The following is a 57,671-nucleotide window of genomic DNA, read 5'->3' on the forward strand; positions in this document are numbered from 1 at the left end:
GCGACGGCGACGAAGTAGAGGAGCTGCTGGAACTGCATGGCACCAGCCTACCCGGATGCATAGGTGACGCCTATCGAGATGAGCCGAACCATGTCTTGGACCTCTCGGGCCCTTCGCCCCTAGCGTCGCTTCCATGGCTCTGGCAACGAAGTCCGAACGGCGGACCGCCCCGCCCCCGGCCGCCGCCCCCACCCGCGGCTTCTGGGCGTCGACCCTCGGCAAGAAGACCGTGATGGCCGTGAGCGGCCTGATCATGCTCGCCTACCTGGTCGCCCACGTCGCGGGCAACCTCAAGGTCTTCTTCGGCCCCGAGGAGTTCAACGGCTACGGGCACTGGCTCCGCGTCATGGGCGCCCCGGTCCTGCACCACCAGTGGGGCCTGTGGATCGCCCGGATCACCCTGCTCGCCGCCGTCCTGGCGCACGCCGTCTCCGCCTACCAGCTCAGCCGGCGCGACCTCAGGGCCCGCCCCACCCGCTACGTGCACCGCCGCAAGGGCTCCTCCTACGCGACCCGCACCATGCGCTGGGGCGGCGTGATCCTCGCCCTGTTCATCGTCTGGCACGTCCTCGACCTCACCACCGGCACCGTCCACACCGGCGGCTTCGAGGACGGCAAGCCCTACCAGAACGTGATCGACACCTTCTCCACCTGGTACGGCAACGTCATCTACATCGTCGCCATGCTCGCCGTGGGCCTCCACGTGCGGCACGGCTTCTGGAGCGCCGCCCAGACCCTCGGCGTGGGCAGCGCCCGCCGCGAGCGCACCCTGCGCCTCCTCGCCGACGCCCTCGCCCTCGTCCTGACCGCGGGCTTCATCGCCGTCCCCGTCGGCGTCATGACCGGAGTGGTGAAGTGACCATGACCTACAGCGACTCCACCGATCACCGCGATCACGGCGACCGCACCGACTACGCCGCCTTCACCGTCGGCGAGCCGATCGCCGACACCGCCGCCCCCGCCGGCCCCATCGCCGAACGCTGGGACACCCGCCGCTTCCAGGCGAAGCTGGTCAACCCCGCCAACCGGCGCGGCCACCGCGTCATCGTCGTCGGCACCGGCCTGGCCGGCGGTTCCGCCGGCGCCACCCTCGCCGAACAGGGCTACCAGGTCGTCCAGTTCTGCTACCAGGACTCCCCGCGCCGGGCCCACTCCATCGCCGCCCAGGGCGGCATCAACGCCGCCAAGAACTACCGCAACGACGGCGACTCCGTACACCGCCTCTTCTACGACACCGTCAAGGGCGGCGACTTCCGGGCCCGCGAGTCCAACGTGCACCGGCTCGCCCAGATCTCCGTCGAGATCATCGACCAGTGCGTCGCCCAGGGCGTCCCCTTCGCCCGCGAATACGGCGGACTGCTCGACACCCGCTCCTTCGGCGGCGTCCAGGTCTCCCGCACCTTCTACGCCCGCGGCCAGACCGGCCAGCAGCTGCTCCTCGGCGCCTACCAGGCGCTGTCCCGGCAGATCGCCGCCGGCAACGTCGAGATGCACCCGCGCACCGAGATGCTCGACCTGATCGTCATCGACGGCCGGGCCCGCGGCATCGTCGCCCGCGACCTGATCACCGGCGCGGTCTCCACCCACTACGCCGACGCCGTCGTCCTCGCCACCGGCGGCTACGGCAACGTCTTCTACCTGTCCACCAACGCCATGAACTCCAACGCCACCGCCGTGTGGCGGGCCCACCGGCGCGGAGCGTACTTCGCCAACCCCTGCTTCACCCAGATCCACCCCACCTGCATCCCGCGCACCGGCGACCACCAGTCCAAGCTCACCCTGATGAGCGAGTCGCTGCGCAACGACGGACGCATCTGGGTCCCCAAGGCCCAGGGCGATACCCGCCCCGCCCACGAGATCCCCGAGGACGAGCGCGACTACTACCTGGAGCGCATCTACCCCTCCTTCGGCAACCTCGTGCCCCGCGACATCGCCTCCCGCGCCGCCAAGAACGTCTGCGACGAGGGCAGGGGAGTGGGCCCCGGAGGCCAGAATCAAAGGGGCGGAGCCGAAGGCTCCTCGGTTGAGGGCGGTGGCGGGCGACGGGAGGGCGTCTACCTCGACTTCGCCGACGCCATCCGGCGCATGGGCCGCGCGAAGGTCGAGGAGAAGTACGGCAACCTCTTCGACATGTACGAGCGGATCACCGCCGAGAACCCGTACGAGACGCCGATGCGGATCTACCCCGCCGTGCACTACACGATGGGCGGCCTCTGGGTCGACTACGACCTCCAGACCACGATCCCCGGCCTCTTCGCCATCGGCGAGGCCAACTTCTCCGACCACGGCGCCAACCGGCTCGGCGCCTCCGCCCTCATGCAGGGCCTCGCCGACGGCTACTTCGTGCTGCCCGCCACCCTCAACGACTACCTGGCCCGCCACCCGCACCCCGCCCCGGTCGACGACGCCCACCCGGCCGTGCGCGAGGTGCTCGCCGAGACCGAGGACCGGCTGAACCTGCTCCTCGCCGTCGACGGCGACCGCACCCCCGACTCCTTCCACCGCGAACTCGGCGAAGTCATGTGGGAGTTCTGCGGCATGGCCCGCACCGAGAGCGGACTGCGCAAGGCGCTGCGCCGCATCCCCGAGATCCGCGAGGAGTTCTGGCGCCGCATCAAGGTGCCCGGCACCGGCGAGGAGTTCAACCAGTCCCTGGAGAAGGCCAACCGGATCGTCGACTACCTGGAGCTCGCCGAGCTCATGTGCCTCGACGCGCTGCACCGCGCCGAGTCCTGCGGCGGCCACTTCCGCGAGGAGTCCCAGACCCCGGACGGCGAAGCGGCCCGCCGCGACGAGGAGTTCTCGTACGCCGCCGCCTGGGAGTTCACCGGCGGCGCACCCGTCCTCCACAAGGAGGACCTCACCTTCGAGTACGTCCACCCCACCCAGCGGAGCTACGCATGAGGCTGAACCTGCGCGTCTGGCGGCAGAAGAACGCCGGCGCCGACGGCGCCATGGCCACCTACGAGGTGGACGGGATCTCCCCGGACATGTCCTTCCTGGAGATGCTCGACACCCTCAACGAGGAACTGATCCTGCGCGGCGAGGACCCCGTCGCCTTCGACCACGACTGCCGCGAGGGCATCTGCGGCGCCTGCAGCCTCGTCATCAACGGCGACGCCCACGGCCCCGAGCGCACCACCACCTGCCAGCTGCACATGCGCTCCTTCCGGGACGGCGACACCATCGACGTCGAACCCTGGCGGGCCGCCGCCTTCCCGGTCGTCAAGGACCTGGTCGTCGACCGCTCCGCCTTCGACCGGATCATCCAGGCCGGCGGATACGTCAGCGTCCCCACCGGCTCCGCCCCCGAGGCGCACGCCACCCCGGTCCCCAAGGCCGACGCCGACCTCGCCTTCGAGCACGCCGAGTGCATCGGCTGCGGCGCCTGCGTCGCCGCCTGCCCGAACGGCTCGGCCATGCTCTTCACCTCGGCCAAGGTCAACCACCTGAACGTGCTCCCGCAGGGCGCGCCGGAACGCGAGACCCGGGTGCTCGACATGGTCGCGCAGATGGACGCCGAGGGCTTCGGCGGCTGCACCCTCACCGGCGAGTGCGCCACCGCCTGCCCCAAGGGCATCCCGCTCCCCTCGATCGCCGCCATGAACAAGGAGTGGCTGCGGGCCCGCCGCAAGGCCGGGCGCGGCTGAGGGCACGGGCCGGCCCGGCGGTGGCGAGCCGCCGGACCGGCACCGAGAATGGGTTCATGTGCAGATGGCTCGCGTACTGGGGAACGCCGGTGCTGCTCGACACGATCCTGTACCGGCCCGAACACTCGCTGATCGACCAGAGCCTGCACGCCAAGATGGGGGTGGAGACGACCAACGGCGACGGCTTCGGCGTCGGCTGGTACTCGAAGGAGGCCACGACGCCCGCCCTCCTCACGGACGTGGGACCCGCATGGAACAACCGCAACCTGCGGGAGGTGGCGGACCACGTCCGCTCCTCGCTGTTCTTCGCCCACATCCGCGCCTCCACCGGCACGGCCGTGCAGCAGTCCAACTGCCACCCGTTCCGGCACGGGCGCTGGATGTTCATGCACAACGGGGCCATCGCCCGGTTCCACGAGGTGCGCCGCGAGCTCGCCCTGCTCGTCGATCCCCGGCTCTACCCCGACATCCAGGGCACCACGGACTCCGAGATCATGTTCTACCTGGCCCTCACCTTCGGCCTGGACGAGGACCCGCCCGCCGCCGTCGCCCGCATGGCGGGCGTCGTCGAGAGCGTCGGCCGGGCCCACGGCATCGCGTACCCGCTCCAGATGACGCTCGCCGTCACCGAGGGCCGGCGGGTCTGGGCCTTCCGCTACTCCAGCGCCCGCGCCTCCCGCTCGCTGTTCTACAGCAGCCGGGTGGAAGCCCTGCGCAAGCTCCACCCCGACGTCGCCTTCCTCAGGGAGCTCTCCGAGGAGAGCCGCCTCGTCGTCTCCGAGCCCCTCGGTGACCTGCCGGGCGCCTGGAACGAGGTGCCGGAGAACAGCTACGGCGTGGTTCAGCCCGGCACCGACGAACTCCACCGGTTCGCCCCGGCGGCCGTCTGACGGGATCAGACCCCGAGCCGGGCCGCGAGGAAGCGGGCGGTGCGGCTGCCCGGGGTGCGGGCCACCTCCGCGGGGGTGCCCTCGGCCACGATCCGGCCGCCCTCCGCGCCGCCGCCCGGGCCCAGGTCGAGGACCCGGTCGGCGCTCGCCACCACGTCCATGTCGTGCTCGACCACGACCACCGTGTGCCCGGCGTCGGCGAGCCCGTGCAGCTGCCGCATCAGCACCTCCACGTCCGCCGGGTGCAGCCCCGTCGTCGGCTCGTCCAGCACGTACAGGGTGTGTGCCCGGCGCGGGCGCTGCAGCTCGGCGGCGAGCTTGATGCGCTGCGCCTCGCCGCCGGACAGCTCGGTGGCCGGCTGGCCGAGCCGGAGGTAGCCGAGGCCCACGTCGAGCAGGGTGCGCAGCGGGCGGGCCGCCGCCGGGGTGTCGGCGAAGAAGTCCGCGGCGGCCTCCACGGTCAGGTCGAGCACCTCGGCGATGGTCAGCCCGCGCAGCCGCACCCGCAGCGTCTCCGGGTTGTAGCGGGCCCCGTGGCAGTCCGGACACGGAGCGTACGTGCTCGGCAGGAACAGCAGCTCCACCGAGACGAAGCCCTCGCCCTGGCAGGTCTCGCAGCGCCCGCCGGGCACGTTGAAGGAGAACCGGCCCGCCTTGTAGCCGCGCTCCCGCGCCTCCTCCGTCGCGGTGAACAGCTTGCGCACGACGTCGAAGAGCCCGGTGTACGTGGCGAGGTTGGAGCGCGGGGTGCGGCCGATCGGCCTCTGGTCCACGGTGACCACCCGGCTCACCTCCCCGCTCGCCTCCGCCGCCCCGGTGAGCGCACCCACCAGCGTCGACTTGCCCGAGCCGGACACGCCCGTGACCGCCGTGAGCGCCCCCAGCGGGAACACCGCCTCCAGGCCGCGCAGATTGTGCCGGGTCACCGGGCCGACCTTCAGCTCCCCGGACGGGGTCCGCGCGGTCCGCTCCGGCACCGGCTCCCGGTCGAAGAGGAAACGGCGGGTCGCCGAGCCGGCCACCTCCGCGAGCCCCGCCACGGGACCGCTGTGCAGCACCCGGCCGCCGTGCTCGCCGGCCCGCGGTCCCACGTCGACCAGCCAGTCGGCGTGCCGGACCACGTCCAGGTGGTGCTCCACCACGAAGACGGTGTTCCCGGCCGCCTTCAGCCGGTCGAGCACCACGAGGAGCGCCTCGGTGTCCGCCGGGTGCAGCCCGGCGGACGGCTCGTCGAGCACGTACACCACGCCGAACAGGCCCGCCCGCAGCTGGGTGGCGAGCCGCAGCCGCTGCAGCTCCCCGTTGGACAGCGTCGGCGTCGCCCGGTCCAGGCTGAGATAGCCGAGCCCCAGCTCGGTCACGGTCGCGATCCGCGCCACCAGGTCCTCGGTGAGCACCCGGGCCGTCTCCGAGCCCTCGTGCGCCGCCAGCGTCCGCGCGAGCGCGGTCAGCGGCAGCGCCGCGAGCTCCGCGATCGTACGGCCCGCGAAGGTCACCGCCAGCGCCTCGGGCCGCAGCCGGCTGCCCCCGCACACCGGACACGGAGCGCTGGTGAGGAAGCGCTCGGCCCGCAGCGTCGCGCTCCTGGAGTCGGAGAAGGTGTGCAGCACATGACGCCGGGCGCTCGTGTACGTGCCCTGGTAGGGGCGTTGGATCCGGTCCGCCGCGCGCACCGGGTGCACCGTCACCACCGGCTGCTCGTCCGTGAACAGGATCCACTCCCGGTCCGCCGGATCGAGCTCCCGCCACGGGCGGTCCACGTCGTACCCGAGCGCGTCGAGCACGTCCCGCAGGTTCTTCCCCTGCCAGGCGCCCGGCCAGGCCGCGATCGCCCCCTCCCGGATCGACAGGCCCGGGTCCGGCACGAGCAGTTCCTCACTCGTCTCGTGCACCCGTCCGAGCCCGTGGCAGGAAGGGCAGGCGCCGGCCGCGGTGTTGGGCGAGAAGGCGTCCGAGTCGAGCCGCTCGGCACCGGGCGGATAGGAGCCCGCGCGGGAGAACAGCATGCGCAGCGAGTTGGACAGCGTGGTCACCGTCCCCACCGAGGAGCGCGCGCTCGGCGCCGCCCGCCGCTGTTCGAGCGACACCGCCGGCGGCAGCCCGGTGATCTCCCCGACCTTCGGCGCCCCCACCTGGTGGATCAGCCGCCGCGCGTACGGCGCCACCGACTCGAAGTAGCGCCGCTGTGCCTCCGCGTACACCGTGCCGAACGCCAGCGAGGACTTCCCGGACCCCGACACCCCCGTGAACACGGTGAGCGCGTCCCGCGGGATGTCGACGTCGACCCCGCGCAGATTGTGCTCACGGGCGCCCCGCACCCGGATGAACGGATCGTGGGGCGCGGTGCCGGGAGGGGACGTATCGGTGCCGAGGTCACGCATCCGATCATTTTAGGCCTCACTCCTCGTAGCACGGCGCAGACCTGCGGTTTTCGGCTTGAGGTGGAGGATCTTGAGATTGCCGCGGGTATCGATGAGTCTGTGATCGCCATCCGGGTGGCCCTACCACCGAAGGTAGAGCCAGCCATCCCAATCAGGTCGAGCGGCCCACAACGCCGCGACACTCTCGAACGGGGGTACGAGAGATCATGGATGTCGACACCTTCTCCGGAAGAGTGCGCGAGCTGACCGCTGAGCACCGCATACCCGGGGCCCAGCTGTCCTTGTACAGGGACGGCACGCTGTGGGAGTTCTGCGCCGGGGTCGAGCGGACCGGCTCGGGCAGACCGGTGACTCCCCGGTCCCGCTTCGCCTACGGATCGGTCAGCAAGCTCTTCACCGCCGCGCTGGTGATGCAGCTCGTGGAGGACGGCGAGGCCGAGCTCGACGCACCGGTGACCGAACTGCTCGCCGGCGTCCCCGGACACGCCGCCGTCGGCGCGGGCCACCCCATGGCCCGGGTGACGCTGCGTCAACTCCTCAGCCACACCGCCGGTCTGGTCTCCGACCACGAAGGCGCCCCGCTCCGCACCCCGTCGCTGCGCCGCTACTTCGAGTCGGTGGTCCGCGACGGGCACTTCGGCGTTCCCGGGCGCGCCTTCTCGTACTCCAACACCGGCTACGCGGTGGCCGCGTACGTGATAGAGGTGCTCACCGGGCAGAGCTGGTGGGACTCCCTGGAGTCCTACGTGATGATGCCCGCCGGTCTCGACCTCGCGTTCGTCGAGGACCCGCGCCCGGGCCGCCGGCCGGGCGCCACGGTCAGCGGCCACGCCGTGGACTTATCCACCGGCCGCACCGAACCCGTCGACTTCTACTGCGAGTCGACACTGGCCGCCGCCGGAGGCATCGCGGGCAGCGCCACCGATCTGGTGCGCTTCGGCCGGGCCTTCCTCGGCGAGGGCCACGAGGCCCTGGACTCCGACCTCGCCGACCCCGAGGCCCTGGCGGCGATGGGCCGCGCCGTGCCGGCCGCCGAGCCGTTCGGGCTCGCCGCGGGCTGGGGCGCCGGCTGGGGTCTCTACCCGGGTGCGGACGGTCTGTGGCTCGGCCACGACGGCACCCTCGACGGCGGCTCGTGCAACGTCCGCGTCGACCCGGCGAGCGGCACCGTGCTCGCCTTCACCACCAACGCCACCACCGGCCTCGCGGCCTGGCTCGACCTCGTCGGCGAACTCGACGCCCTGCTCGGCCTGCGCATCGGCCACTACGAGCAGCCCGTCCCCGCCGGCCGCCCCTACGACGGGACCGCCGCCCTCGCCGGCGAGTTCGTCAACGGAGAGCTCGCCATCCGGGTCTCCCACGAGGCGCACGACGGCGGCACCCTGCGCCTGGACGCGGACAACGGCGTCTCCGGGGTCCTCACCGTCGGCTCCGACCTCGTCTTCAGCGTGTCCGCGGCGGACCAGGGCGACGTCCTCTTCAGCGGGCGCTTCCTCAGCTCCGCCGACGGCCGCCCCGCCGACCTCATGCAGTACAACGGCCGGACCCTGCGCCGGGCGGGAGTCGCCTCCCGCCAGGCCGCCTGACGCCCCCCCCGCACCGGCCCTTCGCACCAGACCCTCGCACCGGCCCGTCGCACCAGCTCCGCGCACCGGCCCCGAACCGGTCCCCTTCTCCGTCCCCCCTTCGCCCCGCCGGCGACTGCGTCCTGCCCCTCCCCGACCGCGGCCCTCACCGGCCCGCGGCCCTCCCCGCGCAGGACGGACCCGGCGGCGCGCACCGCTCTCGAAGGAGTAGCCATCGTGGTCCCTGTCCCGCACGCGGAGAACCGGACGCTGCCGGCGCTGTTCGGCGCCCAGGCGGCCCGCCGGCCCGACGCGCCCGCGCTGGCCGCCGAAACCGGAACGACGAGCTACGCCGAGCTGGACGCGCGCGTGACGCGGGCGGCCGCCGCGCTGCACGGCCACGGGGTGCGGCGCGGGACGCTGGTCGGGGTGTGCCTGGAGCGCGGGGTCGAGCTGGTGGTGTCGCTGCTCGCGGTGATGCGGGCGGGCGGCGTGTACGTACCGCTCGACCCGGCCTATCCGGCCGAGCGGCTGCGGTACATGGTGGACGACTCCGGGCTCGGCCTGGTCGTCACCCAGCCGTCGGTGGCCGACAGGGTCCCGGACGGGCCGCGCCGGCTGCTCGCGGCGGAGCTGGACGGGCCCGAGGGGCCCGAGGGGCCCGAGGGCGGGGCGGCGGGCGAGGTGCCGGACCCGGGGACCGGCCCCGACGACGCCGCGTACATGATCTACACCTCCGGCTCCACCGGCCGCCCCAAGGGCGTCGTCGTCACCCACCGGGGCGTCGCCGACCTGGCCCGCACCCAGCGGGACCGGATGGGGGTCACGCCCGCCTCGCGGGTGCTGCAGTTCGCCTCGCCCAGCTTCGACGCGGCCGTCTTCGAGATCACCAAGTCGCTGCTGAACGGCGCGACCCTCGTCGTCCTCGGCCGCGGCGGCCTCGCCGGCGCCGAACTCACGCGGGCCCTGCGCGAGTTCGAGGTCACCCACGCCACGCTGCCGCCCGCCGTGCTGCCCACCATGGACCCCGGCGAGCTGCCCGGACTCACCGCCCTGATGGTGGCCGGCGAGGCCTGCCCGGGCGAGCTGGTCGACCTGTGGGCGCGCGGCCGGAGCATGTTCAACGGCTACGGGCCCACCGAGACCACCGTGTGCGCCACCATGAGCGCCCCGATGAGCGGCAGCGGCACCCCGCCGCTCGGCGACCCGGTCGACGGCACCGAGGTCCACGTCCTGGACGAGCGGCTCCGACCCGTGCCGGCCGGGGCCGTCGGCGAGCTGTACGTGGCCGGCGAGGGGCTGGCCCGTGGCTACTGGGGCCGCCCCGACCTCACGGCGGAACGGTTCGTCGCCAACCCGTACGCCCCCGGCGGGGCCCGCATGTACCGCACCGGCGACCTGGTGCGCCGCACCGCCACCGGCGCCCTGGAGTTCGCCGGCCGCACCGACGACCAGGTCAAACTGCGCGGCTTCCGCATCGAACCCGGTGAGATCGAGGCCGCCGCCCTGCGGCAGCCGGGGATCGCCCAGGCCGTCGCCCTGGTCCGCGAGGACTCCACCGGCCACCGCCGACTCGTCGCCTACGTCGTGCCCACCCCGGCCACGACCGCCCCCGCCCGCCCCGCCGAGCCGACCCGCCCCGCCGTGCCCGCGCCCACGCCCGCCGCCGTCCGCGCCGCCCTCGGCCGCGAACTGCCCGCCTACATGGTCCCGTCGGCCGTCGTCGTCCTGGACGCCCTGCCGCTCACCGTCAACGGCAAGACCGACCGCGCCGCCCTGCCCGAACCGTCCCCGGCCCAGCTCGTCGGCGAGTACGTCGCCCCGCGCGACAGCACCGAGGAGACCCTCGCCGAGGTCTTCGCCGAGATCCTCGGCGTCGACCGGGTCGGCGTCCACGACGACTTCTTCGACCTCGGCGGCGACTCCATCCGTGCCGTCCAGGCCCTGGCGCGCATCGAGACCCGGCTCGGCGTACGGGCCGGCCGGCGCGCCCTGTTCGCCCACCCCACCGTCGCCGAACTCGCCGCCCGCGGACTCGGCACCGGACCCGACGCCGAGCCCGGCGCGCACGACATCCCCGTCGCGCCGCGCGACCGCCCGCTCCCGCTGTCCTCCGCGCAGCGCCGCCTGTGGTTCCTCGACCAGTACGAGGGGGGCTCCACCGAGTACTACACCGGCAGCGCCCACCGGCTGCGCGGCCCCCTCGACGTCCCCGCCCTGCGCACCGCCCTCGGCGGACTCCTCGCCCGGCACGAGGCGCTGCGCACCACCTTCCACGAGGACGCCGGCCGGCCCGTCCAGCGCGTGCACGCCCCCGCCGACGCCCCGCTCGCCCTCGACGAACGGGACCTCACCACGCTGCCCGAGGCCGAGCGCGAAAAGGCGCTCGCCGCACTGCTGCGCGCCGAGGTGGACACCCCCTTCGACCTGAGCGCCGGACCCCTGTTCCGGGCCGTGCTCGTGCGCCGCGCCGAGGACGACCACGTGCTCGTCCTCAGCCTCCACCACATCGTCAGCGACGGCTGGTCGCTCGACGTGCTCACCCGGGACCTCACGGCGTTCTACCGGTCCGCCGTCGAACCCGGCACCCCGGCCCCGGACGAACTCCCCGTCCAGTACGCCGACTTCGCCGTCTGGGAGCAGAACCGGCGGGAGAGCGCGGCGGACGCCGGCCGGCTCGCCCACTGGCGGCGTCTGCTCGACGAGGTGCCGCCGCTCGCCCTGCCCACCGACCGGCCGCGCCCCGACGTCCGCACCACCCGCGGCGCCGTCCACCGCTTCGCGCTCACCGCCGACCAGACCGCGGCACTGAAGGAACTCGGCCGCAGCCGGGGCGCCACGCTCTTCACGACCCTGACCGCCCTGACCCAGCTCCTCCTCGCGACCGCCTCCGGCAGCCGCGACATCGCCCTCGGCACCGCCTCGGCCGGCCGCGACCACCGGCAGACCGACGACCTCGTCGGCTTCTTCGTCAACCCCGTCGTCATCCGCTCCCGGCCCCGCACCACCGACACCGTCGCGAGCTTCCTCGACGAGGTGCGCGCCACCGTCCTGGACGCCTTCGACCACGAACTCCCCTTCGACCGCCTCGTCGAGGAACTCGTCACCGAACGCGACCCCGCCCGCACCCCGCTGTTCCAGGCCATGATGGTGCTCCAGAACACCCTGCCCCGGCAGGTCGCGCTGCCCGGCCTCGACGTCTCCGAGGTGGAACTGCCCCGCACCCGCTCGCTCTTCGACCTCGTCGTCGAGTACGAGGAGCGCGACGGCGCCCTCCGGGTCGCCCTCGAGTACAACACCGACCTGTACGAGGAGGCGACCGCCCGCCGCCTCGGCGAACGTCTGCGCCGGCTCGTCGACACCGCCACCGTCCGGCCCCGCCTCCCGCTCGCCGCCCTCGACCTGCTCGCCCCCGACGAACGGGAGCGGCTCGCCGACTGGTCCGGCGACGCCCCGCGGGAACGGGACCGGGACCCGCTGCCGGGAGTCCCCGAACGGTTCGCCGGGATCGTCACCCGCCGCCCCGAGGCCACCGCCGTCATCGGCGCCGGCGAAACGCTCTGCTACGCCGAGCTCGACTCCCGCGCCGACGCCCTGGCCCGCCGTCTGCGCGCTTCCGGGGTGCGCGCCGAGACACCCGTCGTCCTCGTCCTCGAACGAGGCGTACAGGTCGTCGTCGCCCTGCTCGCCGTGCTGCGCGCCGGCGGCGCCTACGTACCCGCGCACTCCGCGCACCCGCGCGACCGCGTCCGGGCCCTGATCGAACAGGCCGGCGCCGTCTGCGTGCTGACCGACGAGGCCTCCGCCGACCGCGTCCCGCACGACACCGGGCTGCCCGTCATCCTCCTCGACGAGGGCGGCCGGCCCGCCGCCGAGGGCCCGCAGGAACCCCTCGACGGGGCCGCCACGCGCCACCCCGGACAGCTCGCGTACGTCATGTTCACCTCGGGCTCCACCGGCGCCCCCAAGGGCGTCGGCGTCACCCACGAGGACATCGTGCGGCTCGCCCTCGACGGCCGCTGGCGCGACGGCAACCACGAGCGCACCCTGTTCCACTCCGCGCACGCCTTCGACGCCGCCACCTACGAGATCTGGGTGCCGCTCCTCAACGGCGGCAGCGTGGTCGTCGCCCCGCCCGAGCAGCTCGACGCCGAGGCCTTCGGCGCGCTCGTCACCGCACACGGCGTCCACTCCACCTTCGTCACCGCCTCGCTCTTCAACCTCTACGCCAACCAGCACCCCGCCTGCTTCTCCGGCCTGCGCGCGGTGATCACCGGCGGCGAGGCCGCCAGCATGCCCGCCGTCCGCCGGGTCGCCGAGGCCTGCCCCGCTCTCCTGATCCACAACGGCTACGGACCCACCGAGACCACCACCTTCGCCACCGTCCACCGCTACGCCCCGCACGAGGCCCAGGCACCCACGCTGCCCATCGGCACCGGCCTCGACGACACCCGGCTGCTCGTCCTCGACGACTTCCTGCGCCCGGTGCCCCCCGGCGTCACCGGCGAGCTCTACATCGGCGGCGCCGGCCTCGCCCGCGGCTACTGGGGCCGCCCCGACCTCACCGCCGAACGGTTCGTCGCCCACCCGACGGCCCCCGGCGAGCGCCTCTACCGCACCGGCGACCTGGTGCGCCGGACCCCGGACGGCGCACTGGACTACCAGGGCCGCGTCGACACCCAGGTGAAGATCCGCGGCTTCCGCATCGAACTCGGCGAGATCGAGTCCGCGCTGCTCGCGCTCCCCGAACTGGGCGAGGCCACGGCCGTCGTGCACGCCACCGAGCGCGGCGGCAAGCGCATCCTCGCCTATGTGGTGGCCGACCGGGACCACACGGCCCCGCTCGACCTCGACGCGCTCCGGGCCCGGCTGGCCGAACGGCTCCCCGAGTACATGGTCCCGGCGGTCCTCGTCCCGCTCGACGCCCTGCCCCTCAACGCCAACGGCAAGGTCGACCGGCGCGCCCTGCCGGCCCCGCCCGCCGACGCCCTCGCCGGCACCGCGTACGTCGCCCCGCGCGACGAGACGGAACGGGTGCTCGCGGGCGTGTTCGCCTCGGTCCTGGGAGTGGCGCGGGTCGGGGTGCACGACAACTTCTTCGACCTGGGCGGCGATTCGATCCTGAGCATCCAGGTGGTCTCCCGCGCCCGGAAGGAGGGGCTGAGGCTCACCTCCAAGGACGTCTTCGTCCGGCAGACCGTGGCCGGCCTGGCGACCGTGGCCACCCGGGAGGGCACCGCACGGGGGACCGTCACGGACCAGGGGCCGGTGAGCGGCGAGGTGGCGGTGACGCCGATCGTGGACTGGTTCTTCCGCACGCACCCGCAGGCGCCGGAGCACTTCACCATGGCCGTGCTGCTGACCCTCCGGGACGGCTTCGACGCCGGGGTGCTGCCGGAGGCGGTGGCGGCGCTGCTTGAGCGCCACGACATGCTGCGGCTGCGGGTCGTGGACGGCAAGCTCGTGATCGCGGAGACCGAGGACGCCGGGCGGGTGCTGGAGACCGTGGACGTCTCCGGGCTCGCGGGCGCCGCGTTGGACGAGGCGGTACGGGAGCACTCCACGCGCGTGCAATCGGGCCTGGACCTCGCCGAGGGCCCGCTGGTGCGGGTGGTGTTCTTCGACGGCGGCGCTGCCGCCGCGTCCCGGCTGCTGCTCGCGGCGCACCACCTGGTCGTGGACGGCGTATCCCTGCGGGTGCTCCTGGAGGACCTGGACACGGCCTGCCGGCGCCTCCCGCTCGCCCCCAGGACCACCTCCTTCCAGCGGTGGGCGGGGCTGCTCACCTCCGCGGCCGCCGAGGGGCGCTTCGACGCCGAGACCGCGTACTGGACCGAGGCCGCCGCCGGCGCCGGTTCGCGGCTCCCCGTGGACGGCACGGGCCCCGACCTCATGGGCACCCAGGAGACGGTGCGGCTCGCGCTCTCGCCCGAGCTGACCCGCAGGCTGCTCCAGGACGTGCCCGGCGCGTACCGCACCCAGGTCAACGACGTGCTGCTCGCGGCGCTCGCCCGGGTCCTGTGCGGCTGGACGGGGGAGCGGCGTCTGCTGGTCGACCTCGAAGGCCATGGCCGCGAGGAGCTGTTCGAGGACGTCGACCTGTCCCGGACGGTGGGCTGGTTCACCACGATGTTCCCGGTCGCCCTGGAGGCGTACGAGGGCTGGGAGCAGCAGATCAAGCACACCAAGGAGCTGCTGCGGGCCGTCCCGCACCGCGGGCTCGGCTACGGCGTGCTGCGCCACCTGCGCGGCGCGCTGGGTGAACTGCCCGCGCCCCAGGTCAGCTTCAACTACCTGGGGCAGTTCGACCCCGGTGCGGGCGAGGGCGCCGGCGACGGCCTCTACGAGTCGATCGTCCTCAACCCCGGGGGCGAGTACGCGCCGGAGGAGGAGCGCGCGCACCTGCTCGACGTCATCGGGCGGGTGGTGGACGGCCGACTGGTCGTGGACTGGGCGTACTCGACCTCCGCGCACGAGGCGGGCACGGTGACGGAGCTGGCCGAGCGCTTCCTGGCCGAGCTGACCTCGCTCATCGAGCACTGCACGGCCGAGGGCACCGGCGGGGTCACCCCGTCGGACTTCCCGCTCGCCCGGCTCAGCCAGGCGGAGGTCGACCGGGTGGCCGGGGACGGGCGACAGGTGGCGGACGTCTACCCGCTGACCCCGATGCAGCAGGGCATGCTCTTCCACAGCCTCCTGGAACCCGACTCCTCCGCGTACTTCGAACAGCTCCTCTTCGTCCTCGACGGCGTCACCGACATCGACGCGCTCGCCCGCGCCTGGCAGCGGGTCGCGGACACCACGCCGGTCCTGCGGACCTCCCTGGCCTGGGAGGACCTGGACGAGCCGGTCCAGCGGGTGCACCGCTCGGTGACCTTCCCCGTCACCGTCGAGGACTGGAGCGGGCTCACCGAGGACGAACAGCGCGCCGCCCTCGCCGAGTTCACGACGGCCGACGAGCGCCGGGGCATCGACCTGACCGCGGCGCCGCTGTCCCGGGTGGCCCTCTTCCGGCTCTCGGACACCCGCGTCCAGGTGGTGTGGACCTTCCACCACATCCTGCTCGACGGCTGGAGCCTGCCGCTGGTGATGGCCGACCTGTTCACCGCCTACCGCGGCGGCGCACTCCGGCCCCGGCCCGCCTTCCGCGACTACGCCGCCTGGTTGCGGGAACAGGACACCGAGACCGCGTACGCCTACTGGCGTGACGTCCTCGCCGGCTACGACACACCCGTCCCGCTGCCCTACGACCGCGCCCCCGAGGACGTCCGCGCCGCCCGCTCGACCGCCCGGCTCGTCGAGGGCCTGGACGCCGAACTCACCTCTGCCGTCCACGACTTCGCCCAGCGCCACCGGCTCACCGTCAACGCCCTCGTCCAGGCCGCCTGGGCGCTGCTCCTCTCGGCCCACTCCGGGCAGACGGACCTCGTCTTCGGCGCCACGACCTCCGGCCGGCCCACCGACCTGCCGGACGCCGAAGCGGCCGTCGGCCTCTTCATCAACACCCTGCCGGTGCGCGTCCGCGTCGAACCGGGCACGCCGGTCGCCGACTGGCTGCGCGGCATCCAGCTCCAGCAGACCGAGGCCCGCGACCACGACTACGTGCCGCTGGCCCGGGTCCAGGCCGAGACCGGACTCCCCGCGGACACCCCGCTCTTCGACAGCCTGGTCGTCTTCGAGAACTACCCCGTCGACCCCGACAGCGCCCGCGCCCACGGCCTCACCGTGGAGGACGTCACCGCCCACGAGGCCACCACCTACCCGCTCACGCTGGTCGCCTACGACGGCGCCCGGATCGGCTTCCACCTGCGCCACGACCCCCGGCACTTCGACCCGGGCACCGCCCGGCGGCTGCTCGACCGGCTCGTCCACCTGCTCTCCGCGCTGGTCGCCGCACCGGACCGCCGACTCGCCGCCCTCCCGCTCCTCACCCCCGACGAGCAGTCGACCGTCCTGGCCGCAGCCCCCGCGCGGCGGAACGACCAGGACGGCGGCACCTTCGTCTCGCTGTTCACCGCACAGGCCGCCCGCCACCCCGAGCGTGCCGCCCTCGTCGGCGAGCACGAGCGGCTGACCTTCGGCGAGCTCGACGCCCGCTCCGACCGGGTCGCCCGGGCGCTGCGCGCCCACGGCGTGGGACGCGGCACGTTCGTCGGCGTCTGCCTGGAGCGCGGCCCGGCGCAGACCGTGGCGTACCTCGGCGTGATGAAGGCCGGCGCGGCCTACCTGCCGCTGGACCCGGCGTATCCGCGGGACCGCCTCCAGTACATGGCCGACGACTCCGGCATCCGCACGGTCGTCACCCAGCGCCCGCTCCTCGGCACCGTCCCCGTCACGGAGCGCCGCCTGGTCCTCGACGACCTGGACGGCCTGGACGCCGCCGTCGATGACGGGGCCGCGCTGCCCGAGGTCGGCCCCGACGACGCCGCCTACATGATCTACACCTCCGGCTCCACCGGACGCCCCAAGGGCGTCGTGGTGGGCCACCGGGGCGTGCCCGCCCTCGCGCGCAGCCTGGGGGACCGGCTGCGGATCACGGCGGACTCCCGCGTCCTGCAGTTCGCCTCGCCCAGCTTCGACGCGGCCGTCTTCGAGACCGCCTGGGCGCTCCTGAACGGCGCCGCCCTGGTCACCCCCTCCCAGGACAAGCCGGTCGGCGAGGAGCTCGCCCGGATCGTCCGGGACCACGGCGTCACCCACGCGATCCTGCCGCCCGCCGTCCTGCCCACCCTGGCCCCGGCCGACGTGCCCGGGCTCGCCGTCCTCGTCACGGGCGGCGAGGCGCTGCCCGGCGAGCTCGCCGACCGCTGGTCCCGCGACCGCTGCCTGGTCAACGCCTACGGACCGACCGAGTCCACCGTGTGCGCCACGCTGAGCGCCCCGCTGGGCGGCGGCGGCACGCCGCCGATCGGGACGGCCGTCGAGGAGACGGCCCTGTACGTCCTCGACGCGCACCTGCGTCCGGTGCCCGACGGGGTCGCGGGCGAGCTGTACATCGGCGGCGCCGGCCCGGCCCGCGGCTACTGGGGACGGCCCGACCTGACCGCGGAACGCTTCGTCGCCGACCCCTTCGGCGCGCCCGGCGCCCGCATGTACCGCAGCGGAGACGTCGTCCGCCGGCGCCCCGACGGACAGCTGGACTTCCTCGGCCGCGTCGACAACCAGGTGAAGATCCGCGGCTTCCGCATCGAGCTGGGCGAGATCGAGTCCGCGCTGCTCGCCCGCCCGGGCGTCCGCCAGGCCGTGGTCGCCGTCCGCGAGGACCGCCCCGGATCCAGGCGGCTCGTCGGGTACGTCGTCCCCGAGCCCGGCACGCCCGTCGACACCGCCGCCCTGCGCGCCGGCCTCGGCGCGGTGCTGCCCGCGCACATGGTCCCGGCCGCCGTGGTGGCCCTCGACGCCCTCCCGCTCACCGCCAACGGCAAGACCGACACCAAGGCGCTGCCCGACCCGGTCTGGGCCGCGGACCTCCTCGCCGACACCGCGTACGTCGCCCCGCGCGACGAGACGGAGCGGCTGCTCGCGGAGGTGTTCGCCTCGGTCCTGCGGGTGGAGCGGGTCGGGGTGCACGACAACTTCTTCGACCTCGGCGGCGATTCGATCCTGAGCATCCAGGTCGTCTCCCGCGCCCGCCGCGCGGGCGTCCACGTCACCTCCAAGGACGTCTTCGCCCACCAGACCGTCGCCGCCCTCGCCGCGGCCGCGACCACCGGCCGGGCCGACCCGGCCCCGACGGCCGACCACGGTCCGGTGAGCGGCGAGGTCGGGGTGACGCCGATCGTGGACTGGTTCTTCCGGACCCATCCCGAGGCGCCGGAGCACTTCACCATGGCCGTGCTGCTGGACGTACGGGAGGGATTCGACGCGGGCGTGCTGCCGGAGGCGGTGGCGGCGCTGCTTGAGCGCCACGACATGCTGCGGCTGCGGGTCGTGGACGGCAAGCTCGTGATCGCCGCGACCGAGGACGCCGGTCGGGTGCTGGAGACCGTGGACGTCTCCGGGCTCTCCGCAGCCGAGTCGGACGAGGCGGTACGGGAGCACGCCGCGCGCGTGCAGTCGGGCCTCGATCTGGCCCAGGGCCCGCTGGTGCGGGTGGTGTTCTTCGACGGCGGTCCCTCGGCGGGGTCGCGGCTGCTGCTCGCGGCGCACCACCTGGCCGTGGACGGAGTCTCGCTGCGGGTGCTCCTGGAGGACCTGGACGCGGCCTGCCGGCGCCTCCCGCTCGCCCCCAGGACCACCTCCTTCCAGGAGTGGGCCGCGCGCCTCGCCGCGCACACGGAGCAGGGCGGCTTCGACGCCGAACTGCCCTACTGGTCCGCGCTGACCGAGGGCGTGCCCGTCGACGTCCCGGTGGACAGCGCCGGCGCCAACCTCATGGGCGCGCAGGACACCGTACGGTCCGGGCTCTCGCCCGAGCTGACCCGCAGGCTGCTCCAGGACGTGCCCGGCGCGTACCGCACCCAGGTCAACGACGTGCTGCTCGCCGCCCTCGCGCGGGTCCTGTGCGGCTGGACTGGGGAGCGCCGCCTGCTGGTCGACCTCGAAGGCCACGGGCGCGAGGAGCTGTTCGACGGGGTGGACCTCTCCCGCACCGTCGGCTGGTTCACCACGATGTTCCCGGTCGCCCTGGAGGCGTACGACGGCTGGGAACAGCAGATCAAGCACACCAAGGAGCTGCTGCGGGCCGTCCCGCACCGCGGCCTCGGCCACGGCGCCCTGCGCCACCTCCGGGGCGCGCTGGACGGCGCGCCCGTACCGCGGGTGAGCTTCAACTACCTCGGGCAGTTCGACGCCTCGGCCGGTGACGGCGGTGTCTTCCGCACCTCGGCCCTGCATCCCGGGGGCGAGTACGCGCCCGTGGAGGAGCGGCCCCATCTGCTCGACGTCGTCGGCCGGGTGGTGGACGGGCGGCTGGTCGTGGACTGGGCGTACGCCACGTCCGTGCACGACACGGACACGGTGGCGGGGCTCGCCGAGCGGTTCACGGCCGAGCTGACGTCGCTCATCGAGCACTGCACGGCCGAGGGCACCGGCGGGGTCACCCCCTCGGACTTCCCGCTCGCCCGGCTCACCCAGACCGAGCTGGACCGGCTCACCGCGGACGGGCACGGGGTGGAGGACGTCTACCCGCTGACCCCGATGCAGCAGGGCATGCTCTTCCACAGCCTCCTGGAACCCGACTCCTCCGCGTACTTCGAGCAGACGCTGCTCGTCCTCGACGGCGTCACCGACGTCGACGCGCTGGCCCGCGCCTGGCAGCGGGTGGTCGACGCGACCCCCGTGCTGCGGACCACCGTGGCCTGGCAGGGCGTCGAGGAGCCCGTGCAGATCGTCCGGCGGGAGGTCGTCCTGCCGGTCACCGTCGAGGACTGGAGCGGGCTCACCGAGGACGAACAGCGCGCCGCCCTCGCCGAGTTCACCGCAGACGACGAGCGTCGGGGCATCGATCTGACCGTTGCGCCGCTGTCCCGGGTGGCCCTCTTCCGGCTCTCGGAGACGCGGGTCCAGGTGGTGTGGACCTTCCACCACATCCTGCTCGACGGCTGGAGCCTGCCGCTGGTGATGGCCGACCTGTTCACCGCCTACCGCGGCGGCGAGCTGCGGCCCCGGCCCGCGTTCCGCGACTACGCCGCCTGGTTGCGGCAGCAGGACACCGAGGCGGCGTACGCCTACTGGCGTGACGTCCTCGCCGGCTACGACGCACCCGTCCCGCTGCCCTACGACCGCGCCCCCGAGGACGTCCGCGCCGCGCGGGCCGTCGAGCGCCTGGAGCTCGACCTGCCGGCCGGCCTGTCGGACGCGGTGCTCGGCTTCGCCCGGCGCCACCGGCTCACCGTGAACACCGTGGTCCAGGGCGCCTGGGCGCTGCTGCTCTCCGCGTACTCGGGCCGCACCGACCTGGTCTTCGGCGCCACGACCTCCGGCCGGCCCACCGACGTGCCGGACGTGGAGTCCGCCGTCGGCATCTTCATCAACACCCTGCCGGTGCGCGTCCGCGTCGACCCGCGGGAGCCCGTCGCCGACTGGCTGCGCGGCATCCAGGAGCGGCAGGCCGAGTCCCGCCGGCACGACTACGTCTCCCTCGCCCGGATCCAGGCGGAGGCCGGGCTCCCGGCGGACACCCCGCTCTTCGACAGCCTGGTCGTCTTCGAGAACTACCCCGTCGACCCGGACGGCGCCCGCGCCCACGGCCTCACCGTCGAGAGCGTGACCGCCCACGAGGCCACCAACTATCCGCTCACCCTCAGCGCCTACTCCACCGACGCGGTGCGTCTCGTCCTCGGCTACGAGCCCCGCCACTTCGACGCGCCGACCGTGCGCGGCCTCCTCGACCACCTCGGCGTGCTCCTGCGGGCCATGACCGAGGGCCCCGGCCTTCCGCTCGGCCGGATGCCGGTGCTCCGGGACCCGGTGCCGGCGGCCTTCGAGGACGGCGGCACCACCGAGGTGCCCGCCGGCAGCGTGCCCGAGCTGTTCGCCCGGCAGGTCGCGCTGCGCCCCGAGGCCCCCGCCGTCCTCGGCGACGACGCCTCCCTCACGTACGCCGAACTCGACGCCGAGGCGGACCGGCTGGCCCGCCGGCTGCGGGAGGCGGGCGTCGGCCCCGAGTCGCGGGTGCTGCTCCTGATGCCGCGCTCCGCGCGCGTGGTCGTGGCGATGCTCGCGGTGCTCAAGGCGGGCGGCGCCTACGTGCCCGTGCACGCGGCCTTCCCCGCCGACCGGGTGGCCTGGCTGCTCCGGGACACCGCCGCCGCGGCCGTCGTCGCGGATCCGTCGATGCTCGACCGGCTCGCCGACCCCGGCGTGCCCGTGATCCGCCGCGACGGCACGGACGAGGCCGCCGCGCCGGGCGCCGGAGCCCCGCTGCCGCGCGTCCCGGCCGGCTCCGCCGCGTACGTCATGTACACCTCCGGCTCCACCGGCACCCCCAAGGGCGTCACCGTCGACCACCGGGCCGTCGTCTCCCTGGCCCACGACCGGCGCTGGCGGGACGCGCACGCGCGCGTGCTCTTCCACTCGCCGCACGCCTTCGACGCCGCCACCTACGAGGTGTGGGCGCCGCTGCTCGCGGGCGGCACCGTCGTCGTCGCCCCGCCCGGCGACCTGACGGCCGGGCTGATCCGCGCCGCCGCGGTGGAGCGGGGCGTCACCGCGATGTTCCTGACCACCGCCCTGTTCACCCTCTTCGCCCAGCAGGACCCCGGCTGCTTCGGCGGACTGCGCGAGGTGTGGACGGGCGGCGAGGCCGCGCAGCCCGCGGCCTTCGTCCGGGTGGCCGAGGCCTGCCCGGACACCACGCTCGTGCACGTCTACGGCCCCACCGAGACCACCACCTTCGCCACCTGCACCCCGATCACCGGCGCCGAGGCCCGGGCCGCCGTCACGCCCATCGGCCGCCCGATGGACAACACCCGGGCCCACGTTCTCGACGCCCTGCTGCGCCCCCTCCCCGCCGGGGTGGCGGGCGAGCTGTACCTCGCGGGCGACGGTGTGGCCCGCGGCTACGAGAACCGGCCCGCGCTCACCGCCGAACGGTTCGTCGCCGACCCGTTCACGCCCGGCGGGCGGCTCTACCGCACCGGGGACGTGGTGCGCCGGAACCCCGACGGCCGGATCGAGTTCATCGGCCGCGCCGACGGACAGGTCAAGATCCGCGGGTTCCGCATCGAGCTCGGCGAGATCGAGAACGCGCTCGCCGACTGCCCCGGCGTGGCCCGCGCCGCCGTCGCCGTCGTCGACTCGCCGTCCGGCGCGAAGCAGCTCGTCGGCCACCTGCTGCCCGAGGACCCGGCCACCGCCCCCGCACCGGACGCCGTCCGGGCCAAGCTGGCCGGGATGCTCCCCGCCTACATGGTGCCGACCGTGCTGCTGCCCATCGACGCGCTGCCGCTCACGCCGAACGGCAAGGTGGACCGCCGGGCGCTGCCCGCGCCCGACTGGTCCCGGCTCTCCGAGGACCGCTACGAGGCGCCGGAGACCGTCACGGAGGAGGCGCTCGCCGAGATCTGGTCCCAGGTCCTCCGCCTCGAACGCGTCGGCGCGCAGGACGACTTCTTCGACATCGGCGGCGACTCGGTCCGCAGCATCCAGGTCGTCGGCGCCGTCGAGACCGCCCTCGGCGTGCGGATGCCGACCCGGGCCCTGTTCGCGCACCCGACGCTGCGCGCCTTCGCCGCGGCCGTCGAGGAAGCCGTCCTCGCCGAGCTCGACGACCTCGACTGACCCGCCCCGCCGCCTCCCACTCCGCACGCCCGCCCGCACCACTCGAACCAGCGCCGGAGGACAGCGCGATGACCCTCGACCGCAAGGAACGGCTGAAGCAGGAGATGCTCCGCCGACTGGCGGCGCAGCAGACCCGCAAGGACCGCGACCGGATCGACCGCGTCCCCCGGGACGGCGACCTCCCCCTGTCGTACGCCCAGCAGCGCCTGTGGTTCCTCGACCGGCTCGAACCCGGCCGCGCCGACTACAACTCCGGCAGCTGCCTGGAGCTGCGCGGGGACCTCGACCCCGGGGCGCTGCACCGCGCCTGCCTCGCGCTCGTCGTACGGCACGAGGCCCTGCGCACCACCTTCCACGAGAGCGACGGCCGGGGCGTGCAGCGGGTGCGGCCTCCGGCCGAGGCGCCGGACGCCGTGCTCTTCGAGCACACCCCGGTGACCGGTGAGGAGGCCCTGGAGGAGGCGCTGCGCGAGCGCTTCGGCCGCCCCTTCGACCTGGCCGCCGGGCCGCTGCTGCGCGTCCACCTGCTGCGGGCGGGGGAGCGGCGGCACGTCCTGCTGATGACCCTGCACCACATCGTCACCGACGGCTGGTCCATGGGCCTGCTCCGCACCGAGCTTGACGCGCTCTACCGCGCGGCCGTCGAGCGGCCCGACGCCCCCGCCGCCGAGCTGCCGGCCGCCGCGGGCCTCACCGAGCCGGCCGTGCAGTACGCGGACTACGCGGTGTGGCAGCGCGAGCGGCTCGCCGGAGAGCGGCACGCCCGCTCCCTGGAGCACTGGCGGACCAAACTGGCCGGGGCCGAGCCGCTCGACCTGCCCACCGACCGGCCGCGCCCGCCGGTGCGCGGCACCGCAGGCGGCACCCACGCCTTCCGCGTCCCCGCGGCCGCCGCCGACGCGATGCGGCGGGCCGCCGCCGACCGGGACGCCAACCTGTTCGCGGTGCTCGTCGCGGGCGTCCGCCTGGTGCTGGCCCGCTGGACCCGCTCCGAGGACGTGGTCGTCGGCACGGTCGTGGCCGGCCGGGACGACGCGCGCCTGCGCGACACCGTCGGCTTCTTCGTCAACACCGTGGCCCTGCGCGGGCGGGTCGACGAGCGGTGGTCCTTCGGCGAGCTGCTCGCCGACGTCCGGGGCGGCGTGCTCGCCGACCTCGACCACGCCGAAGTGCCGTTCGACGCCGTCGTCGACGCCGTCCTGGACGAGCGGGACACCTCCGTCCCGCCGCTCGTGCAGGCCACCGTGATCCTGCAGAGCCCGGACGGCGGCGCGCCGGCCGGCCTCGGCGGGCTCGACGTCCGGCCGTACCCGCTGCAGGGCGAGCACTCCGTCTTCGACCTGACCTTCGAGTTCCAGGAGACCGCCGACGGCATCGACGCGCGGCTCACGTTCGCCGCCGAACTCTTCGACCCCGGCACCGTCGCCCGGCTCGCCGACGACCTGTGCGCGGTCTTTGCCGCCGCGGCCGACCCCCGGCCGCTGCGGGACACCGAGCCGCTCGGCGCCGCCGGGCGGGCCCTGGCCCTCGCCGCCGGCCGTGGCCCGGCCGGCCCCGCACCCGGCACCTTCGGCACCCTCCTCGCCGCCCGGGCCGCGCTGCACCCCACGGAAACCGCCGTCGTCTCCGACCGCGAGCGCCTCACCTTCGCCGAACTCACCGACCGCGCCGCACGCTTCGCCGGCCACCTGCTCCGGCGGGGGCTGCGCCGCGGCGAGTTCGTCGGCGTCTGCCTGGAACGGGGCACCGACCAGGTCGCGGCCCTCCTCGGCATCATGCAGGCCGGCGGGGTCTATCTGCCGCTCGACCCCGCCCATCCGGCCGAGCGCCACGCCTACGTCCTGGCCGACTCGGGCGTGCGCACCGTCGTCACCGACACCGCACGCGCCGGGCTGCTCCCCGACACCGCCGAACCGATCCTGCTCGACCGGGTGCGTGAGGAGATCCTCGCCTGCCCGCCCGCGCCCCACCTCGCCGGCGTCGACGACGCCGCCTACATGATCTACACCTCCGGCTCCACCGGCCGCCCCAAGGGCGTCCTCGTCGGTCACCGCGGCCTCGCCGCCCTGGCCGCCGCCCAGGGCGCCCGGATGGACGTCGGACCGGGCACGCGGACCCTGCAGTTCGCCTCGCCCGCCTTCGACGCCGCCGTCGCCGAACTCTCCGTGGCCCTGCTCAACGGCGGCACGGCCGTGGTGCTGCCCCGGGAACAGCTGCGCGGCGCCGGACTCGTGCAGGCCCTCACCACGTACGGCATCACCCACGTGACCCTGCCGCCCGCCCTGCTGCCCAGCCTCGACCCCGAGGAGCTGCGCCCGCTGCGGGCGCTCCTGGTGGCCGGCGAGGCCACCCCCGGCGAGCTGGTCGCCGCCTTCTCCACCGGCCGCCGCATGTTCAACGCGTACGGGCCGACCGAGTCCACCGTGTGCGCCACCATGAGCAGCCCGCTGTCCGGCGCCGGCACCCCGCCGATCGGCACGGCGATCGACGGCACCCGGCTGTACGTCCTGGACCGCTGGCTGCGGCCGGTCGGCACCGGCGTGCCCGGCGAGCTCCACCTCGCGGGCGACGGCCTGGCCCACGGCTACTGGCGGCGGGCGGGGCTGACCGCCGAACGGTTCGTCGCCGACCCCTTCGGCCCGCCCGGCACCCGCATGTACCGCACCGGCGACGTGGTGCGCCGGCGCGCCGACGGCGACCTGGAGTTCCTGGGCCGCTCCGACGGACAGGTGAAGATCCGCGGCCACCGCATCGAGCCCGGCGAGATCGAGGGCACCCTGCTGCGGCTGCCCGGCGTCGCGCAGGCCGTCGTGGACGTCCAGGGCACCGGCGCCGACCGCCGGCTCGTCGCCTACGCCGTGCCGGCCGAGCCCGGCGCGGTGACCGCCGACGGGCTGCGCGAACGGCTCGCCGCGGCCCTGCCCGACCACCTGGTGCCGTCCGCGGTCTGCCTGCTCGACGCCGTCCCGGTCACCCCCAACGGCAAGGTCGACCGCGGCGCGCTGCCCGCCGTCGACTGGGCCGGCCAGTCCGGCACCGGACACGTGGCCCCGTCCACCCCGACCGAGACGGCGCTCGCCGCCATCTGGACCGAACTCCTCGGCCTGGAGAACCCCGGCGTGCACGCCGACTTCTTCCGCGTCGGCGGCGACTCCATCGGCAGCGTCCGCATGCTGTCCCGGGCCGCCGACGTGTTCGGCGTGCGACTGCCGGCCCGCAGCGTCTTCGACCGCCCCACCATCGCCGGTCTCGCCGCGCTCCTCGACGCCGCCGGCGCCGGCGGACGCGGGGACGGCGGCCCGATCCCGCCCGCCCCGCGCGACCGGCCGCTGCCGCTCTCGTACGCGCAGCGCCGCCTGTGGTTCCTGGACGACTTCGAGCCCGGCGGCTCCGAGTACAACTCCGGCGGCGCGCTCCGGCTGACCGGACCGCTCGACCGCGCGGCGCTCGGCAGGGCCGTGGACGCCCTGGTCCACCGGCACGAGTCGCTGCGCACCGTCTTCGTCTCCCGGGACGGCAGCCCGAGCCAGGTCATCCGGCCCGCCGGACCCGTGCCGCTGCCCTGCACCGACCTGACCGGCCGCCCCGCCGCGGAACTCGACGCGCTGCTCGCCGCCGAGGTCCAGCGCCCCTTCGCCCTGGACGAGGGCCCGCTGCTGCGGCTGCTGCTCGCCCGACTCGGCCCCGAGGAGCACGTGCTGCTCCTGAGCATCCATCACATCGTCACCGACGCCTGGTCGATGTCCGTGATCACCCGGGAACTCGGCGCCCTGTACGCGGCGGCCCGCAGCCACCCGGACAGCGCCGCCGCCGACCTGCCCGAAGCCGCCGGACTCGCCGAACTGCCCCTGCAGTACGCCGATTTCGCCGCCTGGCAGAACCGTGCGGAAACCACGGACGCCTACCGCGACTCCCTCGACCACTGGGCCGCCCGGCTGGCCGGCGCCCAGCCGCTGGAGCTGCCCACCGACCGGCCCCGCCCCACCGTGCGCGGCACCGCCGGCGCCGTGCACGACTTCACCGTGCCCGCCGACGTCCTGGACGGGCTGCACCGGCTCGGGCGGGCGCACGGCGCCACCCTCTTCATGACGCTCACCGCCGGCGTGCACCTGCTGCTGTCCCGCTGGACCGGCCAGGACGACATCACCGTCGGCACCGTCACCTCCGGCCGCGAACGCGCCGAACTCGAGAACGTCGTCGGCTTCTTCGTCAACACGGTGGCCCTGCGCACCCGCGTCGACGAGTCGGCCACCGTCGCCGGACTGCTCGCCGCCGTCCGGGAGACCGTCCTCGACGCCTTCGAACACGCCGAGGTGCCCTTCGACCGGGTGGTGGAGGCCGTGGCGCCCGAGCGCGACCCCTCCCGGCCCACCCTCGTCCAGGCCGTCGTCTCCCTGCAGAACGCGCCGGGCGAGGCCCCGCGCCTCGACGGCCTGACGCTCACCGAGCACCCGCTGGTCCGCGAGCACGCGCTGTTCGACCTCAGCCTCGACTTCGGCGAGGCCGACGGCCGGCTGCTCGGCGCCCTGGAGTACAACACCGAGCTCTTCGACCCCGGTACCGCCGCCCGCTTCGCCGAGCAGCTCGTGGCGCTGCTGCGCCTGCTCGCCGAGGACGACGGCCGCGCCCTGCGCGAGCTCCTCCCGCTGTCCGACGCCACCCGGCGCGCCCTGCTCGCCGCCGCCCACGGACCCGCCCTCCCCGCCGGCACCGGCCACGTCCTCGACGGGCTCGCCGCGACCGCCGCCGCCCACCCCGACCGCCCCGCGCTGACCGCCGGCGCGCTCACCCTCTCCTTCGCCGCACTCGACGCCCGCGTCAACCGGCTGGCCCGCCGCCTGGCCGCCGCCGGCGCCGGACCCGGGGACCGGATCGCGCTGGTGCTGCCCCGGACGGCGGACCTGGTGACCGCCGTGTTCGCCGTGCTGCGGGCCGGCGCCGCCTACGTACCCGTCGACCCCTCGTACCCCGACGACCGGATCCGCTCCGTCATCGGCCGCGCCGCACCGCACAGCGTCCTCACCGTCGAGGCGAGCGCCCCCGCGCTGCGCGCCCTGCTCGGCCCCGGCACCGAGGTGACGGCCCTCGACGGCGCCCCGGCCGACGCGCTCGCGGACGGCGACGACCGGCCGCTCACCGACGCCGACCGCACCCGGCCGCTCACCGACGCCCACCCCGCCTACGTGATGTACACCTCCGGCTCCACCGGCACCCCCAAGGGCGTCGTCGTCGGCCACGGCAACCTGCGGGCCATGATCGACGGCTACCGGGCCGTCGTCCTCGACGCGCTGCCCGACCCCGGCCGGCCGCGCCGCGCCGCCCACCTGGCCTCCTTCTCCTTCGACGCCTCCTGGGACCCGCTGGTCTGGCTGCTCCACGGCCACCACCTGCACCTGGTGGACGAGGCCACCCGGCTCGACGCCGAGGAGCTCAGCCGCGCCCTGTACGAGTGGCGGGCCGACTACTTCGACGCCACCCCCTCGTACCTCACCCAGCTCGTCGCGGCCGGACTCCTCGACGAGGACCGGCACCGCCCCGAGCTGATCACCGTCGGCGCCGAGGCCCTGGACACCGCCCTGCTCGCCCGGCTGCGCGCCGCCGGGGTGGCCACCGGCCACAACTTCTACGGCCCCACCGAGAACACCGTGAACAGCCTCCACTGGCCGCTGCGCGCCGGCGAACGGCCGCTCATCGGCCGCCCCATGCCGGGCGTGCGCGCCCACGTCCTGGACGCCTCGCTGCGGCCGGTGCCGGTCGGCGTGCACGGCGAGCTCTATCTGGGCGGCGCCGGCGTCGCCCAGGGCTACGCCGGCCGGCCCGACCTGACCGCCGAACGGTTCGTCGCCGATCCGTACGAGCCCGGTGCCCGCCTCTACCGCACCGGGGACGTGGTGCGCTGGACCCCCGACCACGAGCTGGAGTTCATCGGGCGCGCCGACAACCAGGTCAAGATCCGCGGCTTCCGCATCGAGCTCGGCGAGATCGAGGCCGTGGTGTCCGCCGTGCCCGGCGTCCGGCACGCCGTCGTCGTGGTCCGCGAGGACTCGCCGGGCGTCCGCCGGCTCGTCGCCTACGCCGTCGCCGAGGACGTCACCGCCCGCGCGATCCGCGCGGCGGCCGCCGCCGCCCTGCCCGAGTACATGGTCCCCGCCGCCGTCGTCCTCCTCGACGAGCTGCCGCTCGGCACCACCGGCAAGCTGGACCGCAAGGCGCTGCCGAGGCCGACCCACGACGCCCTGGCCGGCGCCTCCTACGTGGCGCCGCGCACCGCCGCCGAACGGCTGCTCGCCGGCATCTGGGCCGAGCTCCTCGGCGTCGAACGCGTCGGCGTCGAGGACAACTTCTTCGAGCTCGGCGGCGACTCCATCCTCAGCATCCAGCTGGTGTCCCGGGCCCGGAAGGCGGGGCTCGTCCTCACCTCCAAGGACGTCTTCGTCCGCCAGACCGTCGCCGGACTCGCCGCCGGGCTCGACGCGGGCCCGGACGGCACGGCCCCGGACGGCCGCCGCGCGCCGGCCGCCGAGCAGGGCGCCGTGACCGGAGAGGTCCCGCTCACCCCCGTACAGGACTGGTTCCTGCGCCACCACCCCGAGACGCCCGGGCACTTCGACATGACCCTGCTCGTCGAACTCGACGAGAGCGTGGACCTGACCCTGCTGCCCCGCGCCGTCGACGCGCTGCTCGCCCAGCACGACATGCTCCGGCTGCGCGTCACCCACCGGGACGGCGCATGGACCCAGCGGATCGCGCCGTACGAGGAGAGCGCGCCGTTCTGGGAGACGCACGACGCCACGGCACTGAGCGACGACGAGCTCGACGCGGCCATCCGCGCACGGGCCCACCGGGAGCGCCCGTCCGGACGCCTGGAGACCGGCCCGCTCTTCGAGGCCGTCGCCTTCGACCGCGGCCCCGGCCGCCCCGCCCGGCTGCTGCTCACCGCCCACCACCTCGTCGTCGACGGGGTGACCTGGCGGGTGCTCCTGGAGGACCTGGCCACCGCCCACGAGCAGCTGCTCGCGGGCAAGCGCCCCGATCTGGGCGCCAAGTCCACCTCCTTCCCCCACTGGGCCTCGCGGCTCGCCGAGTTCACCCGCGCCGGCGGCTTCGACGACGAGGCCGCCCACTGGGCGGGCGTCCTCGACGGCGCCCCCGCCGAGGTGCCCCTCGACCACCCGGACGGCGACAACACCGTGGCCTCGCAGCGGACGGTCCTCAGCACCCTGTCCGAGGAGCACACGCGACTGCTGCTCCAGCGGGTGCCGGGCGCCTTCCGGAGCCGGGTCAACGACGTGCTGCTCGCCGCCCTCGGCCGCGCCCTGGAGGGCTGGACCGGCACGTCCCGGGTCCTGGTCGAGCTGGAGGGCCACGGCCGCGAGGAGCTGTTCGACGACGTCGACCTCTCCCGGACCGCCGGCTGGTTCACCACCGTCTACCCGGTCGCCCTCGACCTGCCCGGGGACACCGACTGGCGGCGGACCGTCTCCGCCGTCAAGCGGCAGCTGCGCCGGGTGCCCCGCAACGGCATCGGCTTCGGCGCCCTCGCCCACCTGGGCACCGAGGAGCAGCGCGCCGGACTGCGCGAGCTGCCGATGGTGCCGGTCTCCTTCAACTACCTGGGCCAGTTCGACGCCCAGGGCGGCTCGGGCCGCTTCTACCGCGGCTTCCTGCCGGGCCCCGGCGGCGACCACGCGCCCACCGCACGGCGCACCAACGTGCTGGACGTGACCGGCGGCGTGACCGGTGACCGTCTGGAGTTCACCTGGACCTACTCGACGGCGCTGCACGAGCGCGAGACCGTCGAACGGCTCGCGGCGGACTTCGCGGACGGCCTGCGCGCCATCGCCGAGGCCGCGGCGCCCGGCCGGTAGACCCCCTCACCCATCCCGATCACGCGGACACCACGACACACGAGAGGACACGCCCCCATGAGCAACCCCTTCGAGGACGAGAACGGCACCTACCTGGTCCTGGTCAACGCCGAGGGCCAGCACTCCCTGTGGCCGGCCTTCGCCGAGGTCCCGGCCGGCTGGGAGACCGTCCTCGCCGAGACCTCCCGCGCCGAGGCCGTCGCGTACGTCAACACCCACTGGACGGACATGCGGCCCAAGAGCCTCGTCGAGGCGATGGGCGACTGACCGGACCCGGAGGACCTGCACGAAGAGGGGTGGGGCCCCGGCCGGATCGGCCGGGGCCCCACCCCTTTCCCGCGTCTCCCGCGCGGCTACTCGCGGACCCCGATCGCCTCCACCGGCCGGGCCCGCAGGGCCAGGCGCACCGGGACCATCGTCGCCGCCATGCCGAGGACCACCGCGGCGGCGACCACCGCCGCGTAGATCAGCGGGGAGCCGGCGGGCAGCGGACGGCCCAGGAAGCCGACGCTCAGCGCCCCCAGCGGCAGCACCGTCATCGCGGTGCCGAGCAGCACCGCGACCGTGCACAGCAGCAGCGACTCCCAGCGCAGGGTACGGATGACCTGACGGCGGGTCATGCCGATCAGACGCATCAGCGCGAACTCGCGCGAGCGGGCCGCGGTCGCGGCGACCAGGGTGTTCACCACGGCGATGGCGATGTAGAGCAGGATCAGCGCCAGACCGGTGAGATTGACCCAGGCGGCCAGCACCGCCTCCTCCCGCGCGCCGGCCGAGAAGCCGTCCCGGTCCTTCACCGCCAGCGTCGGGTACGCGCCGGTCAGCGCCCGCAGGGCCCGGCCGACGGCCTCGCGGTCCCCGCCGTCGCGCACCCGCACCAGGAGCTGACCGGGCGCCCGGTCCGTGGTGTGACCGGCCAGCACCTCCCGCGGCACGGTCATCTCGCCGAACCCCATGCCGCGTTCGTACGTGGCCACCAGCTTCAGGCGGGTGCGGCTGCCGTCGCCCAGGTACACCTCCACCTGCTCGCCGACGGAGGCGCCGAGCAGGGTCGCCTGGGAGTCCTCCATGGCGAGCGCCCGGCCGCGCAGCGCGCCGATGTCGCCGTCCACCACCCCGAGGTCGACGTTCCGCGCGAGCTTCCCCGGGGTGACGCCGCGCAGCGAGAACCCGGCGAGCTCCGTGTCCTCGAAGACCGTCACGGCCATGAACGCCTTCGACGCGGACACCTCGGTGGCCACCTCCACGTCCCGCACGGCCCGCACTCGCTCGACCACCTCCGGCGCGAGCCCGCCCGCGCCGCCGGCCACCACGTAGTCGGCGTCCAGGCCCGTCTCGACCTGGTGGCCGGCCACCGCGGACAGCGTGGTCTGGGTGTAGACCAGGGTCACGCTGAAGCCGATCGCGAGCACCAGCGGCATCACCGCGGCGCTCATCCGCCGCGCCGCCGTACGGCTGTTGGAGGCCGCGAGGAAGCCGCTGACCCGGCTCGCCCGCAGCGGCAGCCCGAGGACGGCGACCATCGCGCGGGTCACCAGCGGGCCCAGCAGGGCGAGCCCGACGAGGCCGAGCAGCGCCGCGCCGCCCGCCCCGGCGGCCCCGAACTCGCTGCGCACCACCAGCGGCATCAGCGCCGACAGGGTCCCGATGCCCAGGAGGAACAGACCCAGCAGGACCCGCCAGGCCGGCAGCCGGTGGCGCTCCACCGCGGCCTCGCCGAGCGCGTCGACCGGGTTGATGCGCGCCGGACGGTACGCGGCGATCAGCCCGGCCACCAGGGCGGTGGCCACCGTCAACAGCACCGCCGCCACCATGGGCGCGGCCCCGACGACGAGCGGCAGGTCGTCCGGGATCGCGCCGAACCCGGCGAACAGGCCCCGCAGCACCTCCGCGACGGCCGGGCCGGGGACGCAGCCCAGGACGCCTGCGACGACGGCGACCAGCAGGGCCTCGGACAGCACGAGCCGGTAGACCTGGCGCGGGGTGGAGCCGAGGGCGCGCAGCACCGCGAACTCCCGGCGCCGCTGGTGGACGGAGAGCCCGAGGGTGCCGGCGACGACGAACATGGCGACGAAGGCGGCCATGCCGCCGAAGGAGGTCGCGACGAGGAGCAGCAGCCCGCCGCCGGCGCCGACGTCGGGGAACTCCAGCCCGCTGCGGGCGTTCCCGGTGTGGGCCACGGTGCCGGGGACCGCCGCCTCGATCCGGCGGGCCAGCTCCCCGGCGTCGGTGCCGTCCGCGGCGAGCACGCCGACCGCGTCGAACAGGCCCGGGTGACCGGAGAGCCGGGCCGCGGTGGCCGGGGCGAAGAACACCGCGCTCTGGCGGCGGAGTTCGCCGCCGTCGGCCGGTGCGGCGAGGCCCGAGACGCGGTAGTCGGCGGGCACGGACTCGACGGCGACCCGGACCCGGTCGCCGACGGTGACGCCGGCGGCCCGGGCTGCCGCCGCGTCGAGCACCACCTCGGCGTCCGGGGCGGGCGCGCGGCCCTCCGCGAGCCGGAACGGGCCGAGGACGGCCGCGTCCCAGCCGTGCCCGTACAGCGGCGCGACGTCCGCGCCGGGCAGGGCCGCGGCGAAGCTGTGGTCGCCGACGGCGCGCCGCACCCCGGACACGCCCGCCACCGCGCGGACCGCGTCCTGCTTCAGCCGGGCGCGCTCGGGCAGCGTCTCGCGGACGGTGAAGTCACCGCCCGGCACCCGCAGGGTCTGGTTGCCGCCGACCATCACGGCCGCGCCGGCGTAGCGCTCGGGCGGCACCGAGGTCCGCAGTCCCGACTCGACGAGGATGCCGCTGGCGGCGAGCACCGCCGTGCCGCAGAACAGGGCCACGAAGGAGCCGAGGAACGCCGCCTTGCGGGCGCGCAGGGTCTTCCAGGCGATGGCGAGCACGGTCACCGGCCCCCGAGGTGCGCCATGCGCTCGGCGACGCGGTCGGCCCGCGGGGAGTCCATCCGCTCGACGAGCCTGCCGTCGGCGAGGAAGAGCACGCTGTGCGCGTACGAGGCGGCCACCGGGTCGTGCGTGACCATCAGCACCGTCTGGCCGAGCTGGTCCACCAACTCGCGGAAAAGGCCGAGGACTTCCTGGCCGGTCCGGGAGTCGAGGGCGCCGGTGGGCTCGTCGGCCATGACCACGTCGGGGCGGCTGATCAGGGCCCGGGCGATCGCCACCCGCTGCTGCTGCCCGCCGGAGAGCTCGGAGGGGCGGTGGCGCAACCGCTCGGTGAGACCCACCCGCTCGGTGATCTCCCGCAGCCAGGCCCGGTCGGTCGCCACACCGCCCAGCCGCAGCGGCATGGTGATGTTGTCCTGCACGTCGAGCGAGGGCAGCAGGTTGTACGCCTGGAAGACGAAGCCGATCCGCTCGCGCCGCAGCCGGGTCAGCCCCGACTCGCGCATTCCGGACAGCGGCACCCCACCGAGCCACACCTCGCCGCCGCTCGGCCGGTCGAGACCGGCGGCACAGTGCAGGAACGTGCTCTTGCCGGAACCCGACGGCCCCATTACCGCAGTGAAGCTGCCGCGCGCAAGCTCTACGGAAATACCCCGAAGGGCTTGCACCGCATTACCGCCGCGGCCATAATTTTTGGTTACGTCACGTAAAACGAGAGCCGGCGCACTGGGTGAGCTGGCATTGATCGATCCACCGGACAAGAGGAACCCCCGCTCAGAATGTCGCCGGGACGCTATCACGAGGCCGGGAATCCGGAAAACGGATACCCGAGTGCACCCGAGGGGGTATACGCAGATATACCTGCCGGTCCGGAAAGCGGCGCCAAGCTGCGCAATCGAGTGCACGCAGCCCTTCCCGAGGTGCGCTATCTGGTTCGTGCCGCAGGCTCCGCGGCGGCCTCCTGGGCCGCGATCCCCGTCCTCATTTGCGCGGGTCTCGTCTCCGCCACCGGAGTGCGCTCGTTATTCGTGGCCGAATTCCTGGACCTGGTCGGAAGAAAACGAGCCAAAGATCTGGAAGCGGCCGCCCGGGTTTTCTCCCGAAGAGACATTCCGCGGCCCGCGGAACCGGAGCCCGAACCGCGCGAGGAACTCGCCCGGCTCCGGCACGCACTCGGCAGGTCCGCCGTCGGCGCGCTCGGCGGCCTCCCGGCGGTGATCCTCCTCCTGGTGCCGACGCTCAGCGCCGCCGTCGCCCTCACCGTCCCGCTCTGGTGGTGGGCGCTCCCGCCGCACGTCGTGCTCAGCCCCGCCTTCTTCGACGTCCGCGACTGGCCCACCGCCCTCCTCACCCCGCTGGCGGCCGTCCCGCACCTGGCCCTGCTCCTCTCCCTCGCCCCGCCGACGGCCCTGCTGCACGCCCGGATCACCGCGGGCCGGCCCGCCCCCGGCGGCCGGGCCCGGCTCGCCCACCGGCTCGCCGAGGTCACCACCTCCCGCGCGGAGGCCCTGGAGGCCCACGCGGCGGAACTCCGCCGCATCGAACGCGCCCTGCACGACTCCACCCAGAACCGACTGGTCGCCGTCCGCCTGCACCTCGGCATCCTCGAACGCCTGATGGAGAGCGACCCGGCCAAGGCCCGCGAGCTGATCTCGGTGACCCAGGCCGCCGCCGAGGAGGCCCTCACCGAGCTGCGGAACGTCGTCCGCAGCATCTACCCGCCCGTGCTCGCCGACCGCGGCCTGGCCGGCGCCGTCTCGGCCCTCGTCCTGCGCTGCCCGCTGCCCTGCGAGCTGGAGGTCGCCGAGCTCACCCGCGCCCCCGCCGCCCTGGAGGTCGCCGCGTACCATGTCGTCGCCGAGGCGCTCACCAACGCCGTCAAGCACAGCGGGGCGACCGCCGTCCGGGTGGGACTCGGCACCGAGGGGCAGACCCTGTACGTCACCGTGACCGACGACGGCCGGGGCGGCGCCGACGAGTCCCGCGGCAGCGGACTCGCCGGCATCAGGGGCCGGGTCGCGGCCTTCGACGGAACGACCGAGGTGTCCAGCCCGCCGGGCGGGCCCACGACCATCCGGGTGGAACTGCCATGCGCGTGCTGATCGTCGAGGACGACGCCCTGCTCCGGGCCGGACTCGAACTGCTTCTCGCCACCGAGGGGTTCACCGTGGCCGGCGCGGTCGACCGGGCCGACGACCTGCCGGCGCTCGTCGAGAGCCTCACCCCCGACGTGGTCGTGCTCGACGTCCGCCTCCCGCCCACCTACCGCGACGAGGGCCTGCGGGCCGCGGCCGAACTGCGCCGGGAGCGCCCCGGATTCCCGGTGCTCGTCCTCTCCGCCCACGTCGAGGAGAACTACGCGGCCGAACTCCTCGGCGACGACGCCAGCGGCATCGGCTACCTCCTCAAGGACCGGGTCGGCAACGTCGCCGAGTTCACCGCCGCCGTCCACCGGGTCCACCGGGGCGGCACCGTCATGGACCCCGAGGTGATCTCCCAGCTCCTCGGCCGCCGCCGCGGCCACGACCCGCTCGACCAGCTCACCCCGCGCGAGCGCGAGGTCCTCGGCCTCATGGCGGAAGGCCACGACAACGGACGCATCTGCGACCTGCTCGGGCTCTCGGTGCCCGCCGTCAGCAAGCACATCAAGAACATCTTCACCAAACTCGGCCTGCCCGCCTCGGGCACCGGCCACCGCAGGGTCCTCGCCGTCCTCGCCTTCCTCAACCGCTGACGACACCTCAACTCCGCTGTGAGCCAGCCACGTCCGGCCCTTCCGCGTCCTCGCCCTCCTCCTCGGCGAGCAGCGCCCGTACGGCCGCGTCCCGGTCCAGCCGCTCGCCCGCCGCGCACCGGCGGCGGAACTCCGCCGCGCCCAGCCGTGCGGTCAGCTCCGCGCCCAGCGCCCGCACCTCCGGGCTGCCCAGGTCGGCGAGCCCGCGCAACGCCGCCGCCGTGCCCAGCAGGTACGCCGAGCGGGCCGGCCGGTCCGCGTGCAGGGCCACCGACGCCAGCAGCTCCGCGATCGTCGCGAGGACCCACATGTCGTTGAGCGGCACCGCGAGCCGCAGCGCCTCCGCCGCCGCCTCCCGGGCCGCCGCGAGGCCCTCCGCGCCCAGCGACAGCTCCAGGCCCACGGTGCGCCGCAGCACCTCGATGCGCAGGAACTCCCGGTCGAAGACGGCGTCGTCGAGCAGCCGGACCGCCCGGTCGAGCCGCTCGGCCGCGATCGCCGGCTGACGCCGCCGGGTGGCGATCTCGGCCAGGCCCACGGCGACCAGCACCTCGTACTCGGGCATCGTGCGCCGCGGCCCGCGCACCGCCTGACGGAAGCTCACCTCGGCCGCGTCGGGTTCCCCGGAGCGCAGCTGCTCGATGCCCAGCCGGATCCCGATCTGGGCGACGTCGTCCGCCGAGCCGACCGCCTCGATCGCGGTCCGCGCCTCGTGCAGCAGGGCCAGGGTGCCGACGGTGTCGCCGCGCATCGAGGTGAACCGGGACAGCATGCCGGTGAGCTGGCCGGTCGACCAGCGGTCGCCGAGCGCACGGAAGGACGACAGGGCCGCCCGCACGTGCCGTTCGCCCGCGCCGCCGTCGCCCGTCGTCTCCGCCGCGAAGCCGAGGGCGGCCCGGCCGCAGGCCCGCGCCCACGGGTCCGGATGGGCACAGGCCCGCAGGGCGCTGCGCTCCATCTCCGCGTGCTCGCCCGCCATCAGCCAGCACTTCGGCTCCAGCAGGGCGAGCAGCGGATGCTCCCGCATGGCCGCGCTGTCCCGGGCGCGCCGGGCCGCCTCGGCGACCCGGCCCCGGTCCGCGGCCTCGCCCCCGGAAGCCGTCGGTGGGGGCAGCAGCAGCCGCAGGACGGTGAACAGGGCCGCGGCCGTCTCCGGTACGCGTGCGCCGAACCGCAGCAGCTCCGCGCACCAGGTGTTCGCCTCCCGGTAGTGGCCGCGCATGACCCAGTACCAGGACAGCGCGAGGCCGAGCCGGACCGCCGTGTCGACGTCCGCGCCGCCGACCGCCCGGCGCAGCGCGAGCAGCAGGGTGTCGTGGTCGGCGTCGAGCCGGGCGATCCAGCGCGGCTGCCCGGCGCCGCGCAGCTCCACCGCGGCGCGTTCCGCGAGGGCGAGGAAGTGGCGGGTGCAGGCGGCCTCGGCGGCCTCCCGCTCGCCGGCCTCCGTCAGGCGCTCCGCGCAGTAGGCCCGGGTGGACTCGTGCATGCGGTAGCGGGTCTCGCCGTCCTCGCCCTCCCACAGGTGGAGCAGGGACTTGTCGACCAGCGAGGCCAGCACGTACGGCACGTCGTCCTCGCCCGAGCCCTCGCCCGAGCCCTCGGCCAGACCCTCGCCCAGGCCCTCGTCCGGTCCGCCGCCGGGGCCCGCGCCCGCGCCCGTCGCCACGGCGACGGCCGTGTCCTGGGTGAAGGAGCCGCCGGCCGCGGCGAGCCGCCGGGCCAGCCGCCGCTCGGGCCCGGTGAGCAGCTCCCAGCTCCAGTCCATGGTGGCGCGCAGGGTGCGGTGCCGGGCGGCGGAGCCGCGGTTGCCCACGGTGAGCAGCCGGAAGCGGTCGTCGAGCCGTTCGGTGATCTGCCGGACCGACATGGAACGCAGCCGGGCGGCGGCGAGTTCGATGGCGAGAGGGAGTCCGTCGAGCTTGCGGCAGATCTCCACCACCTGGGCCGTGTTCTCGGGCGTGAGGGCGAAGCCGGGGCTCACCAGGGCGGCCCGGTCGCAGAACAGCTGGACCGCGGTGGAGCGTTCGGCCTCGGCCTCGGAGGGCGGCAGGTGCAGCGGCCCGACCCGGCACAGCGCCTCACCGTTGATCATCAGCGGCTCGCGGCTGGTGGCGAGCAGCAGGAGCCGGGGGCAGGCGGCCAGCAGATCGGCCGCGAACCGGGCCACCTCGGCGATCAGGTGCTCGCAGTTGTCCAGGACCAGCAGGGCGCGCCGGGGCGCCAGGAAGCCGGTGAGCCGGTCGAACCGGCTGCGGCCGGCCTGGGGTTGCTCCAGGAGCGGGGTGCCGGGGAGTCCGAGGGCGCGGGCGACGGCGTCGGCCAGGCCCGCGCCGTCCATGAGCCCGCCGAGCTCGACCAGACACACCGGATCCGCCGTCTCCGCGTCGGCCCGAGAAGCGAACTCGGTGGCCAGACGCGTCTTGCCGACGCCGCCCGGCCCGTACAGCGTGACCAGCCGCGCGTCGCGCAGGGACGCGGCCACCCGCCGCAGTTCGGCATCCCGGCCGACGAAGCGGGTGAGCGGGCTGGGCAGTCCCGCACGGGCCGGCGACTCGGCGGCCCGTTCCCGCGCCCGGCTCCCGGCGAACTCAGGGACGGCCCCGGCGGGCCGGCGCGTTCCCGGGCCGTCGCCGATTCCGCCCGGGCCCACGGGCCGATCCGCGGTCCGGCCCGGTACCGCGGCACCCCGACCGCCCCGCCGCTCGCCGTCGGTCAGCACGTCGGCGTGGATCCGGCGCAGCTCGGCGGACGGCACGGCGCCGAGCTCCTCGGCGAGCGCGGCCCGCAGCCGCTCGTAGGCGGCGAGCGCCTCGGCGGGGCTGCCCGCGGCGTGCAGGGCGCGCATCAGCAGGCCGGCGGCCCGCTCCCGTAACGGATGAGCGACCGTCAGCTCACGCAGCTCGGCCAGGAGTTCGGACGCCTGGCCGAGGGCGAAGCGGGCCTCGGCGTGGTCCTCGACGGCGGCCAGGCGCAGCTCCTCGAAGCGCGCGGCGGCGCGGGAGGCGAAGCCGACGCGGGCGAACTCGGGCAGCGGAGCCCCGCGCCAGAGCGCCAGCGCCTCGCGCAACAGGGGCGCGCCGCGCTCGGGGTCACCCGCGCGCAGCAGCCGGCGCCCTTCCGCGGCGAGCCGCTCGAAGCGGTGGGCGTCCACGTCGGCGGGCCCGACGGAGAGGCGGTAGCCGCCGGGCCCGGAGTGCAGCCTCAGGTCCTGGTCGCCGGTCTCGCCGAGCGCCCGGCGGGCCCGGGAGACCAGCCGGTGCAGGGCGTTGGTGCCGCCGGCGGCCGGCGGCTCGTCCTCCCACAGGTCGGCGACGAGGGTGCCGGTCGGGACGAGCTCGGCGGGCTGCAGGGCGAGGCGGGCGATGAGCAGCCCCACCCGGCGGCCGGCCGGCGGCAGCACCCGGCCGTCACGGGCACGCAGTTCGAGCGGTCCCAGCAGCAGTAATCGCACGGTCGCCAGTCTCCAGGAACGGCCTTCGAACCCCGGCGATCATCATGTCACGCGACCAGCCCCTTCGACCGGTCTTCTTCCGTACGCCGCTCCGCGCAGTCCCCGCACCAGGTCCGCGCCGGCTCCGTGGGCGAGTTGAGGATCAGGGTGCCGAGCGCGGTCACCTCGTGGCGCACGCTGCCGCCGTGCCGGGTCGTGCTGACCAGGCCGGAGCTGCGCAGCACCGAGGTGTGCTCGCTGGCCGTGGTGGCCGAGATCCGCAGCGCGGTGCTCAGCTCGCTGGTCGACTGCGGCCGGGTGAGCCGTTCGAGCACCGCGGCCCGGGTCCGCCCGAGCAGCTGCGGCAGCGGCTTGACCGGCCGCTGGTTGTCCTTCACCAGCGCGGTGGCGGCCAGTCCGTGCGGACACACCGGGAAGACCATGACGTACACGGGCCGTCCGGCGGCCCGCTCGGTCGCGGTGCGGCCGGCCGCGCCACGGCGCCAGGCGTACAGCCGCGGGACGCCGCTGAGGAACACCGAGGGCACCAGCTCCAGGCCCTGCCCGTCGAGGAAGACCTCGCGGTCCGTGCCGTCGTCGACGGTGAGCCGGTCGGACTCCCACTTGGCGTTGTACTGGAGCCGCTCCAGGGTCACCGCCAGACCCAGCCGGGCGACCATGTCCGAGTAGCAGTGCCGGGTCTCGTCGAGCAGTTCGCGGATGCTCGCCGTGTACGGGGTGACACAGGCCTTCTGGAACTCGGCGAGTGCCGCCAGCGCCCGCCGCACCTCCTCCGGGGCCGCGGGGTCCCGTTCCGGCGCGCGCTCCGCGAGCAGCGCCGGCAGGAGCTCGTCCCGCAGGCGCAGGGCCTGCTGGAGCCCGGGGTGGCGCGAGGGGCGGGCCGCCACCCAGGCGCGGGCGTGCGAGACCCAGCGGCCCACGCCCCGGTTCTGGCGCGCGGAGCGCTCCAGGTGACCGAGCGCGAACAGCGCCTCGGCCCCCGGACGGGCCCCGGGCGACATGTGGGTTCTGGCGATGTCCTCGTGAGTGAAGTGCATGGTCAGCACGCAGGTCCTCCTGCCCGGCGCCGGATGACTGACGCGCTCGCCCGGGTGAAGCTCATCTCGTGCGGCGGGCGTAGGTACGTACGGCTGCGGGGAACAGTACGGCGAGCAGCACGCCCATCCAGACCAAACTGGCCACCACCGGACCCGAGGCGTCCCCGCCCAGCATGAGCGCCCGGGTCGCGTCCACGAAGTGGCTGACCGGGTTGACCCCGACCCACCACTGCAGCCAGCCCGGCATGCTCTCGGGCGAGGCGAAGATGTTGCTGCCGAAGGTCAGCGGCAGCACCAGCGCCATCGTGATGCCCGGAACGGCCTGCGGGCTCTGCGCGACCATGCCGATGAGCACGGAGAGCCAGCACAAAGTAAGGCCGAAACCGATCGAAAGGAGCAGGGCCAGCAGCACCTCGACCGGGCCGGTCCGCACCCGGAACCCCATCGCGAAGGCCAGTGCGAGCAGCACGACCAGGGCGAGGGCGTAGCGCACCACGTCGCCGAGGACGGCGCCGACCAGCGGGGCGGAGCGCGCGATCGGCAGACTGCGGAAGCGGTCGAACACCCCCTTGACCACATCGGTGTTGAGGGCGAGCCCGGTGCCGACGCTGGCGTACAGGACGATCTGCACCATCAGTCCGGGCACCAGCGGCTGGAGGTAGCTCTGCCAGTCGCCGGCGATCTCGCCGCCGAACAGCAGCGCGAACACGACCAGGAAGAGCACCGGTTGGATGATCGTGTCCACCAGCGTGGCGGGGGAGCGCAGCACGGAGCGGATGTTCCGGGCGGCCAGGGTCAGTCCGTGGCCGAGTCCGCGCACCGGTCCCACGCGGACGGCGGCGGCCTGTTCGAGGACGGCGCTCATGCCGCGCTCCGTTCGGTGGTGGGGGTGCCGGCGTCCGCGTCGTCGCCCGGGGCGGCGGGCCGGCCGGTGAGGGAGAGGAAGACATCGTCGAGGCTGGGCAGCCGCAGCGCGAGCTCGTCCACCGCGATGCCGGCCTCGTCCAGCCGCCGCACCAGCGCGGACAGCATCACGGTGTCGTCGGCCAGGGTGGTGATCAGGCCGGTGTCACCGTCGGCGGATGGCGTGTTCTCCGTCAACAGACCGAGGATGCGGACGACTTCGGGAACGTCCCGCGGATCGGCGGGCCGCACCTGGAGGGTCTGGCCGCCGGTGCGCTTCTTGAGCTCGTCGGCTCGCCCGTCGGCGACCACCCGGCCCTGGTCGATCACGGTGATCCGGTCGGCGAGGCGGTCCGCCTCCTCCAGGTACTGGGTGGTCAGGAGCACGGACACGCCGTCCTCCGCCAGCCCCCTGACGACCTCCCACACCTCGTTGCGGCTGCGCGGGTCGAGGCCCGTGGTGGGCTCGTCCAGGTAGAGCACCTCGGGCCGGCCCACCAGGCTCGCGGCGAGGTCGACCCGCCGGCGCATGCCGCCCGAGTAGGTCTTGACCGGGCGCCCGCCGGCCTCGGTCAGGGAGAAGCGTGCGAGCAGCTCCGTCGCGCGCGCCCGCGCGTCCGCCTTCGGCATCTCCAGCAGTCGGCCGACCAGGACCAGGTTCTCGAAGCCCGTCAACTCCTCGTCCACCGAGGCGTACTGCCCGGTCAGCCCGATCCGCCGGCGCACCGCGACCGGCTGGCGCAGCACGTCGTATCCGGCGACGGTGGCCCGGCCGGCGTCGGGCCGCAGCAGGGTGGAGAGGATGCGTACGGTGGTCGTCTTTCCGGCCCCGTTGGGTCCGAGGACGCCGAGGATCGTCCCGGCGGGCACGGAGAGGTCGACCCCGTCGAGCGCGGTGTGCGATCCGTACCGTTTCACCAGGCCTTCTGCCTGGATCGCGAGTGACATGAGAACCTCCCTGGTTCGGACACCGATCGTCCAGGGACGTTCTGACAACGGGCCCACAAGTCGCTGACAGGCGGGCCGACGGGGCGTGACCAGGCGTCCGCGCCGCGCCCGGGAGGATCCGGAAGGCACGGCCTACGCTGGGGGAGTGACGCGACAGCACCGGCCCGTGGCCGTCTTCGACCTCGACAACACGCTCGCCTCGACGGCGCACCGGCAGCACTTCCTGGAGGGCCGGCCGCGCGACTGGGCCGGCTTCTTCGCCGCCGCGCCCCAGGACCCGCCGCTGCCGGAGGGGATCGCGCTGTGCCGGGAGAGCGCCGTCGAGTGCGACGTGGTCTATCTGACGGGGCGCCCCGAGCGCTGCCGCCGGGACACCCTCGACTGGCTGGCCGCGCAGGGCCTGCCCGAGGGGCCGGTGCACATGCGCCGCGACCGCGACTTCCGGCCCGCCCGGCAGACCAAGCTGGAGGTGCTGCGCAGGCTGGGCCGGGACCGCGAGGTGCGGATGCTCGTCGACGACGACGAGATGGTCTGCGACGCGGCCGAGGCGGCCGGCTTCACCGTGGTCCGGGCCCGCTGGGCGGTGCCGTCCGAGGCGCTGAAGGAGGCGCAGGAGAAGGAGGGACGGACCTGAGGCACGGACCGGAGGGGGAGGCCTGAGGCACGGACCGGAGGGGGAGGCCCGAGGCACGGACCGGAGGGGGAGGCCCGAGGGCCTCCCCCTCCCCGTACCTCCGGAGCCGGTCCGGAGAAGCCGGCCTAGCTCTCGTCATCCAGGCGGAAGCCGACCTTCAGGCCCACCTGGTAGTGCTCGATCGCGCCGTCGACGAGGTGGCCGCGGACCTGGGTGACCTCGAACCAGTCCAGGCCCCGCAGGGTCTGCGAGGCGCGTTCGATGCCGTTGCGGATGGCCTGGTCGACGCCCTCGGTGGACGTGCCGACGATCTCGGTGACGCGATAGGTGTGGTTCGACATGGGAGCCGGACTCCTCTCGGTGCCGCTCGATGTCCCGGGGGTGGGTTCCCTCCACCGTGCCCCAGCCCGGGGCGCTCCGCGACACGTCGGCCCCCCCGGGGGGTCGGCGGAAGCCGATGGTCCAGGACTTGACCATCCGCTTTGGTCCAGACCAGAATCCTGGCCACATACCCGCGCGAACCTCCCGTCAGGTCCCCCCACACGTCGGGTCAGCCCCCATGCCGGGGCGCCCACCAGGCGCCCCGCACTGGACCGCAGAAGGTGACCTACGTGAAGAACCGCCGTCTCGTCTGTCCGCTGGCAGTCGTGTCCGCCCTCGCCCTCGCCGGCTGCGGACTCCTCCCCGGCGGCGGCAGCACCAGCCGCACGGTGAACCTCTGGCTGATGCGCGACAGCGTCAGCGACGACTTCCTCCAGCGCTTCACCGAGGCCTTCGAGGCCGAGCACGAGGGCGTCGAGCTGGAGGTCACCGTCCAGGACTGGACCGGCATCGGCAAGAAGGTCACCGAGGCCATCACCGGCGACGGCGGGCCCGACGTCATCGAGGTCGGCAACACACAGGTCGCGCAGTACGCCGACACCGACAAGCTCTACGACCTCACCCTGGAGTCGGTCCGCGACCTCGGCAGCGAGGACTGGCTGCCCGGTCTCGCCGAGCCCGGCAGCATCGACGGCGCGCAGTACGGCATCCCCTGGTACGCCGCCAACCGCATCGTCATCTACAACAAGGACCTGTTCGCCGCCGCCGGGATCAAGCCGCCCAAGGACCGCGACCAGTGGCTCCGGGACACCGCCGCGCTCGACACCGGCGGCACCCAGGGCATCTACCTGGCCGGACAGGACTGGTACACCCTCGCCGGATTCATCTGGGAGGAGGGCGGCGACCTCGCCGTCGACCGGGGCGGTTCCTGGGCCGGCGCCCTGGACAGCCCGGCCGCGCTGCGCGGCATGAACTTCTACAAGCGCCTCCAGGCCCTCGGCGAGGGCCCCAGGAACGCCGACGAGCAGACGCCGCCGCAGGCCGACGTCTTCGCCAAGGGCGACGTCGCCCAGCTGATCGCCGCCCCCAGCGCCATCGCGGCCATCACCAAGGCCAATCCGGAGCTCAAGGACAAGCTCGGCTTCTTCCCGATACCGGGCAAGAAGGCCGGCCGGCCGTGCGCCGTCTTCACCGGCGGCTCCGACCTGATCATCCCGGAGAACGCACCCGACCGCGCCGCCGCCCTCGACGTCGTCAAGGCGCTGGCCGGCGAGAAGTGGCAGGGCGAACTCGCCCGCGCGATGAACTACGTGCCCAACAAGAAGTCCCTCGCCTCCCTCGTCGCCGGCCAGGAGGCCACCGCCGCCATGGCCGCCGGCGCCGCGCGCGGCCGGGCCACCCCCAACTCCCCGCAGTGGGCCGACGTCGAGGCCGACAACCCGATCAAGCCCTACATGACCGCCGTGCTCACCGGTGAGGACCCGGCCCGGGCCGCGAAGAAGGCCTCCGAGGAGATCACCGACACCCTCGCCGAGTGACACGGCGCGCCCCCGCGGCGCCCCTCCCCGCGGCGCCCCCCCGCGGCGCGCCTCCCCACACGCGCCTCCCCGCGTACGACGGGACGGCACCGGGGGCGGGACCGCCCACCATTCAGCGCCTCCACACCAACCGGTACCCGTCCGGTCACGTCGAATCCAGTCGGTCGCGGAAGAAACGAGGGGCCGGGCCACCGCTCGCACGGCCCGGCTCCCACCGTCCCCGTCCGCACCGCCGGAGGAGCCGACATGGCCGCCGTACCCCTCGCCCAGCCCGTCGCCGAACCCCTGGCCGCGCCGCTCGCCGCCGTCCCCGGGCAGCCGCAGGCCGGGTCCGAGCCGCAGCCCCGCTACGTGGTGGGCCTGGCCCGGGACCAGGAGGACGTCCGGGCCGCCCAGCGGCTGCGCCACCTGGTCTTCGCCGGCGAGATGGGCGCCCGCCTGGACGGCCCCGAGCCCGGCCTGGACAGCGACGCCTTCGACGCCTACTGCGACCACCTGCTGGTCCGCCGGGAGGACACCGGCGAGGTCGTCGGCACCTACCGGGTGCTGCCGCCCGAGCGGGCCGCCGTCGCGGGCCGGCTCTACTCGGAGAGCGAATTCGACCTCACCCGGCTCGCCCCCGTCCGCCACGACCTCGTCGAGGTCGGGCGCTCCTGCGTCCACCCCGCCCACCGCAACGGCGCCGTCATCGCCCTCGTCTGGGCCGGCCTCGCCCGCTACATGACCCGCACCGGGCACAACTGGCTGGCCGGCTGCTGCTCCGTCCCGCTCGCCGACGGCGGCGCCCTCGCCGCCGCCACCTGGGACACCGTCAGGACCAAGCACCTCGCCCCCGAGGAGTACTGGGTCACCCCGCACCGCCTGTGGACCCCCGACAGCTCCGTCCCGCCCGCCGCGGCCGCGGGCAGCCGCGCCGACCTGCCGCCGCTGCTGCGCGGCTACCTGAGGCTCGGCGCCTGGGTGTGCGGCGCCCCCGCCCACGACCCCGACTTCGGCGTCGCCGACCTCTACGTGCTGCTGTCGCTGCGCAACACCAACCCGCGCTACCTGCGGCACTTCCTCTCGCTCGCCCCCGCCCCGCTCGCCCCCGGCCGGTGAGCACCCCGGCCGCGTCGCCGTGGCTGCCCACGGCGCCGTGCACCCCGGACCCGTGCGCCGCCCACCCCGGTGCCGCCGCCCCGCGCGGCGGCGCCCTCGCGGGCGCGTTCCGGCTTGCCACCGGTCTCGCCACGGTGCTCCTCGGGGTGCTGCTCTCGCCGCTCGCGGCCCCGCTGCCCGCCGCCGGCCGGCTCCTCCTCGTACGGCTGTGGTGCCGTGCGGTGCTGCGGGCCTTCGGGGTACGGATCCGGGTCACCGGCCGGCCCGTGCCCGCCGCCGGCCCGCTGCTGGTGGTCGCCAACCACATCTCGTGGCTGGACGTCCCGTTGGTCGCGGCCGTGCTGCCGGGCCGGATGCTGGCCAAGCGCGAGGTGCGCGGCTGGCCCGTGCTCGGCCCGCTCGCCGCGCTCGGCGGCACCGTGTTCATCGACCGGGACCGGCTGCGGAGCCTGCCCGGCACGGTCGCCGCGATGACCGGCGCGCTCGCGGCCGGCGGCCGGGTGGTGGTCTTCCCGGAGGGCTCCACCTGGTGCGGCCGGGCCCGCGGCCCCTTCCGCGCCGCCGCCTTCCAGGCCGCCGTCGACGCCGGCGTCCCGGTCCAGCCGGTCCGCCTGCACTACACCCCCGTCGGTGCCGCCGGATACGTCGGCGAGGACTCGCTCGGCGCCTCCCTGTGGCGGATCGCCGGCACCCCCGGCCTCGTCGCCGAACTGCGCCTCCTGGACCCGCTGGCACCGCCGGCGCCGGCGAGTGAGCCGAAGGGCGCGCCAGGGGGACGACCCCCGCGCGCAGCCCTCGAGGAACGAGGGGGCGGGCACGGTGGGGGTCGTGAGCCCGGCTCAGAGCGCCCGGAGGCGAACCGAGCCCCAAGCGCCCCCGCACCGGGCCCGGCCGGCCGCGAGGCCCGCCGCGTCCTGGCCCGCGCCGCCGAGGCGGCCGTCGCCCTCGACCCGCCCGGCCGCACGCCCGCCCCCTCGCCCGTGCCGCTGCCCGCTCAGACCACCGTGGCCAGCGAGAGCGCGAACCGCCCCTGCTCGTCCGTCCACCAGTGGGACGGCGCGAACCCGGCGGCCGTCAGCTCCGCCCGTACCCCCTCCTGACGGAACTTCGCCGACACCTCCGTCCGCAGCTCCTCACCGGCCGCGAAGGGCACCACCAGGTCCAGGTCCCGGATCTTCACCGAGAGCGCGTGCCGGGCCCGCAGCCGCATCTCGATCCACTCGCGCTCCGGGTCCCACAGCGCCACGTGCGCGAAGTCGGCCGGATCGGCGTCGGCGCCCAGCTCCCGGTCCACCACCGCGAGTACGTTCTTGTTGAAGGCCGCCGTCACCCCGGCCGCGTCGTCGTAGGCCGCGACCAGCGTCGCCTCGTCCTTCACCAGGTCCGTGCCGAGCAGCAGCGCGTCACCCGGCACCAGCGCCCCGCGCACCGCCCGCAGGAACGCGCGCCGCTCGTCCGGGAGCAGATTGCCGATGGTGCCGCCGAGGAAGGCCACCAGACGCGGCCCGGTGGTCGGCGGCAGCACGATGCCCTGTGTGAAGTCGGCGACCAGGGCGTGCACCCGCAGCGCCGGCCGCTCGGCGAGCAGGGCCTCGCCCGCACCCTTCAGCGCCGACTCGCTGACGTCCACGGGCACATAGGCCTCCAGGCCGGGCAGCAGCGCGTCGAGCAGGTGCCGGGTCTTCTCCGAGGAGCCCGAGCCCAGCTCCACCAGGGTGCGGGCCCCGGTGGCCGCCGCGATCTCCGGGGCGCGGGCGATCAGCACCTCCCGCTCGGCCCGCGTCGGGTAGTACTCGGGCAGCCGGGTGATCTCCTCGAACAGCTCGCTGCCGCGCGCGTCGTAGAACCACTTCGGCGGCAGCTCCTTGGGCGTACGGGTCAGGCCGTGCAGCACGTCCGCGCGCAGCGCGGCGTCCATGGCGTCCTCGGGGAGGGTGCGGGTCAGCTGGAAGGGGCTCACGGGGAGGGCTCCTCGATGGGGGAGAGGACGACCCCGGCGGGACCGGTGGTGAGGACCGTGCGGTCCGGCACCCGTGTCCAGCCCGGATCGGTGTCGTACGGTTCGGAGGCCACGACCGTCCGGCCGGGACCGGTCAGGTACCAGAGCGAATCCCCCCACGTGGTGGCCGCGACGGCCCTGCCGTCGGTGAGCAGCAGGTTGAGCCGGGCGTCCGGCGCCGCCGCGGCCACCTCCCGCACCGTCGCGGCCAGCGCGGCGCCGGGCGCGGCCCCGGTGCGCAGCCGGTGCAGGGCGAGCGCCCACACCAGCGCCGAGTCGGTGCGTGCCGCGAGGTCGAGGAGCGCGGCCGCGGGCAGGGTCGCCGCGACCGGCAGCAGCGAACCGGGCCAGCCCGGCACCGCTCCGTTGTGGCTGAACAGCCAGTGCCCGTCCGCGAACGGCGCCGCCGCGGCCTCCCCGTCCGCGCCGGGCACGGTCGCGCCGCGCACCGCGGCGAGCAGCGCCCGGGTGCGCACCACCCGGGCGAGGTCGGCGAAGCCGGGATCGCCCCAGATCGGCGCCGCCCGCCGGTAGCGGGCCGGCACCGGGTCGCCGTCCGCGTACCAGCCGACCCCGAAGCCGTCCGCGTTGACCACCCCGCTGGCCTGGGTGCGCGGCGCCCAGGACTGGTGATGCAGGGAGTGCGGCGGCCGGAGCAGCAGCTCGCCGAGGGCCACCGGCTCCCCGACGTAGGCCAGGTGACGGCACATCAGGCGGGCTCCGCGTCGCGGGCGGTGCGGAAGCCGGCGAAGATCTGCCGGCGCACCGGCAGGTCCCAGTTGCGGAAGGTGCCCCGGCAGGCCACCGGGTCCACGGCGAACGAGCCGCCGCGCAGCACCTTGTGCTCGGGCCCGAAGAAGACCTCCGAGTACTCCTTGTACGGGAAGGCCGTGAAGCCCGGGTACGGCAGGAAGTCGCTCGCCGTCCACTCCCACACGTCGCCGATCAGCTGCCGCACCCCGAGCGGCGAGGCGCCCTCCGGATAGCTCCCGGCGGCCGCGGGGCCCAGGTGCCGCTGCCCCAGATTGGCGTGCCCGGGTCCGGGGTCGGCGTCGCCCCACGGGTAGCGGCGGGACCGGCCGGTCGCCGGGTCGTGGCGGGCGGCCTTCTCCCACTCGGCCTCGGTGGGCAGCCGGCGTCCGGCCCAGCGCGCGTAGGCGTCGGCCTCGTACCAGCTGACGTGCAGCACCGGCTCGTCCTCGGCGACCGGGGCGGTCACCCCGAAGCGGCGGCGCAGCCACTGGCCGCCCTCCCGGCGCCAGAACAGCGGCGCCTCGATGGCGTGCCGGCGGATCTGCTCCCAGCCCTCGGGCCGCCACCAGCGGGCGTCCCGGTAGCCGCCGTCGGCCATGAAGGCCAGATAGGCGCCGTTGGTGACGGGCACGGTGTCGATGTGGAAGGACGGCACGATCCGGGTGTGCGCGGGTCGTTCGTTGTCCAGGGCCCACGGCTCGTCGGAGGTGCCCATGGTGAACGGGCCGCCGGGCACCAGGACTTCGTCCGGAAGCTCCGGTCCGCCGGCGGGCGCCGGCGGGGGAGGGGCGGTCAGAGCCGCGGGCCCCTTGCGCAGCTGATGGGTGATCAGCATCGTCTCGTCGTGCTGCTGTTCGTGCTGGGCGATCATCCCGAAGGCGAAGGCCGCGTCGACCAGCGGGCGCCCCTCCAGGCGGGTGTCGTCGAGGACGTGCAGGATCCGGTCCCGTACGTCCGCCGCGTACGCCCGGGCCTCGGCCGGGGCCAGCAGCGGCAGCGACGGCCGGGTGGCCCGGGGGTGCTCGAAGGCGTCGTACATCGAGTCGATCTCGGGTCGCAGCGCCTCCCGGCCGGCCACCGCCCGCCACAGCCACTGCTCCTCCTGGTTGCCGATGTGCGCCAGGTCCCACACCAGGGGCGACATCAACGGCGAGTGCTGGGCGGTCAGTTCGGAGTCGTCCACGCAGGAGGTGAGCAGCGCGGTGCGCTCGCGGGCCCGGGTCAGCGCCACCGCCGTCCGCCGCTTCAGGTCCTGCTCGGCCGGCGCGCCCATCACGCCACCTCCAGCTGCTCGTCGGCCGGGCAGCCGCCCGGCACCACGTACCGTTCGTGGAACGCCGCCACCGCGCCCACCACCCCCGGGGTCGCGCCCCGCCGAGGCAGCGCGTCGAGCGCCGCCTCGAACGCGGTCAGGGCCGCCTTGTGCAGGGGCGCGTGCGTCAGCCCGTCCCGGGCGGCGGTCCGCCACAGCGTGTTGCGCGGCGGGGGGCCGTCCGCGGCGAGCTCCGCGAGCGGCTCGACGGCCCCGTGGGCGGCGAGGGCGGCCTGTGGGTCCTCGAAGAGGGCGGTGGTGACGGCGAGCGGCACCATCCACCCGTCGGGTCCGGGCTGTGCGTCGATCATCCGCAGCTCCAGGTGCCCGCGCGGCCGGACCGGCGGGAACAGCGTGGTCAGGTGATAGCGCAGGTCGTCCGCGTCCGGACGGCGCGGCAGGCCCGAGCGCAGCCACTCCCGGAAGGTCAGCGCCTCCGGCACCGCCCACGGGCCGCTCGGGGTGCGCACGCACATCACCGGGGTGTCCAGGACGTGCGCCGCCCACTCGGCGCGCGGCTCGCCGTCCGGCGGCGGGGCGAGCGCCCGGCTCGGGTCCAGGTCGGTCCACAGTGCCTGCCGGGTCGACCGCCAGCCCGTCCGGCGCCCGCCGTGCACGGGCGAGTTGGCGAACGCCGCCACCAGCACCGCGCCCAGCAGATGGGCGAGCCGCCAGCGGCCGCGATAGCCCAGCGGCCCGTCGTCGTCGAGACCGGCGTCCAGACAGACCTGCACCGACGCCGACTCGCACATCATGGCCCGTCCGGCCGGACCGTTCCGGCCGAGCGCGAGTTCCATGGCGTCGTACCGCGGCTCGCGCAGCACCCGCGCGCGCGGGGCGTGCCACGGGTCCACCCCGTAGCCGCCGAGCGCGAGTCCGATCGGGGCGAGCGCCTCCCGCACCGCCCGCAGGTCCGCGGCGAGCGAGTCCAGGCACTCCATCAGGGAGGCGGCGGGCGGCGAGCTGAGCTCCAGCTGCCCACCGGGTTCGAAGGTGAGGGCCGCCACCAGCGGCAGGGCCCGTACGGTGTCGATCGCCGCGGCCAGCCGGCCCGGCGGGACGGGGCGACGGGGGTCACCCAGGTCGTGGACGAGCCATTCCAGCTCCGCCCCGACCGTACGCGGCGGCCCCGTCTTGAAACAGATACATCGCAGCAGGTCCTCGGCCTCCTCCACGGTCAGAGCAGGACCGCCCCGGGGTATGCCGCTCGACGACGGCGTCGTCATCGCTCCACCTCCTGGGAAAACGCTGCTTCCACCTAAAGCCACCCGGCACGGGCGTGCAAGGGCGCCTCCGGCGCCCCACCCGTGCCCCCGGCGCAAAATCCGTTGCCGCCCACGAGACCCGTCGATCATGCTTTCGGCGCATGAGCGCACGCCTGCGGGCCCTCGCCCGCGAGAACGAGGACATCCTCGCGGCCGGCCACTACACCGCCCCGGACGGCCGAACCGTCCCCCTGGCGGAGCACCTGGCCGCGGCCCTGGACGGCACCCGGCTGCACGGGCCGGAACCCGTCCCCGCCACCCCCGCCACCGACCGCACGACCACCCTCTCCGTCACCGGCGAGAGCAGCCTCGCCGCCGCCCGCCGGATGCTCCGGGAGGACCCCGGCACCCCCGTCGCCGTCCTCAACTTCGCCTCCGCCCGCAACCCCGGCGGCGGCTACCTCAACGGAGCCCAGGCCCAGGAAGAGGCCCTGTGCCGGTCCTCCGCCCTGTACGCCACGCTGCTGCGCGCGCCCGCCTTCTACGAGCACCACCGCGCGGAGCGCGACCCCTTCTACACCGACCGGGTCATCCACTCACCCGGCGTGCCCGTCTTCCGCGACGACCGGGGCCGGCTCCTCGACGAGCCCTTCACGGTCGGCTTCCTCACCTCACCCGCCCCCAACGCGGGAGTCATCCGCCGCCGCACCCCCGCACTGGGCCCCCGCGTCCCCGCCGCCCTCGCCTCCCGGGCCGAGCGCGTCCTGGAGACCGCCGTCGCGCACGGCTACCGCCGGCTCGTGCTCGGCGCCTGGGGCTGCGGGGTCTTCGGGAACGACCCCGCCGAGGTCGCGGGCGCCTTCCGGGCGCTGCTCACCGGCGACGGGCGGTTCGCCCGCCACTTCGACGAGATCGTCTTCGGCATCCTCGACCGCACCCGCGAGCGGGCCACCCTGGCCGCCTTCCGCCGGGTGCTCCAGCCGGCACCCGCCGTCTGACATGCGCCTTCCGTGCCCCCGTGCGAGTCTGGAACGAGATCCGGCCGGCGGAATCCCGGTGCGCACCGAGGCGTCCGCCCCCGGAACGCCAGCCGAGTCGGGAGGCACGAACGTGGGCAAGAAACAGACCCGGGTCAACAAGGGCGCCCGTACCGGCGGCCACGAACACCGCGCGGCCGTCTCGGCCAAGGAGAGCCCGCGCTCACCGGCTTCCGAGGGCCCCCGCCCGGTCATGGACGTCCCCGCACACCGCAAGGAACGGAAGTTCGGGCACAACTGAGACATGATCCGGAGGCGCGTGATCCCCATCGGGACGACGTGTGCATGATGAGTCACCTCACACGCTCGTCCCAGGGGGGAACATGCGCCGCACGTCCATCGGAACCGCCCTCGTCCTGACCGCCGTTACCCTCGGCGGCCTCACGGCCTGCACGTCGACGGATCCCGGGTCCGAGGGCGGCCCGACCCGGGCGGCCGGCACCCCCGCCCAGGCCACCAAGGCCACGCCCACCTCGCCGGTACGGATCGAGGACGGCTTCATGCCCGACCTGGTCGGCCAGTCCGTCATGAGCGCCTATGGGCAGCTGAGCGGCTCGATGCGGTTCGAGGACGCCTCCGGCCAGGGCCGGGTCGTCCCCACCGGCGACGCCCGGGCCGAGGAGTGGAAGGTCTGCACCCAGCAGCCGAAGCCCGGCGACGCCGTCGCCGACGGCCAACAGCTGGTCATCGGCGCGGTCAAGAACACCGAGAACTGCTGACCCGGCGCCGGCCGGACAGACGACGAAGGGGCCCGGCGCTCGCCGGGCCCCTTCCCCCGCTTCCGCACCTCCTACGCGTCGGCGTCGTCCCCCACCGTGATCTCCTCCGTGCGCGGCGCGGGCACCGCCGCCTGCGCCGGAGCGGCCGGCCCGCCCTGCGCGGGCCCGGCCGGGTTCATGGTGGCGAGCAGCTGCCGGGCCAGGCCGAGGCCCGTGCCCCCCATGGTGAGCGCCTTGGCGAACATCTCCGCCATCCCGTCCGCGCCGTTCAGCAGCACCATCTGGTCGACGTTGCCGAACGCCGATGCGCCCGCCTCCACGATCTGCGGCCACTTCTCGGCCAGTTGCTGCGCGACCACCGCCTCCTGGTTCTCCGCGAGCGCCGCCGCCCGCGCCTTGATCGCCTCCGCCTCCGCCAGGCCCTTCGCCCGGGTCGCCTCGGCCACCGCCAGACCCTTGGCGTGGGCCGCCGCGGCCTCCGCCTCACCGGTCACCCGGGTGGCCGTCGCCGTCGCCGCGCTCGCCAGCTCGGTCTTCCTCGCCTCGGCCTCGGCGGCCAGGATCCGGGCGTCGCGCTCCGCCGCCGCCAGCGTCCGCGTCTCGTACGCCAGCGCGTCGGCCGGCTTGCGGACCTCCGTCTGGAGCTGCTGCTCCTTGCGGTGGGACTCCAGCTCGGCCACCCGGGTCTCCTGGACCACGACCTCCTGTCGCGCGGCCGCGTCCGCGAGCGGACCGGCCTGCCGGGCCTTCGCGGACGCCTGGTCCCGCTCCGCCTGGTAGCCCGCCTGGAGGATCTCGCTGTCCCTGGTCGCCTCCGACATGCGCGCGGCGGCCTGCTGCTCCGCCTCCGTCGCCCGCCGGTTGGCCTCCGCCTGCGCGATCCGCGCGTCCCGCTGCACGGCCGCCGCGTGCGGCGCGGCCAGGTTCTTGATGTAACCCGTGGGGTCCTCGATCTCGTGGATCTGCAGCGAGTCCACGATCAGGCCCAGCTTCTCCATCTCCGTGCCACAGGCCGAACGCGCCTGCCCGGTCAGCTTCTCCCGGTCACGGATCATGTCCTCCACCGTCAACCCGCCCACGATGGCGCGCAGATGACCGGCGAAGACGATGTGCACCCGCTCCGACATCAGCTTCTGCTGGTCGAGGAAGCGGCGGGCGGCGTTCGCGATCGACACGAAGTCGTCGCCCACCTTGAAGATCACCACACCGCGCACCTTCAGCGGAATGCCCTGGTGCGTGACGCACTCCACCGACAGCTGCGTCTCGTTGAGGTCGAGCGAGAGCTTCCGCACCGCCTGGACCCCGGGGAGCACGAGCGTGCCCCGGCCGGTGACGATCCGGAAGCCCATGCCCTCGCCCAGGCCCTCGTTCTTGTGGTTCGAACCCGAGATGATCAGCGCCTCGTTGGGCTCCGCGACGCGCCACATCAGTTTGAACAGAGCGATCAGAACGGCGAGGGCGCCGACGACGCCGCCCGCCAGGATCCCGAGGCTCATGGCACAGGTCCCCCTTCACCGGAGCCGCGCGGTTCCGGTGAAGGGAGTGTGCGCCCGCCGCGCGGGCCGCTCAATGGATCGGTCAACTGTCGTACGCGGCTGTGACATACACGGTGCGCGGAGGGAGATGTTCCACCACCATCACGACCGTGCCCGGCTCGATCCGCTCCTTCCCCGCCGCCGGGTAGGCGAGGAAGTGCTCGGCGCCGCCCCGGATGCGGACGATCACCTCACCGACGAGACCGGGTCCGATCGTGCCGGTCACCCGGCCGAGCAGGCCCACCATCGAAGCGTCGCCGTCCATGACCGAACGGTACGTCAGCACCCCGCCCGGGCGGTACGGGAGCGGCTCAGCGCACCGAACGGATCGGGCGCACCGCGAGCGCGCCCAGCACCGAGAGCACCGCCGCCACCACGAACAGCGCCGTGTAGCCGCCGCCGCTCAGCGAGACGACCGTCGAGGCCACGAACGGGGCGACGATCTGCGGGCCGGCGTTGGCGACGTTCAGCACGCCCATGTCGCGGGCCGCGTCCTCCGCCTTCGGCAGCACCATCGTCACCAGCGCCGTGTCCACCGCCATGTAGCAGCCGAAACCGAGGCCGTTGACCACCGAGAAGGCCAGCATCGCGGGCCAGCTCGACGAGACCGCCGGTATCAGCAGCGCCACCGCGGCCAGCGCGGCCGAGGCGCCGACGAACAGCTTGCGCCGGTCGTACCGGTCGGACAGCCAGCCGCCGAGCACCGTGGAGACCACCATCGCCACCGAGTTGACCGGCATCAGCAGGGCCACCGCCTCCTCGGGCGACAGACCGGCCGGCAGATCGGTGTGGTCCTTCAGGATGTACAGCTGGAACCCGGCCACTGCGAAGTAGCCCAGCACCAGCAGCGCGCGCCCGATGAACGCCCAGCGGAAGTCGTGGTGCTTCAGCGCGCTGCCGAAGGCGGCGAGCTGCGCCCGCACCGGCAGGGCGGCCTTGGGCGGCATGCGCTCCTCGCGGGCGCAGACGGTGAAGAGCACGGCGGTCGCGGCGACGATCGCGCCGAAGACCAGATAGCCGGTGCGGTAGTCCTCCGAGAACGCGGCGCCGACCAGCGCGCCGATGGTCGAGCCGACGGGCAGCCCCAGACCCACGGCGGCCGAGGCCTTGCCGCGCGAGGCGAAGGGCACCCGGTCGGGCACCACGGAGGTGAGGGCGGCCTGGTAGACGTTCATCACGGCCTGGCCGAGACACCAGGCGATCATCACGAGCAGGATCGTGTCGACGCCGCCGAGCAGCAGCATCACCGGCACGGCGAGCAGACCGCCCGCGAGGATCCACGGGTTGCGCCGCCCCGAGCGGTCCGAGAGGGCGCCCGCGACCGGGTTGAAGACGGTCGCGAAGAGGGCGGAGACGCCGGAGACCAGGCCGAAGTTGGCCACCTTGCCGGCCGGGTCGATCTCCTCGATCTGCAGGGCGAGCAGCAGCCCGGGGACGCCGATGTACAGCGCGTACATCGCGGTGTTCCCGGCGAGGAGCAGCGGCAGCAGTCCGCGGGCGGGGCGGGGCGGTCCGGCGGCGCCGGGCCCGGCGGAGGCCGGCGCAGCGGCGCCGGAGGCCCCGGACGCGTCCGGGGAGGCGGGGGAGGCGGGGGAGGAAAGGGCCACGGTGCCCTCCGGGGGTGATCGCCCGATGCGGCGGGCGGGAGCGGGAGATGAACGGGTGGTGAGCCGATGCACGGGGGGCGCGGACGCACGTGCGCTGGAACGTGTGGTGACACGTGTCAGTGGCTCGTGTAAACCTTGTGTAGCACTCGAATCCGGCCATCCGCCAGACCCTGCGCCGGATCGTTCTGGAAAGATGCCGGACCGATGAGCCAGTCACCCAAGCAGTCCGCCGGACGTTCCGTCCCCACCAGCGCCGACGTGGCGCGGCTCGCGGGGGTCTCCCGGGCCACCGTGAGCTACGTCCTCAACAACACCGCGGCCGTACGCATCAGCGAGCCCACCCGCCGCCGGGTGCGCGAGGCCGCCGAGGAGCTGGGCTACGTCCCGCACGCCGCCGCCCGAAGCCTGCGCGCCGGCCACAGCCGGATGGTGCTCATGCCCACCGCCCACGTCCCGATCGGCCCGCTCTACAGCCAGTTCTTCAACGAGCTCCAGTGGGCCCTGCGCGACCTGGACTACACGGTCGTGCAGTACGGCAGCATCGGCCTGGACGGCGACGAGGCGGCCCGCGCCTGGGCCGAGCTGCGCCCGGTCGCCGTGGTCTCGTTCGGACCCGTCGAGCTCACCCCGTCCGGCGTCGACCTGCTCAAGCGGGCCGGTGCCCGCACCGTGATCACGGTCGGCCCGCAGCAGGTCGAGGGCACCCACGCCGTCGTCATGGACCTCACCCGGGTCGGCCGGGCCGCCGGCGCGCACCTGGTCGCCCGTGGCTGCCGGACGATCGGCGTGGTGATGCCCGAGGAGCCGGGCCTGGAGATGCTCTCCGTGCCGCGCCTGGAGGGCGTGCGGGCCGCCGCGGCCGAGGTCGGGGCCACGGTCGTGCCGCTGCCCCTCGCGTACGAGGAGGAGCCGGCCGTCGCGCTCGCGGCGCGCTGGCGCGGGCTCGGGCTCGACGGCGTGTTCGCCTACAACGACGAGTACGCCATGCTGCTCATGCGTGCGCTCCAGGACGCCGGGATCCGCGTCCCGGACGAGACGGCCGTGGTCGGCTCGGACGACCTGGTCGTCGGGCGGCTGCTGCGGCCCCGGCTCAGCACCGTGCACATCGACATGGTCGGCGGCCGGGAGCTCGCCGAGCTGGTGGACCGCGCGGTGCGCGAGCCGGGGGCCGTGCCGGAGCGGCACGAACTGTTCGACTCGCGGATGGTCGCGCGCGAGTCCAGCTGAGGCGGGGCGCGGGCGGGCGGCTTAGCGTCGGTCCATGAGCACACATCCGAAGCGTTTCGAGATCCTGCTGGTGCCGGCGCACGTGGAGGACCGCGGTGCGGCGTCGGTGGCGGACAGCGCCGTCCGGTCCGCGGTGGTCGAG

35 protein-coding genes (2 of these 35 running past the window's edge) are annotated in these 57,671 nt (G+C 74.8%); 19 read left to right on the plus strand and 16 right to left on the minus strand.

The window, feature by feature from the left end:
- On the minus strand, positions 1-38 hold the beginning of the coding sequence (locus ACIGW2_RS07775; protein WP_399841896.1) for a LysR family transcriptional regulator. It extends 859 nt beyond the left edge of the window; the window shows 38 of its 897 coding nt (coding positions 1-38); it begins with the start codon at positions 36-38; its stop codon lies off the left edge, out of view.
- A gap of 95 nt (positions 39-133) precedes the next feature.
- Here ACIGW2_RS07775 and ACIGW2_RS07780 point away from each other — a divergent pair, with 95 nt between their 5' ends.
- From ACIGW2_RS07780 to ACIGW2_RS07795, 4 genes are read left to right on the plus strand one after another with little or no spacing between them, the layout of a single operon-like run.
- Positions 134-859, plus strand: coding sequence for a succinate dehydrogenase (locus ACIGW2_RS07780; protein ID WP_399841899.1), 726 nt, complete (start codon positions 134-136; stop codon positions 857-859).
- A 2-nt stretch (positions 860-861) separates the two neighbouring features.
- The gene (locus ACIGW2_RS07785) at positions 862-2,904 is read left to right on the plus strand and encodes a fumarate reductase/succinate dehydrogenase flavoprotein subunit (protein WP_399841902.1); all 2,043 of its coding nucleotides are present in this window, start codon (positions 862-864) and stop codon (positions 2,902-2,904) included.
- Positions 2,901-3,650, plus strand: coding sequence for a succinate dehydrogenase/fumarate reductase iron-sulfur subunit (locus ACIGW2_RS07790; RefSeq protein ID WP_391652215.1), 750 nt, complete (start codon positions 2,901-2,903; stop codon positions 3,648-3,650). The genes ACIGW2_RS07785 and ACIGW2_RS07790 overlap by 4 nt, the downstream gene beginning before the upstream one ends.
- A 56-nt stretch (positions 3,651-3,706) precedes the next feature.
- Positions 3,707-4,540, plus strand: coding sequence for a class II glutamine amidotransferase (locus ACIGW2_RS07795; RefSeq protein WP_399841907.1), 834 nt, complete (start codon positions 3,707-3,709; stop codon positions 4,538-4,540).
- Between the two features lie 5 nt (positions 4,541-4,545).
- On the opposite strand, the gene ACIGW2_RS07800 is transcribed toward ACIGW2_RS07795, so the two are convergent.
- A complete protein-coding gene (locus ACIGW2_RS07800; RefSeq protein ID WP_399841909.1) occupies positions 4,546-6,921 on the minus strand; it encodes an ATP-binding cassette domain-containing protein in 2,376 nt (791 codons plus the stop codon).
- Positions 6,922-7,127: 206 nt separating this feature from the next.
- On the opposite strand from ACIGW2_RS07800, the gene ACIGW2_RS07805 reads away from it, so the two are divergent.
- The 4 genes from ACIGW2_RS07805 (at position 7,128) to ACIGW2_RS07820 (ending at position 30,844) form a co-directional block, all read left to right on the plus strand.
- Positions 7,128-8,507 (plus strand): serine hydrolase domain-containing protein, encoded by a 1,380-nt coding sequence (locus ACIGW2_RS07805; RefSeq protein ID WP_361576086.1) that lies wholly within the window; start codon positions 7,128-7,130, stop codon positions 8,505-8,507.
- Positions 8,508-8,723: 216 nt separating this feature from the next.
- Positions 8,724-22,709 carry an amino acid adenylation domain-containing protein gene (locus tag ACIGW2_RS07810; RefSeq protein ID WP_399841912.1) on the plus strand — a complete coding sequence of 4,662 codons (13,986 nt, stop codon included), beginning with the start codon at positions 8,724-8,726 and terminating at the stop codon, positions 22,707-22,709.
- A 68-nt stretch (positions 22,710-22,777) separates the two neighbouring features.
- Positions 22,778-30,577: an amino acid adenylation domain-containing protein gene (locus ACIGW2_RS07815; protein WP_399841914.1), complete on the plus strand. Its 7,800-nt coding sequence runs from the start codon at positions 22,778-22,780 to the stop codon at positions 30,575-30,577.
- A gap of 57 nt (positions 30,578-30,634) precedes the next feature.
- Positions 30,635-30,844 (plus strand): MbtH family protein, encoded by a 210-nt coding sequence (locus ACIGW2_RS07820; protein ID WP_361576094.1) that lies wholly within the window; start codon positions 30,635-30,637, stop codon positions 30,842-30,844.
- A gap of 86 nt (positions 30,845-30,930) precedes the next feature.
- Here the strand turns inward: ACIGW2_RS07820 and ACIGW2_RS07825 are convergent, their stop codons facing one another.
- Both ACIGW2_RS07825 and ACIGW2_RS07830 read right to left on the minus strand, forming a co-directional pair.
- Positions 30,931-33,474: an ABC transporter permease gene (locus tag ACIGW2_RS07825; protein WP_399841916.1), complete on the minus strand. Its 2,544-nt coding sequence runs from the start codon at positions 33,472-33,474 to the stop codon at positions 30,931-30,933.
- Positions 33,471-34,217: an ABC transporter ATP-binding protein gene (locus ACIGW2_RS07830; protein WP_391652469.1), complete on the minus strand. Its 747-nt coding sequence runs from the start codon at positions 34,215-34,217 to the stop codon at positions 33,471-33,473. The genes ACIGW2_RS07825 and ACIGW2_RS07830 overlap by 4 nt, the downstream gene beginning before the upstream one ends.
- A gap of 282 nt (positions 34,218-34,499) precedes the next feature.
- Here ACIGW2_RS07830 and ACIGW2_RS07835 point away from each other — a divergent pair, with 282 nt between their 5' ends.
- A complete protein-coding gene (locus ACIGW2_RS07835) occupies positions 34,500-35,573 on the plus strand; it encodes a sensor histidine kinase (protein WP_391652209.1) in 1,074 nt (357 codons plus the stop codon).
- Positions 35,561-36,205, plus strand: a complete 645-nt coding sequence (locus ACIGW2_RS07840; RefSeq protein WP_361576103.1) for a response regulator transcription factor — start codon at positions 35,561-35,563, stop codon at positions 36,203-36,205. Before ACIGW2_RS07835 ends, ACIGW2_RS07840 begins: the two co-directional genes overlap by 13 nt.
- 7 nt (positions 36,206-36,212) lie before the next feature.
- On the opposite strand, the gene ACIGW2_RS07845 is transcribed toward ACIGW2_RS07840, so the two are convergent.
- From ACIGW2_RS07845 to ACIGW2_RS07860, 4 genes are all read right to left on the minus strand, one after another.
- A complete protein-coding gene (locus ACIGW2_RS07845; RefSeq protein ID WP_399841920.1) occupies positions 36,213-39,656 on the minus strand; it encodes an AfsR/SARP family transcriptional regulator in 3,444 nt (1,147 codons plus the stop codon).
- Between the two features lie 47 nt (positions 39,657-39,703).
- The gene (locus tag ACIGW2_RS07850; RefSeq protein ID WP_391652468.1) at positions 39,704-40,693 is read right to left on the minus strand and encodes an ArsR/SmtB family transcription factor; all 990 of its coding nucleotides are present in this window, start codon (positions 40,691-40,693) and stop codon (positions 39,704-39,706) included.
- A 61-nt stretch (positions 40,694-40,754) separates the two neighbouring features.
- Entirely contained in the window at positions 40,755-41,558 is an 804-nt protein-coding gene (locus ACIGW2_RS07855; RefSeq protein WP_392175751.1) for an ABC transporter permease, read from the minus strand.
- Positions 41,555-42,544 carry an ATP-binding cassette domain-containing protein gene (locus ACIGW2_RS07860; protein ID WP_399841924.1) on the minus strand — a complete coding sequence of 330 codons (990 nt, stop codon included), beginning with the start codon at positions 42,542-42,544 and terminating at the stop codon, positions 41,555-41,557. Before ACIGW2_RS07860 ends, ACIGW2_RS07855 begins: the two co-directional genes overlap by 4 nt.
- 145 nt (positions 42,545-42,689) lie before the next feature.
- Here ACIGW2_RS07860 and ACIGW2_RS07865 point away from each other — a divergent pair, with 145 nt between their 5' ends.
- Positions 42,690-43,178 (plus strand): hypothetical protein, encoded by a 489-nt coding sequence (locus ACIGW2_RS07865; protein ID WP_391652205.1) that lies wholly within the window; start codon positions 42,690-42,692, stop codon positions 43,176-43,178.
- 125 nt (positions 43,179-43,303) lie between these two features.
- Here the strand turns inward: ACIGW2_RS07865 and ACIGW2_RS07870 are convergent, their stop codons facing one another.
- Positions 43,304-43,519 carry a dodecin gene (locus ACIGW2_RS07870; protein ID WP_399841927.1) on the minus strand — a complete coding sequence of 72 codons (216 nt, stop codon included), beginning with the start codon at positions 43,517-43,519 and terminating at the stop codon, positions 43,304-43,306.
- 270 nt (positions 43,520-43,789) lie between these two features.
- On the opposite strand from ACIGW2_RS07870, the gene ACIGW2_RS07875 reads away from it, so the two are divergent.
- From ACIGW2_RS07875 to ACIGW2_RS07885, 3 genes are all read left to right on the plus strand, one after another.
- Positions 43,790-45,037: an extracellular solute-binding protein gene (locus tag ACIGW2_RS07875; protein ID WP_391652204.1), complete on the plus strand. Its 1,248-nt coding sequence runs from the start codon at positions 43,790-43,792 to the stop codon at positions 45,035-45,037.
- Positions 45,038-45,283: 246 nt separating this feature from the next.
- Positions 45,284-46,135 carry a GNAT family N-acetyltransferase gene (locus ACIGW2_RS07880; protein ID WP_391652203.1) on the plus strand — a complete coding sequence of 284 codons (852 nt, stop codon included), beginning with the start codon at positions 45,284-45,286 and terminating at the stop codon, positions 46,133-46,135.
- On the plus strand, positions 46,132-47,235 hold the full coding sequence (locus tag ACIGW2_RS07885; protein WP_399841932.1) for a lysophospholipid acyltransferase family protein: 1,104 nt from the start codon (positions 46,132-46,134) through the stop codon (positions 47,233-47,235). Before ACIGW2_RS07880 ends, ACIGW2_RS07885 begins: the two co-directional genes overlap by 4 nt.
- Here the strand turns inward: ACIGW2_RS07885 and egtD are convergent.
- Genes egtD through egtA form a run of 4 tightly spaced genes read right to left on the minus strand, consistent with a single transcriptional unit; the run spans position 47,130 to position 51,425 of the window.
- Entirely contained in the window at positions 47,130-48,095 is a 966-nt protein-coding gene (gene egtD, locus ACIGW2_RS07890; protein ID WP_361576143.1) for an L-histidine N(alpha)-methyltransferase, read from the minus strand. The genes ACIGW2_RS07885 and egtD overlap by 106 nt on opposite strands.
- Entirely contained in the window at positions 48,092-48,844 is a 753-nt protein-coding gene (egtC, locus tag ACIGW2_RS07895) for an ergothioneine biosynthesis protein EgtC (protein ID WP_361576146.1), read from the minus strand. The genes egtD and egtC overlap by 4 nt, the downstream gene beginning before the upstream one ends.
- Complete coding sequence (egtB, locus tag ACIGW2_RS07900; RefSeq protein WP_391652200.1) at positions 48,844-50,160, minus strand: ergothioneine biosynthesis protein EgtB; 1,317 nt, start codon at positions 50,158-50,160, stop codon at positions 48,844-48,846. Before egtB ends, egtC begins: the two co-directional genes overlap by 1 nt.
- Complete coding sequence (egtA, locus tag ACIGW2_RS07905) at positions 50,160-51,425, minus strand: ergothioneine biosynthesis glutamate--cysteine ligase EgtA (RefSeq protein ID WP_391652199.1); 1,266 nt, start codon at positions 51,423-51,425, stop codon at positions 50,160-50,162. Before egtA ends, egtB begins: the two co-directional genes overlap by 1 nt.
- 140 nt (positions 51,426-51,565) lie before the next feature.
- Between egtA and ACIGW2_RS07910 the strand changes: the two genes are divergently transcribed.
- The 3 genes from ACIGW2_RS07910 (at position 51,566) to ACIGW2_RS07920 (ending at position 53,160) form a co-directional block, all read left to right on the plus strand.
- Entirely contained in the window at positions 51,566-52,402 is an 837-nt protein-coding gene (locus tag ACIGW2_RS07910; RefSeq protein ID WP_391652198.1) for a TIGR02452 family protein, read from the plus strand.
- 112 nt (positions 52,403-52,514) lie between these two features.
- Positions 52,515-52,682 carry a hypothetical protein gene (locus tag ACIGW2_RS07915; protein WP_356074075.1) on the plus strand — a complete coding sequence of 56 codons (168 nt, stop codon included), beginning with the start codon at positions 52,515-52,517 and terminating at the stop codon, positions 52,680-52,682.
- An 82-nt stretch (positions 52,683-52,764) separates the two neighbouring features.
- Complete coding sequence (locus ACIGW2_RS07920) at positions 52,765-53,160, plus strand: hypothetical protein (protein ID WP_391652197.1); 396 nt, start codon at positions 52,765-52,767, stop codon at positions 53,158-53,160.
- Between the two features lie 71 nt (positions 53,161-53,231).
- Here the strand turns inward: ACIGW2_RS07920 and ACIGW2_RS07925 are convergent, their stop codons facing one another.
- The 3 genes from ACIGW2_RS07925 to ACIGW2_RS07935 form a co-directional block, all read right to left on the minus strand.
- Complete coding sequence (locus ACIGW2_RS07925) at positions 53,232-54,656, minus strand: flotillin family protein (RefSeq protein ID WP_391652196.1); 1,425 nt, start codon at positions 54,654-54,656, stop codon at positions 53,232-53,234.
- Positions 54,657-54,738: 82 nt separating this feature from the next.
- The gene (locus tag ACIGW2_RS07930) at positions 54,739-54,960 is read right to left on the minus strand and encodes a hypothetical protein (RefSeq protein WP_361576164.1); all 222 of its coding nucleotides are present in this window, start codon (positions 54,958-54,960) and stop codon (positions 54,739-54,741) included.
- A 46-nt stretch (positions 54,961-55,006) separates the two neighbouring features.
- The gene (locus tag ACIGW2_RS07935; RefSeq protein ID WP_399841940.1) at positions 55,007-56,302 is read right to left on the minus strand and encodes an MFS transporter; all 1,296 of its coding nucleotides are present in this window, start codon (positions 56,300-56,302) and stop codon (positions 55,007-55,009) included.
- A gap of 204 nt (positions 56,303-56,506) precedes the next feature.
- Here ACIGW2_RS07935 and ACIGW2_RS07940 point away from each other — a divergent pair, with 204 nt between their 5' ends.
- Positions 56,507-57,529: a LacI family DNA-binding transcriptional regulator gene (locus tag ACIGW2_RS07940; protein WP_399841943.1), complete on the plus strand. Its 1,023-nt coding sequence runs from the start codon at positions 56,507-56,509 to the stop codon at positions 57,527-57,529.
- Between the two features lie 34 nt (positions 57,530-57,563).
- On the plus strand, positions 57,564-57,671 hold the 5' portion of the coding sequence (locus ACIGW2_RS07945; RefSeq protein WP_391652192.1) for a hypothetical protein. Its footprint extends 186 nt past the window's final position; 108 of the gene's 294 nt are visible here — the first part of the coding sequence; its start codon is at positions 57,564-57,566; its stop codon lies beyond the right edge, outside the window.

Origin of the sequence: Streptomyces sp. NPDC053541, from assembly GCF_044544705.1 — a bacterium.
Taxonomy (GTDB): Bacteria; Actinomycetota; Actinomycetes; order Streptomycetales; family Streptomycetaceae; genus Streptomyces.

Excerpts from the sequence above, each read along its gene's own strand:
- ACIGW2_RS07780 (WP_399841899.1), top strand. The coding sequence starts at position 134 with ATGGCTCTGGCAACGAAGTCCGAACGGCGGACCGCCCCGCCCCCGGCC.
- ACIGW2_RS07785 (WP_399841902.1), top strand. The coding sequence starts at position 862 with ATGACCTACAGCGACTCCACCGATCACCGCGATCACGGCGACCGCACC.
- ACIGW2_RS07790 (WP_391652215.1), top strand. The coding sequence starts at position 2,901 with ATGAGGCTGAACCTGCGCGTCTGGCGGCAGAAGAACGCCGGCGCCGAC.
- ACIGW2_RS07795 (WP_399841907.1), top strand. The coding sequence starts at position 3,707 with ATGTGCAGATGGCTCGCGTACTGGGGAACGCCGGTGCTGCTCGACACG.
- ACIGW2_RS07800 (WP_399841909.1), bottom strand. The coding sequence starts at position 6,921 with ATGCGTGACCTCGGCACCGATACGTCCCCTCCCGGCACCGCGCCCCAC.
- ACIGW2_RS07805 (WP_361576086.1), top strand. The coding sequence starts at position 7,128 with ATGGATGTCGACACCTTCTCCGGAAGAGTGCGCGAGCTGACCGCTGAG.
- ACIGW2_RS07815 (WP_399841914.1), top strand. The coding sequence starts at position 22,778 with ATGACCCTCGACCGCAAGGAACGGCTGAAGCAGGAGATGCTCCGCCGA.
- ACIGW2_RS07820 (WP_361576094.1), top strand. The coding sequence starts at position 30,635 with ATGAGCAACCCCTTCGAGGACGAGAACGGCACCTACCTGGTCCTGGTC.
- ACIGW2_RS07840 (WP_361576103.1), top strand. The coding sequence starts at position 35,561 with ATGCGCGTGCTGATCGTCGAGGACGACGCCCTGCTCCGGGCCGGACTC.
- ACIGW2_RS07850 (WP_391652468.1), bottom strand. The coding sequence starts at position 40,693 with ATGCACTTCACTCACGAGGACATCGCCAGAACCCACATGTCGCCCGGG.
- ACIGW2_RS07855 (WP_392175751.1), bottom strand. The coding sequence starts at position 41,558 with ATGAGCGCCGTCCTCGAACAGGCCGCCGCCGTCCGCGTGGGACCGGTG.
- ACIGW2_RS07860 (WP_399841924.1), bottom strand. The coding sequence starts at position 42,544 with ATGTCACTCGCGATCCAGGCAGAAGGCCTGGTGAAACGGTACGGATCG.
- ACIGW2_RS07870 (WP_399841927.1), bottom strand. The coding sequence starts at position 43,519 with ATGTCGAACCACACCTATCGCGTCACCGAGATCGTCGGCACGTCCACC.
- ACIGW2_RS07880 (WP_391652203.1), top strand. The coding sequence starts at position 45,284 with ATGGCCGCCGTACCCCTCGCCCAGCCCGTCGCCGAACCCCTGGCCGCG.
- egtC (WP_361576146.1), bottom strand. The coding sequence starts at position 48,844 with ATGTGCCGTCACCTGGCCTACGTCGGGGAGCCGGTGGCCCTCGGCGAG.
- egtB (WP_391652200.1), bottom strand. The coding sequence starts at position 50,160 with ATGGGCGCGCCGGCCGAGCAGGACCTGAAGCGGCGGACGGCGGTGGCG.
- egtA (WP_391652199.1), bottom strand. The coding sequence starts at position 51,425 with ATGACGACGCCGTCGTCGAGCGGCATACCCCGGGGCGGTCCTGCTCTG.
- ACIGW2_RS07910 (WP_391652198.1), top strand. The coding sequence starts at position 51,566 with ATGAGCGCACGCCTGCGGGCCCTCGCCCGCGAGAACGAGGACATCCTC.
- ACIGW2_RS07920 (WP_391652197.1), top strand. The coding sequence starts at position 52,765 with ATGCGCCGCACGTCCATCGGAACCGCCCTCGTCCTGACCGCCGTTACC.
- ACIGW2_RS07925 (WP_391652196.1), bottom strand. The coding sequence starts at position 54,656 with ATGAGCCTCGGGATCCTGGCGGGCGGCGTCGTCGGCGCCCTCGCCGTT.
- ACIGW2_RS07930 (WP_361576164.1), bottom strand. The coding sequence starts at position 54,960 with ATGGACGGCGACGCTTCGATGGTGGGCCTGCTCGGCCGGGTGACCGGC.
- ACIGW2_RS07940 (WP_399841943.1), top strand. The coding sequence starts at position 56,507 with ATGAGCCAGTCACCCAAGCAGTCCGCCGGACGTTCCGTCCCCACCAGC.